Raw genomic sequence first — 57479 nt, 5'->3', positions numbered from 1 at the left:
TTTGTCGCCGGGTTGTACGACGCCCTTGACAAATCTTACATTTGATGATCCAACCACTCATCAAAACTCTTTTTGGAGATTCTGATACTGCCACCGATGCGGACGCTATGGAAAACTTTCTTTTTCACAAGGTTGTATGCGCTGGTTCTGCTGATGCCCAGAATATCCTGAATCTCATCAACCGTATAGGTTCTCTTATCAAACTGAACTGCGTTAGCAGCCATCGCTTCTTCGGTGCGCTGATTCATGGCAGCGATTCTTTCTTCAAACATTTATGTTCACTCCTTCGCTCTCTTTGCTTTATGTTTTGGGGAACGCTTTTTCAGCTGTTCCATTGCCAGGCTGACAGATAAGGCTTTCTCAATCGCTACCATTTCACGGGGCGTTACCTTACCTAAGTAATTATCAATCCTGCTTTTATCAATGGTACGAATCTGTTCCAGCTGAACAACGGACGCTTCTTTGAATGCAGGATTGTCGTAAATAACAAAGTGCGTCGGCATATTCGCTTTCTTATGGATTCTGGTGGTGACCGTTGCCACAATCAATGTGGGAGCGTGTTTATTACCGGTATCGTTCTGAATGACGATAACCGGACGGATGCCGCCTTGTTCCGACCCAACTACCGGGTCCAGCTTGGCGCAATAAATATCACCACGGCAATATACCCAATTTTCTTTCATCATGTGCCATGACCTCCTTTCGTTGGCTATGTAATAACTGACTGCCAGAAAGGAATCAGGCAGTCAGTCCAAAAGTCTATGTGTCCCATATTTGCCACGCACCCCTGGGAAAGAGGGCTTACGCCCTCAGGGAATCACCGAACGACTGATTGCGAATCAGTTCCATAGGAATCTAACCTCTGCCGGGTTCTCCGCCAGCTCCGTAGAGAAGTATCTTTAATCCTGTTGCTTTCATGGCCGTATTGGGAGCAACCCAATATTTACAAGCCAGTATTGATCGCTGGCATCGGGAGAGAGACAAGCGCTTAATTTATAGAAGAAAGTCGTTCTGTTTCTCTATCCGATACGTCTCGGCGTACCGCTGATGTGGCTGATGCTCTCGCACCGGCAACAGGAACGTATTCGATGACTGTGTATTCAGTTTTCAAGGATCAAGCAGCCGATTTTCTTTGGCTGTATCTAAATTGTACCTGTTCCTCATGCAAGTTTTTATTGCCTCGTAGGTATAGTTTTGAGGTTATTCACGACCTAAAAATATGTAATCAAGGGTTGTCTCAAAGCGCACAACCAGTTCGATTGCCAAATCAATAGAGATACCTCTGTTGCCGGTTTCAATTCGTGCAATGGTGTTTGCGGCAACACCTAACTGCTCCGCAAGCTGTTCCTGTGTAAGCCCATGTTCCTTTCTCAAGGCTTTAATTCTTTTTCCGCTTTCAACCAAGTCGTAATACATTTTCGTTCCTCCGTGTTTTTGAATTTGTGAAGTTGCAAAATCAAAAACAGCGGGAGGAGATCGTGCCCGATTCTCAATACCCTTTGCCATCTGCCTGTCCTCCTTGCAGGCATAAAAAAAGAGCCGGAGTAAATTACTCCAAGCTCTCGTTCATGCCTTTGTGTTAATTATGGGGGAAAATAGGCAGGTATAAAAAAAGCCCCGTACCCATTACAGGCACGAGGCGTAACTCTCTCTATTCAATTTTATGCCGCTATCTCCCAGCATAGCCATTTTAACACTGGACAAGTCGGACTTTCAGTAGGGGAACCGTCGTATTTTCATCGGATTTTAGTCGGACTAAAATCCTGTCTTAGCATTCACAATAACACAATGCTTCTTCCTCCCGGGCACTTTCCAGGAAATCTTTCAATTTAGGAATGGCTGTTCCCCAAAGTGACAGACCAAATAACAGTATCGCTTCTTTCTTTCGGTCATAGTAGGTGCTGCGTTCCATATTCAAAACCTCCAGCATTTCTGATTCCCTGTACTTGAAGCGGTTGAGATATGCCTTTGAGATAATCTCACAGTACAGAGCGCCTTTATCTGGATATTCTCTGATTTTCAACATAGCCATATCTACCAGTTCAATGATCCACTTTGTCTCAAATAAGCTGCGAATGCGTTCTTCAAATCGTTCTCTCGCTTCATCCGGAGCAAAGTTCTCCAGATAAATCAATGCACCATCTAAGCTGTCACCGTAAGTACAAATAAGGGTATCACATACATCATTCGCACGATCAATGGTAGACCAGCACACCTCTCGATATATGGATAAAATCAGCTTTGCTCTTTCATACAGAACCTTCTCGTCAATGTTCTGCATCCGGCAAAGCATTCGAATACTGCTTAATACCTGTGTATTATATCTGCTCATTCAGAATCTCCTTTCAGCCTAATCCATAAAATAAGAATTCCTTTCTAACTCCTGTCACTTGGCTAAAGGGAAACAAATACCATGGGACAAGAATGACTATAACTTCCGATATTTGATTAAAATAACAGAAGTGAAATCGGAAGTTCTTGACTTTATAAAAGTTCCGATATATAATTAAGTGGAATTAAAACTTCTGTTATGATTCTTATTATAGCATTTTCCAGAAGTTTGTCAACAAATAATCGGAAGTTACGAATAAATATTTTTTGAAAGGAAGGATACTACCATGACATTTGGAGAAAAAATTAAAGAAGCTCGTTTGGCTATGAACCTATCTCAAACGGAGCTTGCCCAGATGACCGGCATTTCCGAAAGATCCCTTTACACCTATGAGCAGCTCGGAACACTCCCCAGAAAAAGCAACATCAGAAAACTTGCTGAAGCACTGCATATCTCTGTGTCCTATCTTTTGGACGAATCTGAAACGGATAGCCAGAGCCATATAGATCAGGATATGTTTATTTTAGAGGCAAAGGAAAACTTCGGTTCAAAAGGAGCAAAAGAAGCTCAGGAAGTGTTGGGTCGTGTAAATTCTCTGTTTGCCGGTGGAGAATTGGACGAGGACGCAAAAGATGTATTCTTCCAGGCGATTATGTCAGTTTATATGGACTCTAAGAAAACAGCACGGGAAAAGTACACTCCGAAGAAATACAGAAAGCATAAAGATAAAGAGTAAAATCCTCAAGCACAGAATATGTTTTCTGTGTGCGATTCGGAGGTGAAGCAAATGAAAACGGCAGAGCATATCATTGAAACTGTCGATAAGCTTGTGCGAAAATATCACACCAGAGACCCTTACGAGCTATGTCAGCTGTTAGGTATCAAAATCCACTATTACGATTTACAGAAGAAATTGAAGGGCTTCTTCTATTACCAGTCCAGACAAAAGAATATCGTGATAGATCACAATGTGAACGGTATCCTGGAGCGTATATTAGTCGCACATGAATTAGGACACGCTGTCCTGCATACAAAAATCGCTATGATGCACGGCTTTCAAGAAATGGAAGTTTTTGATGATAGATCAATCGAAGAAAATGAAGCAAACTTCTTTGCGGCGGAGCTTCTGTTAGAAGATGGGAAAGTCCTGGAATGCCTTTCGGAACACACATTTTTTGAAACGGCTAAAATGCTCTATGTACCGGCAGCATTATTAGACTACAAATTCAGCCTGCTCCACGAAAAAGGAGAGCTGGTAAATTCGATGTATATTCGTAAAGCAGATTTCCTGAAAGAAGATCTTCATGCCTACGATAACGACATTGGTTATGGCGATATATGAATATCTATTTTTATATCTTTACAGAAAAAGTCCACCAGTACGATGCGTAGTGCATCATGACTGGTGGACTTTTTGCTTCTTAAAGAATCAGTATATTGTGCTGCAAAAAAGAACCCCATAGCAGTTCACTCTGTACCGTCAATGGGCTTCTTTTTCATTATATCAATCAAGCTCCGCTTTTTTTATCATCTCTTGCTGGTCAATCAAGACATCAATCAACTTTCCTACGGTTATCAATGTTGTTACATTACACTTTTTCAGTTTTGCAGCAATCTCATTATCAATGATGCTGTCGCATTTTGCATATGGGGTATCCAGTAAAAAATAGTCAAAGTTCTTTTCCAAGACGAATGCCAGTTTTAGAAGCATTGCCAAAGAAACTTTCGTCTGTCCAACTTCAACATGGCTCATATGATTGTTCGAGCAACCAACCAACGCACCCAAATCAGCCTGACTATAACCCTTTTCCAGTCGGGCAGCTCTAATGCGCTGACCAATCTTAACGTAATCAATTTCCGGTTGCGTTTCAATCACCTCCATGCTGTGTATGATTCTGCTATACATTATAAAATGTACCAAAAATCTCAACAACCAACATCGGGTGCAAGTTGCATTTATAAATGCAATATGATAAAATTTTATAGGCAGATTGCATTAAATGATAGAATGAAAAGAACCCCAAGACGACAATATGAGCTATCTTGAGGTTCTTTAAAATAAAAAATTCGTAGAGTACATTACTCCACGAATCGCATTCTTCTCTGTTTTTTTTAGTTTATATCTTTATTTTACAAATTGTCGCACTGTTTGTCAATATGTTAGGGACATAAAACACGAGGTTTTGCACAAAAATCCATCTTAGAAAGTTCCAAAGTCACAATTTGCCGTCAGAATTATAGTCATATTGAAGGAGGTGTACCTTATGGCACGAAAAGGAGAAAATATTTACAAAAGGAAAGACGGCAGATGGGAAGGAAGATACATTAAGTCCCGATCTTCTACAGGCAAAGCCAATTACGGTTATGTTTATGCAAAGTCATATCGAGAAGTCAAGGCAAAACTTATCAGTCAAAGTTCGTGCACGAGTAATTCTGTCACTGTCGATCCAGAAATTAGCTCAGATCAATTTGAACAGGTTGCTATGGAATGGTTTCAAGCTATATGTCCTAAAGTGAAGGAATCTACAAGCAACAAATATAGGAATCTTCTCAGCTCGTATATACTTCCTGTGTTCGGAAGCAAACAATTGCGTGATATAACACACGAGTTTATTGAAACGCAGTGTAATTTTTTCCTTGTTTCTGGTGGATTAAAGGAGAATGGACTTTCCTCTAAAACTGTTTCAGATATTTTATCTCTAATTCGAAATGTCTTATAATTTGCCACCCGAAACGGGAAAGCCATTTCTTGTGACGCACGATCTATACAGATAAAACGTCAAACGAAGGAAATGAGAGTTTTGAGTCGTGCTGAACAGGAAAAATTATGCCAATACTTGTATTCTAATCTTGATTCCTGCAATATTGGTATATTAGTATGTTTATTCACTGGTCTCAGAGTAGGTGAAATTTGTGCGTTACGATGGGAAGATGTTTCATTCTCAGATTACACAATCCACGTGCATCAAACGCTCCAGAGAATCCAAGATAGAACCAACAGTGAATACAAGACAAGGATTGTTGTTACCACACCAAAAAGTGCTTGCTCCATCCGTACTATTCCAGTACCCCATGGCTTAATGACTATTCTTACAGCACACAAAGCTTCTTCTACTGGCTACATCCTAACCAATAGCGATCAGAATCCATTAGAACCAAGAACCATGCAAAATCATTTTAAGAAGGTATTGAAAAACAGCGGAATCACCTCCGCAAATTATCACTCGTTACGTCATACATTTGCTACAAGGTGCATAGAGCTTGGATTCGATGTAAAAAGTCTCAGCGAAATATTGGGTCATGCCAGCGTGAATATTACAATGAATCGCTATGTACACCCATCCATGGATTTAAAAAGAGAAAATATGCAACGGCTTTCTGATTTATTAGCCGTCAAATAAATTGTCAACACCGTCAAATAATGCTGAGTTTTCAGTGTTTGGCGGTGTTTTTTCGTGGAGTAATGTACTCTACGAAAGAGTATACCCAGGAGGAGATTTATTGATTCAATTTGTAGGGCGAGATGCTTATAAGCAGTTTTGGAATTTTAGTAAAGATGAGAAAGAGAACTTGGCCACTCAATTGGCGATTGAGTTACCCGCACTCAGAGGAAAAGTTGGTGCATCACAAGAAGAAATTGCTTCGGCTGTTGGTATTTCACGACAAACTTATAGTGCCTACGAAAATCGGACACGCCCAATTCCATGGAGTTTATATCTAGCACTATTGTTTTATTTTGATTACATTCCAAGTACACATTATATGATTCGCCAGCTTGAATTATTCCCAAATGAAAGAAGTTATGGAAATAAGACTTAGAAGCAAACTTAAGAGTGTGTTGATAGTGCAGTATCTTAAAATTTTGTATAATAGGAATTGAAGTTAAATTAGATGCTAAAAATTTGTAATTAAGAAGGAGTGATTACATGAACAAAAATATAAAATATTCTCAAAACTTTTTAACGAGTGAAAAAGTACTCAACCAAATAATAAAACAATTGAATTTAAAAGAAACCGATACCGTTTACGAAATTGGAACAGGTAAAGGGCATTTAACGACGAAACTGGCTAAAATAAGTAAACAGGTAACGTCTATTGAATTAGACAGTCATCTATTCAACTTATCGTCAGAAAAATTAAAACTGAATACTCGTGTCACTTTAATTCACCAAGATATTCTACAGTTTCAATTCCCTAACAAACAGAGGTATAAAATTGTTGGGAGTATTCCTTACCATTTAAGCACACAAATTATTAAAAAAGTGGTTTTTGAAAGCCATGCGTCTGACATCTATCTGATTGTTGAAGAAGGATTCTACAAGCGTACCTTGGATATTCACCGAACACTAGGGTTGCTCTTGCACACTCAAGTCTCGATTCAGCAATTGCTTAAGCTGCCAGCGGAATGCTTTCATCCTAAACCAAAAGTAAACAGTGTCTTAATAAAACTTACCCGCCATACCACAGATGTTCCAGATAAATATTGGAAGCTATATACGTACTTTGTTTCAAAATGGGTCAATCGAGAATATCGTCAACTGTTTACTAAAAATCAGTTTCATCAAGCAATGAAACACGCCAAAGTAAACAATTTAAGTACCGTTACTTATGAGCAAGTATTGTCTATTTTTAATAGTTATCTATTATTTAACGGGAGGAAATAATTCTATGAGTCGCTTTTGTAAATTTGGAAAGTTACACGTTACTAAAGGGAATGTAGATAAATTATTAGGTATACTACTGACAGCTTCCAAGGAGCTAAAGAGGTCCCTAGCGCCTACGGGGAATTTGTATCGATAAGGGGTACAAATTCCCACTAAGCGCTCGGGACCCCTTGTAGGAAAATGTCCTAAGTGTGGCAACAATATTGTATTAAAAAAATCGTTTTATTTCTTTACATTTGAGTAATTAAACAATGCAAGCTCAAACCAACAACACGATAAAAGGGGGGTGCATTATGGATATTTGGCATCGTGTAGGCAGAATTGTTCGCTTCTCAAACTTAGGAACTCTTCTGTTCTTTACTCTTAATATTCTGCTGATTGTTGCTGTGTTCGGTTCGTCAGGAAGCATTGTTGAACTGATTTGTATTTACTTTTTCACAGTAGCTATCAGCTTATCCCCATTAGGCGAAATGTGCCTGGCTGCCTTCGCAGGAGCAAGCGATATAAAAAGAGTAGATATAAAACTTCGAGTTGTCCCGCTGGTTCAATATGTTTTAGATAAAGCAAAAGAGAACACATCATACTGTCCTAAAAAAGTGAAAGTGAAGATTATCCATGATCCTGCTCCAAATGCATTTGCTCTAGGTAGGCAAACACTATGCATAACTGACGGATTGCTTTTACTCTCCGATGATATGATACTTGGAATTCTCGCCCATGAGATCGGACATCTCTCATACGGACATACTGTTATCCAATTATTGATTGGCGGGGGCAATATATTTATATCCGGGTGCCTCCTGTTAATCAAAATATCCTACTGGATTTTTTCTGCAATCATGGGGCTGTTCGCAATATGCTCTCGTAGTGGTGTAATGGGTATAATTACCGCAGTTTTCGCAGGAATATCAACAGCACTTTCTTGGTTATGGGTAAAGTTCTGTATGCTTTTTCTGATGTGGTCTATGAGACAAAATGAGTATCTGGCTGATGAATTTGCTTATAAAATTGGTTTTGGTCTTGAATTAGCGACGGTATTAGACCAACATATCTCAGATGTTCCGCATGATGGTTTTCTCAGTGCAATATACTCAACTCATCCATGCAACGATGATAGGGTTGCAGCATTGCAAAATTTAGGTGTACCCTATTCTCGATACTAAATTCATAATCTCACAAATTGGCAAGCAGTGTAAACCTGTACAGGTTCACTCATTTTCTCGATTTTCCCTTCGGTGCAATCTTCGCAAATTTGCTTGTTGGGGAAGCATCCCCAATCCCCTTTGAACATCATCTGCCGATGATGGCTACACGATTTTCAATCGTTTCTCAAAGAACAGTAGAATAAAAATTTGCCCATGGTTGAAAGCACCGAAATCGAAAAGCAAAAAAGCAGCCACGATCCGCACCCTTTGGGGAGTGCAGACCGTGGCTTTTTGCTTTAACGGAAGTTCTTCTTTTCCTCTTTCTCTTTCTCTTTTTCCTGCTCTTTCTGCCTGTCGATATTCAAAATCGTTTCAACCGTCCGTTTGGCAATCAGCAGTTCTTCTTTCTCTTTTCTGATCTGACGGTACTCAGCGTAGTCCTGCTTTTTCTGGACTGCCAGCTGATGAAACTCCTCATACAATGATTGCATGGACGGGAGCTTTGTAATCTGCAATTCATCAAAGGCTTGCTTCGCCGCTTTATGAATTGTGATTTCCTGACGGTGTTCTTCAAAGAATTTTTTGCTATATCCAGACTTGCGGTACTCGATATAAATTTGCCTTGTGTTGCGATAATTTTTGATGTGCTGCTGCAACGCCTGAACCTCAACCATACGTTTCTCTGCGACCTTGATAGAATCAGAAAGCGCATCGAACCGGGCAGACAGATTTTCAATATGAGCAGTCAGATCGTCGTAGTTGCCCAAGCCTTTTTCTTTCAGTAGGATTACCGTTCGGGCAGCTTCTTTTCGGTTGAACTTCTTCGCCCACTTTTCATAACCGACCGTCTTGCCCTCGACCATCTTTGCCTGAATATCAATCAGCATCTGGAACTGCTTCGGGGCAGGAGCCTTGGCAGAGCCGCCTTTTGATTTGTGCAGGTTCTTGCCGGAGATAACCGCTTGAATTTCCTCTTTGCTATATCCTTCGCCCAGGGAACGCAGCCGAATGAAACGCTTCTGATTCTCGCCCTTGAACGCAGGCTGCTTTCCATCCTTGAACTCAAATCCCATGTCAGCCAGAGCCTGAACAAAGCCATCAAAGCTCTTTGGTTTCTGCTTCAGCACCGCATCAATCGCATCACATAATTCGTCACGCTGGGTACGCTTCTTGGGATAAACAGTTCTTTTCTGGCGCTCCCGATACGGCTTCGGTGTAATAATGGACAGCCCGTGTTCCAGGCAAACCATATCACTGAGTCTTTGCACCGCCAGACCGGAAAGAAAGAAGTTTTTGAATTTCCGTGTGGCATCCAGCGAGGTCGAATTATAAATGATATGATTGTGAATGTGGGATTTGTCGATGTGGGTCGCAACGATGAAAGCGTGTTTTCCCTTTGTCCATCGCATCGCTGTTTCATAGCCGACTTGGTTCGCTTCTTCCGGGGTGATTTCTCCCGGCTTAAAGGACTGGCGTATCTGGTATGCGATGATATTGTTCTTCTGCTGTCTGCCGGTAATATGCTGATACTGCCGTTTGGAAAGCAGAAATTCCTCATCTGCTGTCTTTGGATCACACTCATAGGAACTGATAAATTCGCCATCATTGGTTTTTGCGGCATTTTGTGAGTAGTCGGTTCTGTCTGCCAAACATTGAGCGACCGTCTTTCCCTTATTCACATGGAGTGCAATCAATCTTGTCGCTGCCATTCCCATCACTTCCTTCCCAAAAAGAAAAAGCCACCGGTCGGTGACTTTTCTCTGATATTATCTTATGACCTGATAAATGCTCCCAGACTTTCTCCAATATTCTCGACTTTCATAACAGCCCAGACGAGCAAGAACACCGCTGCTATTGTCGCAATTCCAAGAACCACAAGAATAAGCAGGGACTGCCACAAAGCCTTTACAATGCAGTAAATCGCAGATCCGCCAATGACCAAGAGCAATAAACCAATTACATAGGACACAACATTTGTAAGCAGATTTCCAAGAATGCAAATCACTTTTACAACGAACAGCACCGGCAGTGCCAATATCTTCAATACCAGCTTCATAGGCTCAACCCCTTTCTTTTAATTATATTGTACAAGGGTATCTGCCATAACGCAATGATGTCAACCCTTATGTAAAAGCCGCAGCCGAAACTGCGACTTCCCAACAAGTTGTCGGATTACTGGATTGAGGACAGGCGAACAAGAACTTCTCTCATGTCCGTCCAGATCTCCTCCAGCCGTTTTTGCAAATCCTCAATGTCAGCACGATAGATGCTGCCTGTTTCGTTCGCTCGCTTTGCGTACTGGTTCAGGTTGTTGGAGCAGATTCGCAGGAGCGAAACCAGGGCTTTCACATCCTGCAAATCCAGTCTGATACAGTAACCATCCAGAGCCATTTTCCGCAGATAGGCTCCCATGCTGCGGATGCCAAGCTCGTCCATCTTCTCATGGATTCGCTCGACCTCCTCCTTGGATGCAAGGAAATGAACATCCTGATCTCGCTTTGCCATTACAACACCTCCTCACGGGTTTCAGAGTATTTTGCAGGCGGGATATGCTCCGCTTTGGATTTCAGATCAGCCAACACAGAAGGACGCTCTGACTCGCTTCTTTCGTCACGATTTTCCACAGAGTCCTCCATATTCAGGGCTGCATCCAGTTCTGCCAGTCGCTGACTTTTGGCTGTCAGCTCTGCTTCCTGCGGGAACGGTTTTCCAACCTCCGCCTTGGCTGCTTCCTGCTGATTGTAGAGATTATTCAACTGCTCATTGGCTCGTTCTAAGCGCTCAAGGATGCCTGCAAGGGCATTGTCCAGTCGGGTGATATTTCCTCGTGCGTCCGTTCCAAGGGCTACTCTGTGGCTCACAGCGCCCTTCAGGGTCACATCGAACTCGTTCCGGAAACTGTCAAACGAAAGCTCCATCTGAAAGCCACGGTAACTGCCAAGAGGAACCGGATCGGCACTTTTCGTGTCCTTACAAGCCGCAAGGAGGATTTCACCGGCATCTGCCTTTTCGGTGTAGGCTTTGCCCATGATTTCCATGCCGCAAAAGCCATCGGCAATCTGCGGGTGTGCTTCCACGGTTTTAATATCAGCTTCAAAGCCATGAATATAGCCTGTCTGCTTTTCAATCTCAGCCGGGAAGTATTTCAGAAGCTTATCTTCCATACGGTACTGCTGGCTCTGGTGGTCAGCTTTCAGCACCTTCAGCCTTGCCACATCAATGTCCAAGTCCATCTTTTCCTTGATAAGCGGATTGCCGGCACACAGCGCCTTGATCTCCGCATAGGACAGCGCCTGCTCATCCACATCGTCACAGGAGCGAACCGGTGATTTGGAGGTCATAATCTGAGAAATAAACTTCTGCTTGTTTTCCAAGGTCTGATACAGGTAGGCATCGAAGGTTCCCTCGGTCACATACTGATACACCTGAACCTCTTTGTTCCGGTTGCCCTGACGGATGATACGACCGTTTCTCTGGGTCATATCAGACGGACGCCAACCCACATCCAAGTGGTGAACTGCCACCAATTTGTCCTGGACGTTGGTTCCTGCACCCATCTTTTGCGTACTGCCAAGAAGCACTCGCACCTGCCCGGTACGAACCTTGGCAAAGAGGTCTTTTTTCTTTGCCTCGGTATCTGCATCATGGATAAAGGCAACTTCTTCCGCAGGCACACCGTTTGCAATCAGCTTGGTTTTGACATCATCATAGACATTGAAGGTTCCATCATTTTTCGGTGTGCTAAGGTCGCAGAACACCAACTGGGTCAATTTGTCAGCCTGACCGTCCTGCCAGATACGCAGGATATTTCCCACGCAGGCATTGAGCTTGCTGTCAGGGTCATCGGGTAACAGGGTGTTCATTAGCCGCTGATCCAGTCCCAATTTTCGTCCGTCGCTGGTAATCTTGAGCATATTATCGACGGACGGGTCTACAATACCGGCATGAACATCTGCTGCTCTCTCTGAAAGGGAAGCCACCATATCCTTCTGGTACTCAGAGGGCTGAACCACAACCGTTTCAAACTTTGCTTCGGGAACAGGGAGATGCAACTGGTCAGAGGTCTTGATGTCGGCAACCTCCTTGAACATATTCATCAGTTCAGGCAGGTTGAAGAACTTCGCAAATCGGGTTCTGGCACGATAGCCGGTTCCCTCCGGTGCAAGCTCAATCGCAGTTGTTGTTTCTCCGAAGGTCGATGCCCAGGAATCAAAATGGGTCAGGTTCTTTTGCTGGAGCGTACTGTACTGGAGATAGCGCATGACCGTATAAAGCTCGGTCATCGAGTTACTTACTGGAGTACCGGTTGCAAAGATCACACCACGCCCGCCGGTCAGCTCATCCATATAGCGGCACTTCATAAACATATCCGAAGATTTCTGGGCTTCGGAGGTGGACAGACCTGCCACATTTCGCATTTTTGTGTAGAGGAACAAATTCTTGAACGCATGGCTTTCGTCCACAAACAGCCGGTCTACACCCAACTGCTCAAAGGTAATGACATCATCTTTCTTGTCAGCGGCAAGGAGCTTGTCCAGTCTGGCTTCCAATGATTTTCGTGTTTTCTCCATCTGCTTGATCGTGAAGTTTTCGCCACGCTGCCATTTCAGCTCCGCAATCGCACCCTCGATCTCATCAATCTGCTCCCGCAGCTGCCGTTCCTGTCGTTCGGCAGAAAGCGGGATTTTTTCAAACTGGCTGTGACCGATGATGACTGCATCATAGTCACCCGTTGCGATACGAGCGCAGAACTTCTTACGGTTTGCTGTTTCAAAATCCTTCTTGGTGGCAACAAGGAGCTTGGCACTCGGATAGAGGTGCAGGAACTCGTTTGCCCACTGTAAGGTCAAGTGATTCGGCACAACGAACAGGGATTTCTGGCTCAATCCAAGCCGTTTACTCTCCATAGCCGATGCAGCCATCTCGAAGGTCTTGCCCGCACCAACTTCGTGTGCAAGCAGCGTATTTCCACCATATAGCACATGAGCGATAGCATTTCTCTGGTGTTCACGGAGGGTAATATCCGGGTTCATGCCGCCGAAACGGATATGAGAGCCATCATACTCACGAGGTCTGGTGGAGTTAAAAAGTTCGTTGTACTTGGTGGAAAGGGTTTCTCGTCTGTGCGGATCTCTCCAAATCCAATCTCGGAACGCATCCTTGATTGCCTGCTGTTTCTGCTGTGCCAGGGTAGTTTCTTTTTTATTGAGGACACGCTTCTGCTTACCATCTGCATCTTCAATCGTATCATAGATACGAATATCCTTCAGATTCAGCGTTTCCTCCAGAATCCGATATGCGTTGGCTCGCTCTGTACCGTAGGTGACATACGCCGCCACATCGTTGTAGTTGGGAGAACTCTTACCGTTGATGCGCCACTCTGCGGTCAGCTCGGAGAACTTGACCTCAATGGAACGGCGCAAGTAATACGGCGTTTCAAAGGTTTCCTCCATGAACTGCTGAATATAATCGGCATCAATCCATGTTGCACCCAAACGCACATCAATCTCGGACGCATCCAAGTCCTTCGGCTGTGCTTTCTGCAAGGCTTCCACATTGATGTGGAAGGAAGAATCCCTGTCTGCCGCCATCTGTGCGACACGCAGCTTGCTTCTTACATCACCGGAAAGGTAATCATCGGCAGTCTGCCATCCAACTTCCACAGCATCGGGAGCCATCGGGTCTTTGAAGATCACCCCTCGAAGCTCTGCCTGAATCGCATCGTATTCTCCAGGTGTTCCAAGCAGCTGTGCCATAAACGGCAAATCCACCTTGCCACGCTCACCGATAGAGATTGCCAGAGCTTCGGACGGCGTATCCACGCTCGTCACTCTGCGTTCCGGCTTGATGGTTCGCTTGGTGAACATATCCGCCTTGCTTTTCAGATTGCCGTCCTCATCCACATTTTCCAGAGAACACAGGAGATAGTAGGAGGAATCGTCAGCAAATGCCTGACCATTGGCTCGATTATTGATAAGCCCGTTCTTTGCGGCAAACGCATCGTAGGCATCATTCAGTTCTGCCTGTTTCTGAGTAATCATTTCATCCGGGTAATCCTCAAGCTGATATTCGATCAGCTCGTTGACGATACCACGAAGTTCCACCATGCCCATCACACGGTCTTTTGCTTTCTCATTCAGGTCTACACGGCGCATCAGGGAGTTTTCACGGAAGTACACATTGCCATCCACCACGGTATAAGAGAAATTCTTTACATCCGGGGTTGCAGGAATGGTTTCGATTTCCTTACCCTTGTCAGCTTCGGGAAGCTCCACAGCCTGATAGGTTCCTTGGATGTGGGAAACTGCTTCTTTCAGAAGTTCGGACAGTTCCATGCCCTCAATGGGACGCACTGTAATGTCCATGCCGTAGGCGGTACTTTCTTCCACCGTATCGCCCAGAACCATTTCAGGATGAGCGACAAAGTAGCTGTTCATGGTGTGTCCTTCTTCGGTGCGGTCAAGGTTTACCCATTCCGGTACAATGTCAATCGGATGGTCACGCTTTTGCAGGAACAGGATGTCGGACACGACTTCCGTGCCTGCGTTTTTCTTAAAGGCATCGTTTGGCAGACGGATTGCACCAAGCAGTTCCGCCCTCTGCGCCATATATCGCCTTGCGTCAGAGTTCTTGGAATCCATGGTGTAACGGCTTGTCACAAAAGCGACCACACCACCGGGACGAACCTGATCCAAAGCCTTGGCAAAGAAATAGTTGTGAATGGAGAATCCCAGCTTGTCATACGGCTTGTCGGACACTTTGTAGTTGCCGAAAGGGACATTACCCACAGCCAGATCGTAAAAGTCTCGGCGGTCTGTCGTTTCAAAACCGGCTACTTTGATTTCTGCGTTGGGATAGAGCTTCTGAGCAATTCTGCCGGTGATGGAATCCAGTTCCACACCATACAAACGGCTGCTCTGCATTTCAGGAGGGAGCATACCAAAGAAGTTGCCGATACCCATAGCAGGCTCCAGAATATTTCCTGTTTCAAAGCCCATCTGTCCGACCGCATCGTAGATGGAGCGAATGACCGTAGGGCTGGTGTAATGTGCGTTCAGGGTGGAAGCTCTTGCCGCAGCATATTCATCTTCGGAAAGCAGGTTTTTCAGTGTCTGATACTCCTTCGCCCAATTTCCCTTGTCCGGGTCAAAGGCATCTGCCAGACCGCCCCAACCGACATAATTCGACAAAATCTCCTGTTCTTCGGTAGTGGCGTTCCTGTTCTCGCTTTCCAGTTTGAACAGAGTTTCAATGGCTGCGATGTTTCTTGCGAATTTCTGCTTCGGTCCACCTTCACCGATGTTGTCATCCGTGATGTGGAAGTTCACCGCAGGAACAGGTGGGATTTCTCTGGTGGTGATGGACTGCTCAAGCTGAGCGATAATGTCCATGACTTCGGCATTCTGCCATCCGTCCACCTGGGCATAATCCTGAATGATGGTGTCCTTTCCATCTACGCACTGTACGAAGTCCAGACTACCCGGCAGATCTCTGGTATTCATTGCACCCAGGGCTTTTCTCTGCGTGTCAGGAAGTGCATAGTAGGCTCGCAGGGCATCATCAAAGGAACTGTATTCCTTGATGTCCAGCGCACCCCGCTTCTGAATGTCCTCGGCAACATAAAAATGATCGATGAAGTGTTCCGGTTCCTGCTGTTCGGGTTCCGCACTGGCTCTGACCTGTGCGTGTGCCTTTTCGTCAGGGTAGTCCCCATAGATACGGATGCACTTATGCTCCTGCTGATCGTAAACGGCAGCACCATCGTACTTGAATCCGTCATCCTCCATGGTTCCGTCCACATAGCCCTGGGCAGCTTTTTCCGCTTCTTCCAGAGTGTAGTAGTCCAGTTTATCATCGAAGCCGTTTTCAAAGTGATGGTAGGCGGCAACCAGATAGCGGGGAGCCATGCGCTCCTCGTAGCTGTTAATCATCTCAGGTGTCAGCCATTCTGGTTTGTCGGGAATCATTTCATACAGCTCACGCATCTTGGCAATCTGTGCATGGCGGTTGCCTGCCCACAGATGCTTTTCGCTGTGCTGTCCTGCACCAAGGAAGTATTCGCAGTCCATACGCAGACGGTCTAACAGCTGATACTCAGGGGTGTAGTCCCTCGGTTCGGTTTTGCCCAGAAAATCCTCTGTAACGGGCTTTTCTTCGGTTTGGGCATCAACCCTTACCGCATGGTTTCTTTCGTCCTGAGAGAGCATACGCTCGAAATTCTCACGATTCTCGGCACGGAAGATGGGATAAGCAAGCGTAGGGTCACGCAGCTGAACTTCTCTGTCCGTGATCTGCTCCACACGGAAAGCTGTATCGTCCAGATATACCGTGTCACCGACCTGATAATTCCATTTCGGTTCCTCGGAAGCAGATGCTTCCACAACTTCGGCAGGCTCTGCCACAGGCGCTTCTGGCTGAACCGACTCCATCGCAGCTACGGACTGACGAACTTCCTCCAAATAGTCATTGGCAAGCCATTCGTCCGTGAAGTATTCCGTAACGCCTTCCGGGTCTACATAGTAGTCATCGGTCTGATTATCCCAGATCGCATACTCGCCATCCTCGGTATCAATCACTGCGAAACGGTCATAAACATCTTCCAACGGATCAGTTTTAGCTTCTTCGATAGCCTGTCGTTCCGCTTCTTCCTCCGGGCTGAGGTAGCGTCCCTTTCGTATCAGACCGTCGATTCTCTGCACCACCTGCGCCCAGGACATCTGCAATTTATCGCAACCGCTCTTGGTGTAAGCAACACCCTTGGCATCGTGATCCTGACCGCTGTGCGTTGCACCAGAGCAGGCATGGGAATGACCACCGGTTCCGTATTCATGCTTCAGGAAGTCCATCTTTTCCTTGGCAGAATGATTCTCCTGCCAGTAGTTATAAATACGGGCTTTACCACCGGAAAAGCCGCTTCCACGGGTCAAGTCTGCATTGACTTCATCATCCGTAATGAACTGGCGGACAAGGGGCATCTGCATCATATCGGTCTGATACTCACGCAAAGGCATATTCAACTCATACAGCTGTTTCTGAATGAGATTCAGCTTGTGATAGTGAAAACGAAGCAGATCGGGATTTTCCGCAAGGGTTTTTCTAAATTCCGAATACTGCTGTACCAAGGTTGCGTGGAAACGAGGGTCATCCAACTTTTCAGCCAAGTCTGCGGTTTCGTCAGGGAAACCACGAAACGGTTCCTGATGAAGAATTGCCAGATAGTTGCAGGAACGGGCTTCTTCACTCAAATCGTGATAAAGATGCCACAGGGATTCTGCCAACTTCTGACGCTCATATCCGGATGCTTCTACCAGTTCCACATTAGTTGCGAACCGACCATTTTCAAGCAGTTCTCCAATGCGCTCGGCAACCGTTTCCCAAGAAACGATCTGCGCTCTGGGGCTGTCAATGGCAGAGGAACCTTTGGCAAGGTGGATACCGTCCTCGGCATACCACGCACAGATATTCCCGCTATCTTCTTTCAGACCATAGCCGCCGTGATAGACCTGCTTTAAGGTCTGAACGATTTCTTCCAACGGCTTCTGCTTCATATATTCCAGCGCTACGACTTTTCGGGCTTCATCGGTATTGCTACCAAGCAGAAGGAAGTGGTCGATTTCTTCCTGGGCAAAAGAAAAAGCAGAGGGCGTAAAGCTCTCTGCTCGGTCGATAAAACTGATTTGTTCATTTTCGGAGAGGAAAAGGTTCAGACTCAGCTGTTGATAAGCTCCGTCATCACGACTTCCTCCGCCTGTGCTTTCAGGCTGTTCATGTGCTGCACCCACGCCATCTGCTGCGTTTCCTTGTCCGGTGCGGGGCTGTCCTTCAGGTACTGCTCCATCAGAAACTCCACTCTGGCTTTCGCTGTTTCCTCGATCTCCCACAGGTGCGGGAACAGGCTCTCCGTCAGAATCATGTCGTTCAGGAGCATCGGATTGTTCTGTTCCAAAAATGCTCGACGCATCCTGCCGTACTTGCCCAGAGGTTTCTCTCCCTCGTTCTCCAACTGAAGGTTCGGAATCTGATAATCTCCGGCCTGTCTGTAAGTCATCTCGCTCATAATCTGTACTCCTTTCGGTAGCTTTAATCTGCTCATGTTCTCCAATCGCTTTTTCGATTTCCTGAAACATCCTTGTGCTGATGGCATTCACCGCAGTACCAAGGGCATTTACCGTCTGTCTGGTGTTAAAATCAAACACCTTCTGGAAATCCTCATGCTCGAAGTAGTTGTCGGGACTTTCCACGAACCGGCAATACATCGTATAGGATACGCTGTTTGCCACCGCATTTTTGAAAGCTACTTCGATGTTGAGTTCATCATACTCCTCAAGGAAGCTGTTGGCAACGATGTCGAGGAACTGCTTTTTGTAATCGTCCCAATACTCAGCCGCCAGTGCGAATGCAATATCTTCAAGCTGTGCTTCCAGTACCCCGTCAGCGGCAACACCGAAGGTACGCTCCATCGCTTCCATGACATAGGAGCGGTTTTCAGGCGTCACCTCCCACGGTTTCAGTTCCGGGGAAGAACGGCGAACGCCGGTATCCGCCACATCAAACACATAGCGCAGATACGGTTTATCCCTGTTCATCACAAACAGAGCAATGCCGGTAGAGCCACGCTTTACATATCTGCGGTAATTTTCAGCGTTCCAGTCCTCATAGGGCTTGCAAAAGGTCGCATTGGGGCGCTGAGCATAAATCATCACCTGTTCCGGATAGGTGAACTCATAGTTGCGGGACATCGTTCTCAAAAACGAAGTCCAGTTATCTGTGTTCGAGGTGATTTTCCCAATCGTTTCTTTTGCTAATCCGGAATAAAATCGCTCTTTTGCGTTCATTGTATCCCTCCAATCCTATCAATCCGGATAAAGGTTCAGCTTCTCAAAGGCGGCATCGTCCATGGCTGAAACTTTACGGAGAACCGAGTCTGCCAAAGCAAAAAGCTCTGACTCGTCCTCCGAAAGCTGTTCCTTCATCAGTGTCAGTGCTTCACACAGCCCTGACCTTGTGCCAGGGCTGTAAAGCATCATCATGTTCCGCTCATCCTGTGTGAAATCCATCATTCAATCTCCCTTTCCGGGTGGCTCTTGGGCGGCTTATGGGAAACATCCGGCACGGGCTTTTCCTTTAACTGCTCCAACACCGAAGGACGTTCCTCTAATCCGGACGCTTTTCCGTTATTGATGATACCGTCAATCATCCCATAATCATCTTCCATTGCCATCTCTGCGTTTTTCAGGTAGTTTTCGGACTTCATAAAGTTTTCCAGCTTCTGAAACCCAACAGAATCTACATAGTGAAAGGATACCTCACCGACTACCTTTAAGGCTACGATGTCGCTGACCGACATACTGTGACCACGGAAATCATCCGGGTGGTCAATATTGAACTTTACATACAAATCTTCCAGCTGCCGATTCACATCCTCGGACATAGAAATGGAGCCATGATAGACCACCTCGTAACGGTCAATCTCAGGCTCCATTTCTTTCTTCTGAAGGTAGCTGTAATTTGCAAACATGAGCGGGATATTATCGTCTACATCTTCCCGCAGCTGAAGAATCGCATAGGAATCCGTGGGGCTTTCCAGAAAAGCAACCATTCTGTCATCCGGGGTGGTATTTCCGTGAACATCATCCCATTTTTCGTTTTTCATATCCGTGTCCTCCTTATCGTTCAGGCTCTTTGCGTTTGGGAGAGGGACTGGCAGGCGCAGCTTTTTCTGCGGCCTGTGCCAGTTTTTCCATGACCGACTCACGCTTCGGAGAGTCGAGCTTATCCAGCTGACTTTTCAGCACTTTGGCAACCTCAACCGCAGTTTCCTCACGGGCTTCTTCAATGGCTGTATTCAGGAACTCACGATACGGAGCCGTATTACCAGCGGCAAGATCTGCCTTGATTTCTTGGATATGCGCCTGCACATCATCGACCTGATCCATATATTCATAGGGGTCGAAGTTCTCTGCAAAACGGTCGAGCTTAAAAGCAAGCTCAGCGATAGGGTCATTGACCACCACCGCCTGTCTGCCGACTTCAAAAGCCTGCTCCATGACATCCTCATAGAACATTGCCCGCAGTTCCCGGCGCTCCAGCCCGAAGGATTCCAGAATATCCCGGCGGACTTCGAGCATGGACAGTTCAGGGTTATCAACCTGACCGCCATCAATCTCGTTGTAGTTTTCATCCAACAGGGTGTAGTCGTAACCATCTTCGCAGGTCTGCACCGCAAGGATTCTATCCTTTCCGACCTTCCATGCGGCTTCATCGCCCATAATCTCAGGCTCCGGCATATAGCTTGCGCCGTTGCGCTCCATAATTTCTGCAAACTGGCAGATATGAAACACATTGTATCCGATCTGCGTATGATACTCGTCAATGAAGGTGCAGGGCTTCACAACCATTTCATCCGGGTAGTGAATCTGCACACAGCTGCCATCGGGGATATGAAACAAATCCTTATAATGGCTGTCGATAAATCGGATTTCCTTACCATCCGGGTTGTACTCATTTGTCATTTGCGCTTTCCTCCATTTTCAAATTCCATACTGAACTTCGTTTTGCCATCATCTGATACCTCCATAAAGACGGTGGCATCAAAGGTGTTGCCCGTTCTTTCGGACTTGCAATTCTTGAGCTTTACCTTGCCGGAACCAAGCAATTTCTGCGCCGTGGCAGAAGTCATGCTCTTGCCGATGCTCGCAAAGTAGCGATTGTTTTTCCAGAGGGCAAATTTGCAAGCTCTGTTGGAACAGAAAAATGCCTTGGCTTTGTCCTCTACAGCACTGCCGCAGAGCGGGCATTTGCCGATAGAATTGGCTTCTTTCGACATCGTAACCTCGGAATCACGGATTACTTCATAGTTCTGAATCAGACCGGCAATCACATCTTTGATCTCGTCCATAAAGTCCTCGCTGGCATATTCGCCTTTCTCAATGAGCAACAATTTTTCTTCCCAATCCGCCGTCATGGATGGGGACTGAATCTGTTCCGGCATGACTGTTACCAGAGCCGTACCCTTGTGGGTCGGAATCAGGTGTTTGGTTTTCTTATCACCCTTACGCTCCAGAAAACCGATGCGAACCAGCTTCTCAATGATACCGGCACGGGTCGCAGGCGTTCCCAAACCTTTGCGCTCCACCTCATCAGGCATTTCGTCCGCACCGGCAGTTTCCATAGCAGAAAGCAGAGTATCCTCGGTAAAGTGTTTAGGGGGAGATGTTTTCCCTTCCTTGATTTCCGTGCCGCTGACGGTCATTTCGTCACCAACGGAAACAGAAGGGAGTGTCTGCACGTTTTCGTCGGATTTTGTCGAATCATTTTTCTGAACCAGAGCTTTCCATCCATCCTGCACAACAGTTTTGCCTTTGGTGGAAAACACGGTACCGCCACAGTCCAGCTCAATAACTGTCTCTGCGTATCGGTGCGGATCGCCAACAGCTACGCACAACCGATTCGAGATCAGTTGCAAAATTGCAAGTTCACCCTTGGGAAGTTCGCTCAGATTGCATTTCTGCAATTCTCTGGTCGGAATGATGGCATGGTGATCTGTGACCTTTTTGTTATTCACAACCTGCTCTGCATGAACTGGTATGTTATCCACATCCTCCACGGGGAATGTGTGGAAAGCCAGCTTTACGAGGTCGGTCAGGCTATGTGCCATATCTTCCGTCAGAAACCTGCTGTCGGTACGGGGATAAGTGACCAGTTTCTTTTCATAGAGGTTCTGCGTGTAGTCCAAGGTCTGCTGTGCCGTGTAGCCAAGCACACGGTTGGCTTCTCTCTGTAAACTGGTCAGGTCATAGAGCGCAGGCGGCTTTTCTGTTTTCTCCTTACATTCAGCTTTCTGAACGATTGCCACCGAACAGCTTTGTTTGACAGCTTCGGCTGCTGCCTTGGTTTTGAAGCGTTCGCTTGCAGCCGTAAAACCATCCAATCCAATCTGAACTGTGTAGAACAGTTCAGGCTTGAATGCGGAAATGGCAGCTTCTCGCATAACAGCCATAGCAAGGGTAGGGGTCATAACACGACCAACATTCAGGGTCTGCCCGTAAAGGGTCGAAAAAAGTCGAGTAGCGTTAATACCAACAATCCAGTCGGCTCGTTCTCGACACAGTGCTGCTTCATACAAAGCATCATATTCCGTTCCAGACCTGAGATTTTCAAAGCCCTCCTTGATTGCTACATCTTCCATCGAGGAAATCCAAAGCCGCTCAAACGGCTTTCTGCACCCGGCTTTGTGGTACACCAACCGAAAGATCAGCTCGCCCTCACGACCGGCATCTGTTGCACACACAAGACTCGCAACATCTTCTCTGGCCATGAGCTTTTTCAGAATCCCAAACTGTTTTTTCGTACCGGCAGAAACCTCATACTGCCAGTCCATCGGGAAGATAGGAAGGTCTGCATAAGCCCATTTGCTGTACTTCGCATCATAGACTTCCGGCTGTGCCAGCTCCACCAAATGCCCTACACACCAGCTGACCACATATCCGTTTCCCTCTAAGTAGCCATCCTCACGCTTGGCAGCACCTAACACTTTGGCAATACTCTGTGCAACCGAAGGCTTTTCAGCCAAAACTAATTTCATTTGCATCTGCTCCTTTCACAAAAAAATAAGCAGCCACACACCGTAGTGCATGACTGCTATGTAAAAAGTTCGGAAAGGATTTTTGCAACCTGATACAATTTTCTGTTCTACAATCTCCGTCATAATAAAAATATCTCCATCATTTCAAAAGAGAATGACGGAGATATTTCACCTTGCTTATTCTTGTAGCAACCAATCGGCTATATCGTGAATTTCGATTCCTTCATAGCTATATTGGGGATGTTTGGTTCTGGCAATAATCATTTTCGGATAAGCGTCTCGAATCTGAAGCAGAGGAGAGCATTCTCTCTCAAATGTTTCCTGCCCGGAAATGTTGTCGCTGACCTGAATATAAATCTTTTCGCTACCTCTCTGAGCAACAAAGTCGATTTCCTTTTGATAGAGCTTGCCGACATAGACATCATATCCACGGCGAAGAAGCTCGATACAAACAACGTTTTCATATACTCTGCCATAGTCTATATTTCTGCTTCCCAGTATTGCATATCGAATACCGCTGTCACACAAATAGAACTTTTCAGAGCTTTCAAGGTATTTCTTACCTCGGATGTCATATCTCTTAATATCATAAAATACAAAAGCATTGCACAAATACTTAATGTACTTGCCGACGGTTACATGATTGGTTGGAGTCTCATTTGCTGTCAGTAGCTGACTGACCTTATTCGGAGAAGTCAGGTTGCTGATATTATCCATAAGGAACTCGCTCAGACGTTGTAAAACCAAAGTGTCCGGGAGAGTATATTTCTGTACCAAATCCCTTGTAACAATCGTTTCGTAGACCTCTTTGATATAGTTTGTTCTGTCTTTTTCGGTTCTATAAGCATAGGAACCTGCTAAACCGCCCTTGATAGCGTACTCATCAAAGAGCTTATCTTTGTCACTAATATCATCATAATACTGGCAATATTCCTGGAAGCTGAAAGGAAACACATGAATTTCAATATAGCGTCCGGTAAACAGAGTTGCCAGATCTGCACTCAACAGGAAAGCATTAGAGCCTGTTACATAGATGTCGTATTTTCCCTTAGAGTACAGGCTATTGATTGCCAACTCAAACTTGGGACACATCTGAACCTCGTCTACAAACAGGTAGTTCGTTTTTCCTTCCTGATAATGTTCTTCCACATAGGCGTGTAAGGCATGGTATTCCTTGATTTCTTCATACGCCAAATCCATGAAGTCGATGAAGATAATATTGATGTTTTCAAAATTGCTTTTCAGATACGCAATATACGCCTGCATCAATTTGGACTTACCAGATCGACGAATGCCCGTGATGATCTTGATGTCAGGAGTACCATTCAGTTCAATGATTCTATCGAGATATTTTGCTCTCGTGATTGTTTTCATATAGTCACCCGCTTTCAAAAATTGAAGTTTTTTCATTTCTCGAAACCGCTTCGCTGTACTTATTATACTGTCTGCTAATAGTATATGCAAGATGTCACTTTCAAAAACGCAAATTTTTTTATTTTTTGAAAGCGGAAACTATGTAAAGGCAACCCGAAGGCTGCCCCAGGCATCAAGCCTATCCTGTTTACACAGGTTCATTATCATCTTCATCGACGGAGCTATCTTCATCGTCGTCCTCAAACTCCGGATCGTACCCATAGTCCTCGTCATCGTCCACATAATCAGCATCTGGGTCAGGCTTTGCCGCTTCCTGTGCCTTCTTCTTTTCCTGGACTTTCTTAAATACGAAGAATCCACCACCACAGGCAAGCACAATCAGAGTAAGAATCGCCGGGAGCATATTTGTGGATTTCGGCTTTTCCTCCGGTGTCGGTTCTGTAATTTCAGGAACTGTTTCAACTACTTCCGGCTTTGTTTCCTCAACCGGCTTGGTGAACTCTGCAACTTCTTCCTCGTCCATCAGCTTGAGCAGGTCGGCTTCATCCACCTGATTCAGAAAATGCACGGTTTCCTCGCCCTTATCATCACGGTCAATGATGATATAGAAGTAGTTTCCGTTTTTGGTTACAGCGGTAATGAACTGCTTTCCGCTTTTCGTAGGCGAGCCAGCGTCATCAACCAAAGTCAGATTGCCGTCGGGAGTAAGCGGTAGCATCGGCTCCTCCGGCTCTGTTTCGGGAACTTTTTCTTCGACCGCAGGTTCTTCAGTCGCTACGCTTTCATCTACATAGGCAAATGCCGTTGTAGAAAACACGCCAAAACACATTGCACACGCCAGCAATGCGGCTCCAATTTTCTTAAATCTCATTCTGCGTTTCCTCCTCATTCATAGTATTGATCGTATCAGGCTTCGGAGCCATATCCGCAGCAAACATACGGAGCAGCTCGGAAAGCTGTTCGGGATTCAGGTTCGCAGCATGAACCATCTCATGGATTTCGGAATTTTCCTCCTCACGGTATCTGCGTTCCAGGTCTTTCACCTTAGCATCCCATTCTGCCCGTTTCTTACGGGCTTTTTCAAGGTCTGCACCTATTCTGTCTAACTTGGCACTCAATCGCCATCCCTCCTTTAGTTTCTGATTCTGCCGAAGCAGTAAAAATGCTGTTGCCAGTAATTCGATTCGATAGAAGCGTAGGAAATGGGGTTTCCGCAGTGGATCATCATACCATTGCCAACATAGATACCAACGTGTGATGCACCGGAGGTATCATAAGTGCCTTGGAAGAAAATCAAATCTCCCGGTTTGGCAGAGCTTTTCGGGATAATGTCGCATACGCCCATCAAACCGTTTGCGGTCAAACGACCAACACTCCAACCGTTTCCGCAGTGATTGATTACATAGGAAACAAATCCGGAGCAGTCAAAGGAGGTAGACGGGCTGCTGCCGCCCCACACATACGGGTATCCCAGATATTTTTCAGCTTCCCGAATCATATTGGCAAATCTTGTGTCTGTCAGCGCTTCGCCCGGAATATCATAATCGGTGTACTCGCCGCCAGGGGTGGCGTAAATGTCATTTCCGAAAATATCCGGTCTGTTGCCCCTTGTCTGAAGCAAAATTCTATATCGCTCCATATCATCTTCCGACAAGCCGGAATTTGAAATCACACTGTTCAAGCCCTTATTTCTGAGCTTCACATTCAGAATATAATATTCGTAATCTTCTTCCTCTGTTGTTGTCTCTCCCGTTTCGGGATCAGTAGAAGATGTTGTTCGTGTACGAATCTCTACTACTTCCGTCAGGGTCAGCTCATATTGTTGCTCAAATAGCCATTGCAGGGTAGCCTGCACCTCATCTCTGGTGTAATCCTCAAACTTCACCGTCAAATACGCCGCCAGCTCATAAGGATTGTGGTTGATTTCATCAAGGTCATACCGGTACTCGTCATATCCGCTATGAGTACGCTCGATATTATTGATTTTATTGCGGAGCGCAGCTTCCAAAGCCTTGTAATCATTGTCCGCACCAATAATATCTTCCTCTTTTGCAGTAAAAGAAGTTCCCAGAATGATCTGTGTGCCGCCTTGGAACATAGCCGAACAAGACGAGAACATCCCTGAGAGTATCATAAAAAGCAGTCCGGCAATCAAAACAAACAGAATCGTTTTAGAGTGTGTGGTGCAGAACTCCGTTACTCTTTCTGTGATGTTCTTGGCTCCCTGAGCTGCTTTGCCCGTTGCCTTGCCTGCACCCTTAGATGCAGAAGCCGTTGTCGAAGCGGTATTCTTACCGGCTTTGGCGGCAGCATATTCTTTCTTGATTGCCCTTTTCTGTTGCCAACGGGAAAAGGGATTGGAACCGGCATCGGGGTTGTCCTTTTTGAACTTCTCATACAGGGCATTTACATTTGCTTTATCTGACTTCTCAACCAGCTTTTCCGCCTTGTCGTAGGCTTTCAGCTTGTGACTGTAAACGGCATGATCGACGGTATAGACAGTGGATTCAACAGCCTTGGTCGTTTCCTGCACAGCCTGAACGCCGATATTATCATCCTCATATTCTGACACCGCCCGATGTGCTTTGGATGTGAGCGTGACTGCGGCACCACGGCTTGCCATGTGCTTTGCCACAGATGGGCGCTCGATTTCCGTAAACTCCGCTTTTTCAAAACGGAGCTTTGCTTTACGGGAACCGGCTGCATCTGTTTCCAGCTTTAGCTTCGGCTTTGCCTTTTTAGAAGCCAATTTGTCTGCCGCTTTTTCAGCCCTATCAACCGCCTTATCTGCACGGTCGGCAGCTTTCTTCACATGAGAATCTGCAAGGTCATCTTCGGTAAAACGGAGTCGTGTAGGTCTTTTCGCCATACATTACGCCTCCTTTTCCTGTGCCACCTCGTTTAACTTCGTGGTCATAATGCGATACAGTTCCAGATCTGTCGGGAATCGGTCAATGAACGGCAGAATCACATTGCCATAGAACAGAAGTCCTTCGCCCTCACCGGAGTTGGTTACATAGGACAGCTGATGCGGCGAAATGGTCAACCGCTGTGCCAGAATACTTCGGTCATCGCTTGCCTGATTCAGCATATAGATGAAATCAGAGTTTTCGAGGATGTTGGCAATCTCCGGGGAACGAAGCAGGTCTTTGACATTCTGAGTAATACCGGTCGGCAAGCCGCCCCATTTACGGAATCGCTTCCAGATTTCTACGGAATAGGTTGCCGTCTGTTCTTCCTTCAGAAGCAGATGGAACTCGTCAATATAATATCTGGTCGATTTACCGGCAGAACGGTTGGCAGTTACACGCCCCCAGACCTGATCCTGAACGATCAGCATACCGATTTTTTTCAGCTGATTGCCCAGCTCCTTAATGTCGAAGCACACCAGACGATTCTGAATATCCACATTGGTTCTGTTGTTAAACAGTTTCAGAGAACCCTTAACATAGATTTCCAAGGCGGTCGCTACATGGTGGGCTTCCTTTTCGTCCTGTTTCAGAAGGGCATCATACAAATCCTCAAGGATCGGCATATTCTCAGGGGCAGGATTGTCGAAATATCTCTGGTAAATCTGATGCACACAACGGTCGATAACCGTCTTTTCGATAGGCTGCAAGCCATCCTTACTGCCCATAATCAACTCACAGAGGGACAGGATAAAATCAGCTTTCAGTGCTACCGGGTTGTCATCCTCAGAGTAGTTCAGGTTGATGTCCATAGGGTTGATATAGTTGGTACTGGAGGAGCTGATTTTTACCACCTGACCATTGAACTTGTGAACCAGAGCCGCATATTCCGCTTCGGGGTCGCAGATGATAATATCGTCATCCGTAACCAGGAACGCATTGGTGATTTCACGCTTTGCGGAAAAGGATTTACCGGAACCGGGAGTACCCAGAATCAGTCCGTTGGGGTTCTTGAGCTTCTTTCTGTCCACCATGATAAGGTTGTTCGACAGAGCATTCAGCCCGTAATAGAGCGTTTCTCCACCATTCTGGAACAGCTCCTGCGTGGTGAAAGGCACAAAAATAGCCGTGGAACTGGTAGTCAGGCCACGACGAATCTCAATCAGGTTTTGTGCCAAAGGCAGGCTGCTCATCAGTCCGGATTCCTGCTGAAAATCCAAACGACGCAGATTGCAGTTATGCTTCTGGGCGATGCTCTGTGCCTGGAACACATTGTTCTCCAGTTCCTGCTCGGTGCGCCCGGTGTTCAGCACCAGAAATGTCACCATGAACATTCGCTCATTCTGGCTCTGCAATTCTTTCAGAAGTGACTTCGCATCTTTACCATAGGTAGCAAGGTCAGATGGGATAATGTCCATGTCATAGCCAGAACGCACAGCCTTTTTCTGTTCCTCGATTTTGGAACGGTCAAGCTCGGTGATGATTCTCTTGATGGTCTTAATCGCCGCAGTCTGGTCAACCGACTGGATGTGCATGGTCACGATCTGCGTGGATTCCATATCCAGAAAATCCGCCAGCATACGATCAGACAGGTCTGATGCCGTAATTGCCAGATAAGACATCGAACCGAAGATACTGCCCATCTGGAAGGTGCGGTTGGTCTTAAAGGCAAACGCCGTCGGAGCAATGAAGTCCTTTACGGACAGCCCGGATTCCACAAGATACTTCCAATCGAAGAAGAACTTATCATTATCACCCATGTGGAACATAGAGTGCATCAGATGCAGCCGCTCTTTGCCGTTCATGGTAGTGGCAATGACACCCAAACGCCGAAAGTTATTGAGCAGATCGTTTTCGATATGGTTGAGTCTCGGCTTTGCCTGCCGCATGGATTCGGCTTCAATGCCGAATGTCAGGTACTTGGTTTTGGTCAAGCCGTTGTTGCCCTGCGCCAACTGCTTTTTCAGCATCTGGCTATACTCGGCACGGACGGGATTGAAGCTGTCCTTCTTGAACGGGATACGGATACTCTTTTCAAAGCTTTCAGCATCGGTACTCAGGTTCATAAAGGAAAGCTCAAAGTGAATGGAGCTGTCAAAGAAATTCAGGAAACTGCACCACTCATCGAAGATGGCAGTCTTATCTTCCTGCTGTGCCAGCTGATAGTTGATGTCCTGAAACTGAATGGTCTTGGTGTAATAACTGTCAGTGACACGGCAGATGCCATCCGGGAACATTCTCTGAAAGGGAATGGACTGCTGTGCAGTCTGCGGAATACCGTTGTCCTTCTTTGCCCGTTCCACAACAGCTTTAATTTCTCGCTGCTGCTTCCGATTCAGATTTGCAGGCATTTTGATGTTTCTTGCCTGTGGCTTCTTTTTGAAAAACAATTCGTTCAACCTCCTTTTCCAGTTTGTACTGACGCATCAAAGCGTCATAATAGTTGTCCGTCTGATAAGGGCGAACCTTGGGACGAACGAATTTGGTCTGAATGAAGTGTTCTACAACCACTTCCAACGGCTGACTATCCTTTTCATACATTGCCAGAAAGAACAACGGTAACATGACGATCATCATGGACAGTGCTGCAAGGCTCACATTTCCGGTTGCTTTGACCAGAAAGAAAATCGGCACTCCGATGAGCGCCGCCGCACCAAAGCAAAGTAACTGCCGTTTCGTCAGATTGAAGAACACTTTTGTTTTTACCCTCGTCAGGTCACGAGGTACGGGAATATACGCTGCCAAACAATTTCCTCCTTCCCTTAGTGAGCGCTGAATACACCCTTCGCAAGCGAACCAGTCTTAAACAGGGTGAAGCACAAAAGGACGGTGTAGCCCATAACACCCCAGATAGAACCGATGATGTCATCACTGAATGCGATAGACTGAATCAGCACCGCATAAATGCCCACGCAGATCATAATCAGGAATCCCTGGAATCCGATTGCAAACAGCGAACGCAGATAATTCTGTCCGATATTGCTCTGTTCTCTGTTTCCAAAAGTGGAAAGCGGAATCGGGGCAAGGCTGACCATCAGATAAATTTCAATCATTCGACCGTAGACGATCACAAAGATGATGATTGCCAAAGCGGACATCGTGACCTGCACGATAAAGGATTGCAGGAACAAGCCGAGCAAAGGACCCAAATCCATTGCCATCAGCGTTTCTTCCATTGTTTCCAATGCCGAAGCATCTATGGCAGTATTTCCGGATATGATACCGGCGCTTGCGTTTATAACGTGCTGTGTCACATCAAACACAGCCATCGTGATATTGAATGTGTTTGTGATTAACATGACCGCAACAAAAGTCTTGAACACCCATTTGAAGAAGATCCAGGTTTCAAAATTTGCCAGATTGTTGTGGTCAATAATCATCTGAATTAGCTCATAACAGGCAATGAAGGTCAGAATCAAGCCTGCGATTGGGATAATCACTGACTCGGAGATGTTTCGTACCATGGCAAAGACACCCGGCGAAAAATTCGCCGGGGTCATGCCAACGGAGGTTGCTATCTCGCCAACCTGGTTGTTGACGGACTCAAACATCCCCGACAGATTTCCCATAATAGCTGAAACGAGCATTTCTTTCAGCCAGTCTGTGATCTGTTGGAGTATGCTGTCCAAAGGCGATTACCTCCTTGTTTTGTGATTAACCGAACAGTCCGGAGAGCAGAGGTACAAGGGTGGTGCCGATGAGGGCAACACCGCCGCCAGCCATGAGCTGCTTCATGCCCTGGGACTTTACTGATGTGTGATAAAGAAGTAATAGAAGTGTAAAAAATTTTGCCGTTCCTATCCGGCACATGAGGTATGTCGGATAGGTCGGGCGGTTATTCGGGCAAGTCCACCTTGCCAACAAAAGAATAATAAATCTCAATGTCCTGTCTGCGGGTCTTGTTCTCGTCATAGCTGCACTCATGCACAACGATTTTCTCTACAAACTCCCGCAACAGAGTAGGGGTAAGTTCTTCAAAACTGGTATGCCGCCGGACAACATTCATAAACTTTTCTGCGTTCACGGTGGCTTCCTGTGCTTTGGAAAGCTCCGCTTGGATAGCGGCGGCTCTTTCTTTCAGTTCCCGTTGTTCTGCTTCATAGTCTGCCGACAGTTCTGTGAAACGCTCGTCTGATATGCGCCCGGTCACGCTGTCCTCATACAGCCGCTTGAAGATAGCGGATAACTCGGCTATGCGTTTCTCGGCGGCTTCCAGTTCCTTTTTCTTGGCGGCGTTCCTGCGTTTGCCCCCGTCCTCGTTCTGCTCAATCAAGAGCTTCATAAACCGGGCTTCATGCTTTGCCGCATAGCTGGTCACTTTCCGCAGATTGGAGAGTACACCAGCGGTCAAGAGGTCGGTGCGGATAAAGTGCGCCGTACAGTCATGGGTGCGCTTCTTGTAGCTGCCGCAGATATAACAGTCCTGCTTGCGCTTGTCCGTCTGGTATCGCTGCTGATACATGACGCTGCCGCAGTCTGCACAGAACAGTATGCCGGAGAACAAGCCCACTTCATCATAGCGGTTGGGGCGTTTGCGCTGCTTGCGAAGCTCCTGCACCCGTTCCCATGTTTGGGTGTCTATGATAGGCTCGTGGTGGTTCTCGAAAATCACTTGCTTTTCCGGGGGATTTTCTACACTGTGCTTGACTTTGTAAGAAAGTTTTTCTGTCTTGAAATTTACCAGACAGCCTGTGTATTCCCGGTTTTCAAGGATATGCACTACGGTATTGGTCGCCCACTTGCACTCATAGCCGGGGTGGTAGCGGCGGGTGCTGCCCGTCCTGCGGTATTCCAGCGTCCCCGGCGTGGGGATTTGCTGCTCTGTGAGCATACGGGCTATCTTGGTCGGACCATTCCCGGCAAGGCAGAGGTTGTATATCTGCTTGACTACGGGTGCAGCTTCCTCGTCAATAATGAAATTTTCGTCCTCGTCCATGAGGTAGCCATACACAGGCTTGCTTGTGATGGGCTTGCCACTCATGCCTTTTGAGCGTTTTACTGCTTTGATTTTCTTGCTCGTATCTCTCACCAGCCATTCGTTAAAGATATTCCGCAGCGGGGCAAAGTCATTGTCGCCCTGTGCGCTGTCCACTCCGTCATTGATAGCGATGAAGCGGACACCTTTCTGTGGGAAAATCATTTCCGTGTACATTCCCACTTGCAGGTAGTTTCTCCCTAACCTCGACATATCCTTTACGATAACTGTCCCGACTTTTCCGGCTTCAATGTCCGCAAGCATGGCTTGAAAACCGGGTCTTTGAAAGTTCGCACCAGAATAACCGTCGTCCGTGTACCAGCGCAGATTGGAAAAGCCGTTCTGCTTTGCATAGGTTTCAAGGATACGCTTCTGATTGGAAATGGAATTGCTCTCGCCTTGCAGCTCGTCCTCATGGGAAAGTCTTGGGTAAAGGGCGGTAATTGGTTGTTGGTTGGTCTGTCTTAACATAAAATCCTCCGTTTCCGACAGCCAGCCCCACTATTCCGTACCTTGATTGTACCACATGGGGCGGCTGTCTGTATAGCAGCAAAAGCGTCAAATCTGCTTCTTTATGGTCGGTCAAATCGCCGTTTTTTGTGTAGCAGCTTCCGCTTCCAGCACTTTCATCATCTTGTCGGCTGCGGTGTCGGTTGCGCCCTGCTTGAAGAAGCCGGAAACGGTAAGGACGGAGTTGCCCATGCGGATTTCCGTCACACAGTCCGGGCGGCGGTCTGTTTTGGTGGTGCTTGTCTGTTTCGTTTCTGTCATAGGCTCTCCTTTCGCTGCTTCATCAGTTGCTTTAAGCGTTCCAGCTTTTCCTGTGCGGTTTCCTTTCGGAAGTTGCTGCCCGTGAAGCGGACGGGGGCGCACATGGAAGTCAGCCTGTCATAAATACGGGCGTGGGGCGTGTCCTGCGGGTGCTGCAATTCCTCCAGCGTGAGGTTGGTCGTGGCGATCAGCGGCTTGCCGCTTCGGTAACGGCTGTCAATCACGCTGTAAACCTGTTCCAGCCCGTATTCTGTCCCTCGCTCCATACCGAAATCATCAAGTATCAGCAGGGGGTAGCTGCAAAGGCGGGAAATATATTCGTTCCTGCCCTCAAAGCTGGCGGCAAGGTCATTGAGTATCGTTGCAAAGTTTGTCATGCGAACGGCAACCTCTTTTTCCATAAGGGCGTTGGCGATACAGGCAGCAAGGTAGCTTTTTCCTGTCCCCACGCCGCCCCAAAACAGGTAGCCGATATTTTCAGCCTGCATGGTTTCCCAGCTCTCCACATAAAAGCGGGCGGTTTCGGTCTGCGGGTTTCTGCCGTTGTCATGCTCAAATGTCCAATTCCGCATAGCAGGGTCGGTAAATCCCCGGCGTTTCAAGTCCTCCACTGTTTCAAGGTGCTTCTGTCGGCTTTCGGCGGCTTGCTGCTTTTCACGGGCTGCCCGCTGGCAGTCGCAGTCTGTTGGGTGTCGGTCATGCCCTAACCATTGGGCGGTTTCTTTTGAAAAGTAGGCTTCTTTGGGCGTATGGCACTTGCCGCAGTATAAAAGCCCGTCCTCGCCTGTGTAGTCCTCCGCTTCGGCGGTAGTGGTTGTAATATCCGTAATCATAGCTTCAATCTCGTTTTTCATAAGCTCTCGCCCTCCTTACATGAATAATCGGGTATGCCCTGTTTCGGGGCAGCCTTGCCTTTGGCAGCGTCCTCCTGCGCCCACTTGTAAATGGTGGCTGCATGGCTCTGGTACTGCTTCCCGGTGGAAGCGATATGGCAGGAAAGCCGGTCAATATAATACTCCCACTTGTCGGGCAGCTCTGTTTTCAGCCCGGAAAGCTCTGTATCGGTCAGTATCACATTGTTGTATCTGCCATAAGCGGCGGGGGCGGGGTGTCCCGTTTCTCTCTCTCTCTTTTTCTATCTCTTTCTCTAACTCTATCTCTATCTCTATCTCTGGTGGACGAATGTCGGACAAATGTCCGCCTTTTGTCCGGGGCGGTAAAAGTGCCTTGTTTTCCAGCCTTGCAGCCCGTTTTCTCTCGGCTTCGGTAGAGGACTGTCCTATCATCAGCTCAATATCGGTCATATAAAAAGCCCCGCTGTCAAGCTGCTCCACAAGCCCCAACTGCCGGAAAATCTCTAAAGCCCTTTCAACCGTCCCTATCTGGTGGCGGGTCAGTGTCGCTATCATCTGCGCTGTGTAGGGGATATGCTCGTCAAGCTGCAACTTCCCGCCGTTTTTCAGAGATTTTAAGTACAGCTTCAAGAGGATATTGGAATATAAAATCCCGTCTTTCATATCTTCCAGCAGCACAATGGAGTCGCTGTCAAAAAAATTCTCTTTCAGCTTGAGGTAGTAATACTTGCGGTTATCTGCCATTGTCCCTGTCCTCCTTTTTCCGGCGTTTGGAGTAGTAGCGGGGGCAAAGTATGATAACCGCCCGGAAGCTCTGCTTACAGCTATAGGTACAGCCCCGGCAGAGGTCGTTGTATGTGATACGGTCGCAGGTGGTATTCCCGACTTTTACTTGCCGCAGGAAAAAAGACCATTCCAGCCGCCGTTTCTTGCTCATTCTTGGCATGGGTGCGCTCCTTTCTGCCGTTTCCGCTGGTGTGGCGGTATCGACGGTAATTCTGTATCATCTCGGTATCATTTTCGGGGTTTTTCTGCCCTGTAAGCCCGTTAAAAAATCCTTTGGTATTGCGGGTAGAGTACGGGGCAGCCCCCTTGTTCTGTATGGGTTCGGGTACATTTTGGGGTGGTTTTTATCGTTCCTGTTCCTGCCTTTTCACAGGCTTGCGCTCCCGGCGTAAAATCTGGTCGATATTGCCCTTGACAGTCTGTAAGCGGCGGTATTCCTCCCGTTTTGCCCGGTAATCGTTGTAGCCGCTGTTTTTCTCTTTGATAAGGGCTTCAATCTCTGCTTGCAGGGCTTTATAGCTCGGCAGCTTGGAAATGCCGTTCTCCTTGAAATAACGGGCGGCTGCGTCTGCTATGATAAAGTCGCTTTCGTGCTTCTGTCGGTAGGCTGCTTTTGCTTTGGCGTTTTTCTGCTGTTTCAGCCCGTCCCGGACAGGGCGGGTCTTGGAATAGGCAAGCACCTGCCGTTGCAGCTCCTTTTTCCCGTTCAGCGTCTTTTCCACCTGCTTCAGCTCTGTAAGGCTTTCCTGCATGGCGGCATAAGCGGCAGAACAGGCTTCGTCCAGTTCCTCCGGGGAAGAAAAGCCGTACTGTTGATAGGCGGTAACAGTAGCTGCCATTTGCTTTAGGTTGTGCTTTGCCGCCCAGCGGTCATAGCCCACGCCCTTGCCCTCGGCTCGCTTGGCTTCCCGGTCAACCATGCGCTGCAAGGTGTTGTCTGCCGGGGTGGTTTTTGCGGCTTTTTCCTCCCGCAAGCGTCCCTTTTGGGTGTGGGGGTATTCGGGTATGGCTTTGGTCTGTTCGGCGGCTCTGTGGGCGTTCTGCGTGAGCAGGGCAAGGACAGCAGCCTTGTCAAAATCGTCCCCCAGCTTCCGGGCTGTGATAGGCTTTGTCCTGTCCGGCGTGAGGTAGGAAAGCCGCCCCCGGCTCTCCTTGACGGTCACACCCTCCCGCAGCAAAAGGGAAGAAAACTCGTCAAAGCTGGTAGCTTGGGAAAGTGCCTGCCGTATCGTCCGGCGCAGCTTCGCCTTGTCCGTTTCAAACTTGGTGGGCTTGGTCGGCTGTCCTGCGGCTTCTCTGGCGGCGTTCTCTTTATCAAGGGCAAGCTGCCCTTTCTTTGCCGCCCAGTATTCCCGTTCGGTTATCCGTTCCTTGCTGCCGTTCAAGAGGTCGATTTGGTAAAGTCCCTCCCGGTGGCACATCTCCATGACTTCACTCTTGAAATATTCCATAGCGGCGTTGGTGCAGCGGTGCTTGCAGCCCTCCCGTGTGTCGGCTGGTCTGTCCATGTAGGGCAGAAGCGGGACTTCATAAATCCGCAGGGAGTTGATGACGATATGCACATGGATATTGCCGCTGTGGTTATGCCCGTCCGGGTGGGTGCAGACTAAGGCTTGGTGTCCGGGGAAATGCTCTTTACAGAACTGCTCGCCCAGCTCCTGCGCCCGGTCTACGGTCAAGCCGTTGTCCGCTGCGTCCCGTGGGTCAAAGCTGATGATATAGTGGTGGCTTTTCACATCTTCCCGTTTTTGGTTTTTCTCATAGCGGAGATTGGCCCGCATACAGGCAACGGCGAAATCTTCGTCCCCGCAGTTGAGGGAAGAAATGCGGTAATCCTCCCTCGGTATCAGCCGCCCGTTTTCATCAAGGGTGGGCTTCATGGTAAACTCGTCATGCTCAAATGTGAGATAGGCTTCCGCTGCGCCATAGTCCGCATTTTTAGAGCTGATATGTTTGAATGTTGCCAACAGCGTCACCCACTTTCTGCAAAACTTCAAACTTTAGGGCAGCAAGGTCGGAAACCGCCGCCCGTACCTCCCCGGCAAGCTGCGGGTAGGGGCTGTGCCACTCGTTCAGCGTCCGGGCTATCTGGTTTAAGTTGCCGCCGATCCTGCCGTATTCGGCGGTCAGCTTCCCGACAGTGGCAAGCAACTCGTCATTGACGGGGGAAACAGTTATGATGGGGCGTATGGCTGCCCCGGTTATGGCTTGCCGGATAAACTCGGATTGGCTCATGTTGCAGGCAGAAAGCCTTTCCGCAAACTCGGCATATTCTTCCTCGGTCATGCGTGTCTTGACTACCCGGCTGCGGTGCGGTGTGTTGTATCGTTTTCGCATGGTAAAACCTCCTTTCGACTGCCGCATGGCTGCGGCGGGATAAGCGGCGTAAGCCGCATGGCAGGGTTTGGGGAAGGCACTCCCCAACAAGATTCCCGCAGGGGCAAAATGAGCGATAAGCGAATTTTGGTACTGCGGTAGAATCTTGCTCTAAGTAAGCCGCAGATTTCCCCTTGCACTTACTACTCGTATAGCCGCCGCCCGTTTTGGCTGGATTTCTGCAAAAATCTTACGGCGTGGAGCGAGTTTTACCCGCAGTTCTTTCTTTCCGCTAAAGATACATTTCAAAGGCCGCCAGCTACCCGCTTGCCGGGAATTTCTCAAATTTTCCTTTACCTTAGAAATACAGGAAATGCAGATTTGGCTACCGCCGCAGAAAATTTTTTATTTCCGGCTTCACCTACCTACTACGGACGGATTGCGATTTTGCCAAACGGACAAAGAAAAAAGCAGCAAATCTTTTTCAGACTTACTGCTTTTCGCTGCCGCCGGTGACGGTGGGGTATTCAGTTGTGGGCTGTGCCGTCATTCTCTAAAACGGAATTTGAAGATTGCGGCAAGCAGCGTTTGTGTGATGTAGTCCTCTGCGTCCGGGTTAAACTGCCCGTTTACGAAAGCGGAGAAATATATGTGCCGCCGGTAATGCTGCAAAATGGTATTGACCGCCTCCGGCTCGCCGCTGGCGGCCTGCACGATTGTTTCATAGGGGAGAAGTCTGCTATTCCTCATGCGTCATTCCCTCCATTTCCTCATAAAGCCGCCGTAGGGATTTGCGGATATGGTAGCCGGTGGCGCTGCGGCTGCGCCCGTACCGTTTCCCGATTTTCTCCTGTGAAAGACGGTGGTAAAAGGACAGGTAAAGCATTTCCTGTTCCTCAACCGGTAGACGGGAGAGGGCTTGTACCAGCAGCCCGTTGTTTAAGATAACTGTATCACCGCAAAGGTTCAGTATGTATTCCTCGTCCGGCTCCGGGGCTTGAAAACATTTATCATTTGTGCCTAATGGGTGGTGCTTTTCTTCTGTGAGGTATTCAAGGGATATTTCTCTTTTGTATTTCCGGCTCCAATCCCGCAAGGCGGTGTACTTGGCGTTGCGGATAACGACAACGCAAAAGGCATGGAACGTGTACTCGATATGCTCCTTGTATTCTTCTGTGCAGGTCATAGAAAATCCCCCTTTCCTCCACAATGGGCTGTGCATGGTTGACGGGCTGTATTATAATCATAGGGGGCGGCAGCACTCCTTGCTGTCGCCCCTTGATTACCCTCCTGCAAAGACGGGCGGGGCTGTCAACGGCGGGCATTTATGCCCGTTAAGTTTGCCGTTGACTGCTTCGCCTGGTTGCGCTACCCGTTACGGAGTTACATTTATCTACCGTTAATCTGATAGCGATTGTATGTCAGTTTTCCAATCAAAGCGAAAATGACAGCCAACACCAAATATACAATCGGCGCATACTGATAAGCTGCTAAAGGACTGCCGCCCACATGAAACATAGAATAACGAAATGCCCCGTTAAGCGAAACAAGATTACTCGGAAGCAGATACCAAATTTCAGAAAGCAGTTTGAGGTTTGCGGGCATTTCCATAATGAACATTGTAACAAGGAGAACACCCGTTATAATTCCAATGGTAGCAATGCTATTTTTCGTTACCTCTGATAACATCATGGTAAATATGCTAATCAATGCAGCTCCGGCAAAGGACAATCCAACTAAAATCAAAGCTGCCTGTCCCACGGTAAGATTAAACGGGCGCAACAGAACAAATTGCAGTATCGTATCATATCCGTCAAATCCATATAAAAAAGCAATTATTCCGAACATGAGCAGAGAAAGAAGCAGCGTAAAACCTACACCTACCGTCAATCCCGCAAGGGTTTTCGCTGCATATAATTTCTTCTTCCCAAGGCGGGTACAAAGGATTACCTGGTCTGTTTTTCGGGTATGCTCCACGGTAAATACCGTTGAAAGACAGATTGCAATAAACATGATTTCCATACAGGTAATCAATTTCATCATATCTGCAATTTGCCGCCAACCGTCAAAATATCCGTGATAAACAATCGGCTCGTCAAATGAAATACTTTCGGTCAGCCCTGCCGGGGTATTTGCTTCTAACTGTGCATTTAATTTTTCATAAAATGCTTCGCTATCACATACTAATATTTCCGCGCCTGCTTGTGTCCCCAATGTTCTGCCAATGAAATTATATACATCTAAGTACGGGAGTGCTTCTTTGTAATTTCCGTTAAAAATAAAATCCTCATACGCAGGGCGCATTTCGTCAATCAGTTTTTGGTCTATCGCTCTGCCGGAGATCTGCTCTGCGGCTTCCTGTTCTGCCCGATTTGCTGCATATCCATTTAGGGAACTGTCGGAATATTCCCTATTTTGCGGAAGTACAGCACTTGCTATACCCCAAATAACAAGTCCTACAAGCAGGACGCCGCCTGTAATCCAAACAATTTTTCTGCTGATAATCTTTCGCAGTTCAAACTTATATAGCGTAAGCATAATCACTCCTCCTCAAATTCATCAAGATAAAATTTCTCCAAGTCGTCGATTTCATCAGCAGAGCCATTAAATACAATCTGTCCTGCTTTCATCATAAGCACCGTATCTGCGATATGCTCAATATCTGATACGATATGGGTAGACAGTAAAACAATGCTTTCCGTACCCAATTCTTTAATCAGATTACGGAAGCGCACACGTTCTTTCGGGTCAAGCCCAGCGGTAGGCTCGTCTAAAATAATAATCTTTGGGTCATTCAAAAGTGCCTGTGCAATACCAAGCCTTTGCTTCATGCCGCCGGAATAGGTCGCAATTTTCTTTTTGGCTACGTCGGAAAGGCTCACCAATTCCAGAAGTTTTTTTGATTTTCGTTTTGCTTCTGTCTTTGTCAGTCCTTTTAATGAAGCCATATATAAGAGAAAATCCATGCCGTTAAAATCCGGGTAATAACCGAAGTCCTGCGGAAGATATCCCAATTCCGCCCGGTATTCCTCGGAAGATACGTCCATTCCGTCAAAAGTAACCGTACCGCTTGTGGGTTTCAAAATACCGCAAAGCATACGCATAAAAGTAGTTTTCCCTGCGCCGTTTGCCCCAAGCAGACCATAGACACCGTTTGTCAGTTGTAGGCTTACCCGGTCAACGGCTATTTTGTTTTCATACTGTTTTGTCAGTCTGTCAATGCAAAGTTCCATATAAATCCCTCCGTTTTTTTGAATGTATGGTAAAATTCTTTTGCAGTAATTCCAAACAGGAATAAAGCTGCTACTATCCACCATACCAAGTAATTTGTCTGGAATAAAAAGTCTGCCATATAGCGAAGCGTCATATTTACCCCGCTTACAAAAACAGCTACCGCCATGCACCCATAAATGACTTCTTTATTACGGAAACGTCGCACAAGATATAGGCTGATACTTGTTGTCAATAGATACGGAACAAACAAATATACACCTGTCTGCATAAAGGAAATACTGTTTGCAACATGGCAGACCGGAATTATGATACAAAAAATCCCAAAGTTGAAAACACCTAAAATAATCAACCTTGCCAAAACAACACTCTTTAAGGAAAACCGGGCAGACATTTCTAACTCATTCATTCCGTATATGGCAGATTTTGTGCTTTCTGCAATAAGCAGCAATGCAAGAAAAGGGGTAAATGCAGATACAATCCATACCGTATTTTCACTTGCAAAAGAAGCCGCCCATGCTACGGGCAAAAGTATCAATATAGACATTAGCCATACGCTTTTCTTGATAAAGGGAATTTGGCTGCATATAAATGTTTTGGTACTGATATGCGGGCGGGGCAGCGAATGGATAAACTGAACCTTGCGACCCGGCGTAGGTGCGTCAAACGCTTTAGCAATCTGTTTTTTTAGTTCTCTATTCATCTGAAAAGCCTCCTTTCTGTAACTCCGTTTTGAGATATTTTAATATCCTTGCGGTTTTTCGGTATATGGCAAAACGGGAAAGTCCTGTAATCTTGCATATCGAAGCTATGGGAACATCATTTGCATATCGAAGCAGCAACAATTCCTGTTCGTCCTGCGGAAGTTTGTAAATGAGGTTTTTTATTGCAATGCTGTCTATCCACTCCTGTGTTGGGTCATAGCTCAATTCCTCGTTTATCTCACATGATTTTTCTTTGCTTCCTTTTCGGTATTCTTCAATACATAAATTACGGGCAATCGTGTAGAGATAAGGAAGTTCTTTGTCGCTGTTAAGGCTTAACTGCTTATTGAAAAATCGCAGAAATGTTTCCTGCGTTATATCCTCTGCCGTTTGACAATGGCGGACTTTGAAATAACAGTAGCGGTATATTTTGTCATATTGTTCTTCCAAATCCATAGCGTTCAAGACCTCCTTTCATTATGTATAACGGTTTAGCCACATCAAATGTGCGGCTGTTTTGAAAATTATAGCATATTTTTGCAAGTTCTTTTAGGCTGCGGAATAGTGGTAGGCTACTGTCTATGCTTGTATTTTGGTTTTGCTTCTTTACTAAACATAAGCATTTGCGCCGGGGTTATCGTTGCCGTAGCCCTCAAGCAGATTGATTGCACCCCAGATGCCAAGACCTGCGCCCAGAGCGATAACGAGAGTCTGAAGAACGGTTACTGCGCTATTGAAAAATGCCATAATATTTTCCTCCTAAAATTTGAAATTGTTTTGAGAATAGAAAAAGCCCTCCGTACTACCGGCATCAAAACCGGACGGAAGGCTTAGTTTACGAGAATCTTTTCAAGGAACTCCTCGACGGTTATCACGCCAAGTTTCTGTTCCATTCTGCTTCTTGCATATTCAGTTTCACAATCATATATATCACCACCACCTTTCATAAGAAACAGCCAATACATTGACTGCAACAAATCTTCACGAGAAGCACAGATTGTCGGTGAAAAAACGACAGGTGAAACCTTCAGAACCTCTGCGAGTTTCGCTGTGGTTTCTGCATTAGGGGTTCGAGCGTTTTTCTCATACTGAGCAATACGGACATCCGCTGTTTTCTCGGAATACCCCATCAGGAGTCCAAGCTCTTTCTGGGTAAGGCGGCGAAATCGTCTAACGAACTTCAATCGCTGCCCAATAGAGGTATCCGTGATCCACCAAGTCATTTTTTTTACACCTCGCTTTCTGCAAATTCTCGATATACAACCTCATTTTTTGCTCTGCGCTTGCCTACGGCTTCACTGGGAGCAAGGTCAGGGTAGGTTGCCTGCACTTTCTGTCTGCTTCTGCGGACAGTTTCAAACCCCGGAAAGCTGCGTCTATCCAGTTCCTTCAAAAACACAGGAACCGTCATGGCATGAATGTCGATGCCACGCAGACCGGAATAGTGTTCCAGTACCATCAGGTACAAATGATTGTCGGTATTTCTTGCCTTGTGGTCGTGTTCCAAGATGTTCTTAACCAGGGCAGATACCGTTTTCAGATTTTCCAAACAGAAACCTCCTTAATCCGCATCGACTACCACAAACTCATCACCTGCCTTGAGCTTCAACCTTCGACTCAGAAACTGCTCAATGTTGAACTCATTTCTCTTATCAAAGTCTGATGTGTACTTATAATTGGGGTGCTGCGTCAGATCGTACTTGTCAGAAAGAAACGGTCTGACACCACGCAACTGCAAAATACACTTGCTGCCATCCAGAACCGCAAGCTCATCTACGCTCGCAAGGTCTTTGCCTAACTTCTGATAATTCAAGCCGTAAGACGGGCTGTTACCTCTGGTGTTGGAGGTGTTGTAGGTGTCGATAGTTTCTTTTCCCAATGCCTGATTCAGTTCTTTGAGCGTGGTTGGCTCAGAACCACCCAGGAAAATTCGGGAATCCATGTTGCCGATGATGGTATCGGCATTGTCTTTATAAATGGCTTTCAGCTGTGATTGTGCCTGGAGAACAAGGCAAGCCGATATTTCACGGCTTCGGATTGTCGCTACCAGTTTTTCCAGATTGGGAATCTGACCGATGTTTGCCATCTCATCAATCAAGCAGCGCACATGAACCGGCAGTCTGCCGCCGTACACATCATCTGCTTTCTCGCACAACAAGTTGAACAGCTGTGTGTAAATCATGGAGATCAAAAAATTAAACGTCGCATCCGTATCTGACATAATCAGAAAGAGCGCCGTTTTCTTATCTCCGAGAGTATCCAACTGCAACTCGTCATAGGCAGTCACATCTCTGACCTCCTGAATATCAAAAGGAGCCAGACGAGCGCCGCAGGAAATCAAAATCGACTTAGCGGTCTTGCCGGCAGCCAGCTTGTATTTTTTATACTGACGGACTGCAAAGTGATTCGGCTTTTTCTTTTCCAGGGCTTCAAACATCAGATCCACCGGGTTCTGGAACTCCTCATCATCTTCCCGCACCTCCATTGCGTTCAGGAACTCAATCAGGGTGGAGAAATTCTGTTCCTCAACCGGAGCTTCATAGTGGATATATCCGATCAAGGCACAGTAGAGCAGCGTTTCCGCCTTCGTCCAGAACTCATCACCGGCTTTTCCATCACCCTTTGTGTTGGCAATCAGCGTTGTCACCAGTTTCAGAATGTCTTTTTCTGAATGGATATAGGCAAATGATAGTGATAGGTAACCCTTTGAAATTATCTCCGGGTTTTCCCCCACTTCACACCGGACATGCGACTTTCACCGCATCCGGCGTTCCATCAAGCATAGTTTCAGCAGTGATACACAATCACTCTTTCACATTGGCTAAGTTTGCTACTTTGCCGCCAGTAGCGGCAGTCCTGCGGTAGCACGCAGTTTGTTCACTTTGGTAATAACTTTGGCATTCAGAGAGTATTCCTTCACCAACGCCGCTACAGACATCATGTCTTCCGAGCTGACTATTGCCAATCCCTGCAAAGAAAGAAGCAACAGGTTCTGGTAGCTGTCATTGCCCTTCTTACAATTGTTTGTTTTCCTGTAACAGATACAGGTTTGAACATCCAGTTTCTTCCCGGTGATTGCACATTTACCGTCTTGCCCTGCATAGAGGGAGACCCGGTTGTCGTTGTATCTCACTGATTCGGTCGGTATCGGATGCCTCATCAGCCAGAGCATTGAATTTACGTCAATCCTGAGATTATCGTGTATCTCTGCTCTACCTTCGGGCGTATACGGATTGATTTTTCGGCTTTTCCGCATTGGAATCTTGAATTGCACGTAAGCTAATGGAACCAGTGGCGTTTCTCCAATCCATCGCATTTGCTTCGATTTTCCGTATCGTTTCCTCAGATATCTGTTTTTGATCTCGCCCTGCTTCTTGATTCCGTCAATACGATGAAGAAGCTGTCCATTGATTGGACGGGCGATATCGCTGAAATTCAAGTTGACCCTTGTCGCAATGCAGTAATAGTCCTGCACTCCGATAACCTTGGCATTATAGTCCCCCACATTCAGGCTTATTTCTTCAGCCGTCTTACTGCTTTGTATTGCCTTGACACTGTCAGCCATTTCCTTGCCGATTCTGTGTATGGCTTTATCGCAGACATTTGAAGTTATCACCCATGAGTTACTTTTGCGCCGCAGTTTTATGCGAAAACCCAGAAACTCACTGTCACGTTTCCTGAGATTAGTCACTTTTGACTTTTCATCAGACACTTCCAGTTTTAGCCGTTTCCATAGCCAGTCTTTGACTGCATAATAGGTTTTCTCTGCATCCTCTTTGGTTCTGCAAAATATCTTGAAATCATCCGCATAACGGACAATCCGCATCTCCTTGAGGTTGCTTTTCTTCAAGGCTGTATAGCTGTTGCACTTTTTCTCTGCGCCGTTGGGATAGTAGGTCACTTTACATGGATGTTTCATGTGCCTCACCATTTCATCCCACTGAGAGGCAATCCACCAGTCCAGTTCATTGAGGACAATGTTTGCCAGCAATGGTGAAAGGATACCACCTTGCGGCGTTCCCTTGGATGGGAGGACGGTTTCCCCATCAGGCATTTCGATTGGCGCTTTCAGCATGGCCTTGATGATCTGAATCAACTTGGTGTCCCGTATACCTAAAGTCCAGATCTGTTTCAGCAGCTTTCTGTGGTCGACGTTATCGAAGAATCCTTTAACATCCACATCGACTACATAGTGAAGCTTGTTCCTTTGGGCGAGTCCATACGCATAGGAAATCGCATTTTCTGCGCTCCGACACGGTCTGAACCCATAAGAGTGCTCATAGAACTTTGCTTCACAGATTGGCTCCATGACCTGCAAAATACATTGCTGTACTATTCGGTCAATAATACACGGTATTCCCAGAGGCCTCATCTTTCCGTTTGGCTTTGGTATATCTACTCTTTTTACTGCTTTTGGTTCATACCTCCTGAACTGTTTCTGGATGAGCTTTACAAACTTATCCTCTGACATGACTGCCAATGATTCTATTGTCCGCCCATCCGTGCCTGCGGTATGACTGCCATCATTGCCTTTGATATTTCTAAATGCCAGCTTGATGTTGTTGGGGGCGCTGATGATATCCATCAGATGCCCAAAGACTTCACCGCTTTTGCTGTCTGCATACAGACTGTCAAAGGTTTTCTGCATGTCATAGTATTCCGCATGGCGTAGCTTGCTTTTCTTCTTAGCTTTTTGTGCCATGTACATCACCCCATTTCTATGAAACCGAGCGACAATTTCTTTTTCTTACTCGACTGCATGAATAGTGGTTGTGTACTGCTGACGTTTTGCCTGACTTGTGGCCATTCCTAACCGTCCTCTTTTTCGCAGACGATATCATCGGTTCGACCACTGCTTTTCAGCAGGAATTCATCCGCTTATTATCCTTCGCCGGATTATCCAGTAGACTTCCTGCCTTTCCTTGTTCCGATAATCCTATCTGTACATACATACCTTTAGGCGTTCCCTCTGGGCCTGACAGCTTGGACACGCCTGTAACGTGCCACGGCGTTTCGTAACAACCATTTCTACTAAACCGTACTGCCTGGGCTTTAACCCACACGCCCATTTCTGAGCGTGGCACTTTTAGACCTTTACATTCGGGAGTTTCGTCAGACATCTCTGTCATTCTCACCATGGGTATCTTATAGACCCCCGGCATATAGGATGCACCGTCCACCTCTGGACAGCTTTCGTCAGCTTAACCTGTTACGGCATCTCTCTGCCGGCTTTACCGGGCTTCACACAGAGTTTGGCCTCTGCATGCCGGAGTATCAGGGGAGGCGTTTCAGGGCGTTACTCCTTCATTCCACCTCTCGAATTATCAGTTCACAGAACTGATTGAAACAGCGCTGTGCGCCACCTTTTCAGCGGCGAACAAGTCGCACGGTTATAGTGCATCGACTTCTGAAAGTTGATGGTGTTGAAAATCTTGATGGTGTAGCCATGCTTCAAAAGGGCGTTGCCGCACTCAATCACGATGCTGCCTTTCGGGTCAGTGACCACATAGGAACTGTGCATCTGGAGAAGGTTTGGCTTCAACCAAAAGCGAGTTTTACCGGAACCCGAACCGCCGATAATCAGAACATTCTTATTTCGGGCATTGGCAGGATTCTTCGGGCGATTGCTCATCATCAGCCGCTCCGTTTTCGTCAGGATCACATTGTCCTCGAACTTTGGTGCAATAAACGGCTCAATATCTTTTGCCGTTCCCCAACGAGCAGAACCGTACTCAACATTGTGTCGGTACTTCTTTGCGTTTTTGCCTTTTAGATAGACAGCCAGCCGAAGTCCTGCGCCGCAGAGAATACCAATCAGCAAATCCAACGGGTGAAAGCTGGGAAACGGATTGTTCAGGGCTATCGGAAGGGCATGAAAAAAGCTGAGGATTTTCGCAGATGAATCTGCCCCCTCAGCCAATCTCCATGCTTCTCCTAAATTCGTAGCGAACAACCCTACCAGAAAATACGGTAAATTCAGAATCAGGAGCTTTTTCATTTTTCTCTTATCCATCACAGATCACGCTCCTGTTTCTTCTCTCGAACCTTCTTCGGAATCGCTGCGACAATTTCCTTGAACTTCTTCAGCTGCGCCAGAACGCTCGGCTTTTCATTCTTGGTTAATGCCCTTGCCTGATGTTCCTTGCAGATTGCATCCAAAGCATCTGCATCTTTAGAACGGACAAAAACAAGAAACCGGGGAGGATCAACGGACTTATCTTTTCTTACGGCAAAGTCCACGCCATACTTCTTGGCGAGCTTTTCAAAATCACGGATACTCTCTTTGTCGATCTCAACATTCGTAGCACCCTGATTCTGTCCCAAAAGCTGTTTCACGGATTGCTTTCCATGAACGGCAGGGTCTCGTGCCTTTTTCATCTTCACTTTTTCCCGGTGCTGCAAATACTTGCGGATACCGGCAATGATAGTGCGCCCCGTCAGCTTGGTTGTGCTGATCGCCAGGTTTACTGTTCTGTTTTCAACTTCTTCCTGCATGATTCATCACCTCCTGCAAGCAGTAGAGTGAACAGATTATCGTGCCATATCTCTGTGGTCGTAATACAGATTGCCCTTGGCAACTGCGGCATGGCTGATAATCTTGATATTGCCAGCTTTCTGGTTATCCAGAGCCTTCTGATAACCCACATCGCTCAAATACAGGCGATTTCTTTCGCCTTTCCAACCGACAGGCGATTCATCGGTCAGCACATCGAAAATAATCATGTGCTTGGTGGCGTCATCAAATCGTGCCAAGTCCATATAGGTATGTCCCTGGTACTCCTTGGCACCATCCTGAATCCGCTTTCGCTCCATCAGCTCTCCAATCGTCGAATTTCTTTGCATAAGAACCTCCTTACAGAACATCTCGGTCAGGGTTACTTTTGTGGGGAACCGAATCAGCTTTGACAGGTGCATCTTCTTTCTTCACCATGTCATCCGGCAGGGGAAGCGCCATAATGCTGCGCCCCATGCGTACAAAAGTCTCAGGCTGATGAAAGTGTTCCTCAAACTGCTTCATCAGTTCCGGGGACAGAGAACAAAAATCATCCTCGCCCAATCCCACAACCAGAAAATCACCGGCGATAATGTCATAAATATCGCCGTCATCATCACGCAGCGCACGGTTCAGTTCTTTGCCTACGAGTTTACCTTCGTCGTGCATCACCAGTGCAACCGGCTCATTGAACGGATAAGTTGCCTCAATATCGCCACCTACGGCTTTCTGCAAATCCTCCAGCTCACAGCCGATCTGCACAGCCTGCGGATACATGAACGGCTTTACCAGCAACACATTCATGGTATCTGCCTGTTCTTTCTGAACCTCCCGTTCCTCGGTCGTGCCGAACGCAACACCGGTAAAGTTTTCGGAGTCCAGAATGTACTCCGAATTGTAATAAGCGGCTCTAACCTGTTCCTCTGCCGCATCGTGAGATTCTGCTTGCACCGTAACCGTTTTCTCCAAGGTTTCGGTGATCTTCACATCGTATTCTTTCAAGTTTCGATACCTCCGTTTCTTTGGAAATAAGAAAAGCGACCATCCATGAACCTGTTACAGTTCATAAATAGTCGCATCCACATCGGCTAAAAGCTCGAACAAGCAAATATCGTCCAGTTCGCAAATCAGGGAACCCATGTCGAAGAAAATATCGTCCTCGCATTCCACCGTAGTAACCACGCTGCGGTGTTCGTTAAGACAAATGGCTTCTTCCTTGTCCATCGTGATCGTAGACATACAGGACACCACATAGAATGTCATATCTTCTGCTAACCACAGCTCCTTGCTCTGAATCGTGCGAACTTTTTCATCGCCGCTCATATCTTCTACATAGGACAGAAGCCGCACGGCTCTGCTGTTCAGAAGTACCTTTCCCTGATAGTCGATACCCTCACCAGCAGAGGACAATACTCGATACTCGCTAATCATCTCGGCATTTTTCTGAAACGACTTTGCCAGAAGCGCAGGAGAAATATCATCGAACTCCTCACTGTAGTTTACGAGCATATCTACCATATAATCAGGATCGCAAAGGTCGTAGAGTTCTTCCAAAGCGCCCTGAATGTTTTTGGGTGTAAACATTTTTTACCTTACCTTTCCATTGATTTTTCTCTTTTTTTCTGCCATTGCTCCAAAAGCTGAATGATTTTATCCTCCATCTGCTTGTTGGTATAGGACTTCGGGAAGTATTTTCGCAACGAATCCGTTTTGAAGGTTACTCTGTCCAGCTCTCCCTTCTTGATTTCATTCATAATCTCGCACATCGCATCCAGCGTACACTCGCCCTCCTGTGCGAGCTTTTTAATTCGCTGTGCTTGCGAAAGGGAAGGAGCTGCTTGAGCATAATCCATTGCAGAAAGAAAATCCTTCTGTTCTTCACTTGCCAGATAGGAAAGCTCCACCGCAGGATTGAATTTGATCTGACCCGTATCTACCATATCCAGCAGTTCCGGAATCAGTTCGGTCAGACGGATATAACGGTGTACCTGATTTCTGCTTTCTCCTGCCTCCTGACCGACTATATCCATTGCCTGCAACTTCATCCCAACTTGGGATGAAGTTAAATCGGTGCGTTGACCTTGATGTTTAATCGCATCCAGCTTCATCTTATAAGCAAATGCTCTTTCACTCGGCAGGATACTCTCCCTCTGCAAATTCGCATCAACCATCAAAATAATGGCTGCATCATCGTCCAGGTCACGAACAATCGCAGGCATGGTTTCCTTACCCGCAAGCTCCGATGCCCGGTGCCGCCTGTGACCAGAAACGATTTCATAACCACCGTCGGGGTCAGGACGGACAATCGCAGGAGTGAGAACTCCGAAATCTCGGACGCTCTCTGCCGTTTTCATCATTTCTTCATCATCAACCACACGGAAGGGGTGTCCCTCAAAGGGGTGTAGCTCAGAAAGCGGAATTTCCTGCACACGCTCCTGCTGGGCTTCAGCTCTGGATTGATCGGTGGAGAAAATATCATCGTACCCCTTCAAGCTGATGTTTGCGCCTTTTTTCTGCATTGTTTAACACCTCCTTCGTCAGAATTTTATAGGCTTCGGCAACTTTGCCTTTGGGATCATGCTTGAAGATACTGGTTCCCTCTGCGCTGATTTCCTCTGCACGGACAGAGCGGGGAATGTCGGTCTTGTAAACCTTCAGCTTTCCGCCGTAGCTCTCCCGAATCAGATTGCTGATGTCTTTGGAGTAGTTGGTGCGGCTGTCCACCATCGTCAGAAGAATCCCTTCAATCCTCAGTTTCGGGTTGATTTGCCTCTTGACCTTGTTGATGGTTCCAAGCAGCTGTTCCAGACCCTTTGCAGGAAGGTATGCTGCCTGAACCGGTATCAGCACATTGTCGGCAGCTGCCAACGCATTGACGGTCAGCATACCCAAAGACGGCATACAGTCAAGAAGAATGTAATCATAATTCTGTTTGACTGTATCCAGGTATTGCCGGAGAATGGTTTCCCGGCTCATGGCATTGACCAGTGCTACCTCCATACCTGAGAGTTCGATGTTGGACGGCACCAAATCAACGCCCTCCGGATGATGAAGAATCCCTTCATCGGGAGTAATAGGGTTTTCCATCATAATCTTTCCCATCAGATCGGAAAGTGTCGGAGACAGATCATCCGGGCAGGGATTGCCCAAACTGACCGTCAGGGAAGCCTGGGGATCGGTGTCTACCAGAAGCACCTTTTTTCCTTCAAGAGCCAAGCCAACGCCCAGATTCTCGGTGGTGGTGGTCTTTCCAGTGCCTCCTTTCTGATTGACCACCGCAATGATGGTTGCTTTTTTCGACATTTATCGTCACTCTCCTTCCTCTCGCTTCATTTTCAATTTCTTAAATCCTCCTTCCAAATATCCGTGTGACATATCGTGCCGAACAAGAGCATCGTAGTAGGTGTCTATTGTCGTCGGCGCATTGTATATCGTAGTCAGCATATACTGACGGATATTTCTAATCTTTGTGGTGTTCTCCTTGAAGCAGTCCATAACATATCGAATGTGTTCGGCATTCAGTTTCATAAACCGACTGCGGACAATTTCTGCCGGACGCTCCTCTGCACCAATGCGAATCAACGGTCGCTTCGTGCAAACTGTTTCAACGATCAACTCCAGAATGTTATCCAGCATTTCGGAATCGTAAGGGTAATCCTTCTTCAACAAATCCATACTAAGCTGATCCGAGAAATAATCAAAGTATTCTTGATACCGGTCATTCTCGTCCATCATTCCACCATTTCCGGAAGGAAAGATAGAATCAGTATCACTAAATTCAGTATTTTTAATATCAGTATTATTACATTGTGATTTCGGAAGTTCTTGAGTTGTGATTTCCATTGTTCCAGAATTGTGATTTTCACAATTCAAGAGTTGTGAATCCACAGCAGAGATAAAGTTCTTCACATAGATCAGGTTGGGCTTTCCCAAACCCTGGCGCTTACGTTCAATCAATCCTGCTTTCTTCTCAAGTTCACTGAGCAGCTTGATAGCCTTTTGTTCAGCACAGTTCAGAGCCATCTTCGCTTCGTCGATTGTAAAAATGATATACACTCTACCGTTTTTATCTATCCAACCATTCTTGGCAGACAGGCTCATGCGGTCAAGCAAAATGCCATACAGCATCTTGGCATCGGCAGAAATATTCCAGAACCTCTCGTTCGTGAACAACACCTTCGGAACTCGATAGAATGTGAATAGATCGGATTGCTGACCGTAAAAATAATCAAAACTCACACGGCTTCACCACCTTCTTTCTGCGGAAAACTTTCTGTTGTCAGCGGAATGCTGCGGAAAGTCGTATCCGTCTTTTCGTAAGGACATCGGGCAAAATAGTAGAAGCGGTATTCCTGTTCATACACATCCATATCAACGAAGCCCCACTTCACGCATAACCTTCTTCGTACACCAACCAATGCACGGGTGATCTCGCCCATAGGGACAGCCATCACATTCCGACTTGGGTTTCGGCGGCAAAGAGATTAAGTAGTAGCAATTATTTCTACCCAGACGGCAGCCCTTTCTGCCATTCGTCCAGAAGTAGCAGTAATGACAGTCGCTCGGCTTGTCTGCGGTATAAACAGGCTTGCTCAAATAAAACACCTCCAATCTCTTGTATTTGCCCATGGGTTTGGGCATAAAAAAAGAGCGCCTATCCATCCCCAATGCGGGGCAAATAGACGCTCTATGTACATAACGATATTTAATTTTATCTGCTATAACTGCATGGTATTCAAAACATCCGCCTTTTTTGATTAGCTGGATTTTTGGCACGATTTTGGGGCTGATTAGCAGGAAGGGCATTTTCATTAGCAAGAACAGCCCGTTTTCTGCTAAAAATTAGCTGGCGATTTTGTCTTATAACAACCGTTCGATTCTGGAGGGGTTGTCAAAAATCAAATTTTGGAGTAGAATTTTATCTCATACAGTGAAAGAGCTTTTTCGTAGCTTTTTATATAAGAAAAGCCGAAAACCCTTGAAAACAAAGGCTTTCGGCGTTGTTCACTGGCGTCCATAAGAGGATTTGAACCTCCGACCCCACGCTTAGGAGGCGTGTGCTCTATCCAGCTGAGCTATATGGACGTGTCTGATATATGATTATAGCCCGATCAAAGTCGAACTGCAATCCCTTATTTAGTTTTTTTTGAGGTGGCCGTTGTAACGCAACCTTAGGAGGCGATTGCATTATCCAGCTATGCTACGAGGACAAAGCCTCTATTATCCTAACAAATATTTATTTAAAATACAATCTATGTATCTAATTCTTTCATTTTATTACGAAAGTCAATGATATCATTAAAAAGCATACGAATGACACAAATCATTGGTACTCCTAGGAACATTCCAATAAAGCCAAAGAAATGTCCAAAGACGGTAATAGAAAGTAAAACCCAAAATGGTGAAATACCAACAACATCTCCTAAAATCTTTGGTCCTAAGAATAAACCATCAAATTGTTGTAAAGCAAAGACAAAAACTAAGACTGCTAAAGCATGGAATAAATCTCCTGTCATCAAGGCTACAAGAACAGCAGGAAACCCACCGATAAATGGTCCAAAATAAGGAATCATATTCGTAATCAAAATAAAGACAGCAAGAATTGGGAAGAATTTTACTTTTAAAATAGCGAGTCCAATAAATGCGATAATTCCTATAATTAACGAATCTAAGAATTTACCATAAATAAATTGTCCAAAGATTTGATGTGATCTAACTGCATAATCATGAATAAGTTCTATTTTTTCTTTTGACATAAAAAGTGAACATAAACGATCAAAGATACTTACAAGCCTTTTTGCTTCAATTAAAACATAAGGTGTAAATATTAAACCTAAAACAGCAGTAATAATCGTACTACCTGCTTTAAAGATTGTTCCAAGTGTTGCAATAGGATCTATAGCTTCAATTGAATTAACATATTTAACAACCATTTCATCTATTTTAATAATAACTTCACTTGCAAGATTGCTTCCTAAATAAGTTTCCAATGTTTTTTCAAAGTTTTTAATATACAAGGTTAAATTATCCGCAATATTGACAACATAATTGACAAGTGCTGGAATAATAGCAATCATTAAAACAACAATAATTAAAACAAAGACAACAAAAACAAAAATAGAAGAAATTGTATGACTATATTTAATAAGCTTTTTATTTTGAAAAGAGTCTAAAAACATTTCAAATTTATAAACCAATGGTTGTAAAAAATAAGCAAGTATTGCTCCTACAATCAAAGGAATAAAAGCTGATAAAATATTGGAAAATAATGAAATATCAAATGTTTTATAAATAAAAATAATAACACACGCACACAAAATAATTCCTACATAATTCTTTACTGTCCTCATTTTAAACCACCTCAAACTTTTTTCCATTATATCACACTCTCTATATTTTTACGATGCTTATTCCAACTTCTTAATAATCTTCTTATATAATAAATACTCATTTTTTCATAAACTTCTTGAGTCTTTAAATCTACTAAACAATAATCTTGTTCATATTTTATAATGGTCAAACCATAATGATATAAACCACTAATGATATCAATATCCAATAAAAAACCTCCTTTACACATTCTATGTATAAAGTGAGGTATTATAATAAATAAATAATAAATAGCTTAAAGACAACAAAAAGCCACCTATAACATCAGAAAAATAATGTACACCTAAATAGATACGACTTAATCCTATTAAAAAAATCATCATCATTAAAAATATTTCTATTACTTTTTTATATTTTAGAGAGCTTTTTTGAACTTCAAGAACTAATAATCCATAACCAATCATTGCTGACATACTATGACCACTTGGGAAACTATAGTTTGTTTCTTTAACTAAATGATATATTTGAGGTGGTCTTGGTCTTTTAACCAAAGCTTTAATTATACGATTCATTCCTTGAATAATTAACAAGTGAATTCCTACCCAAATATCTTTTTTATTTTTTAGAATCACTAAAGTTAAAACAAGAATTACATAAAACCAAGTACTTCCAAGGGTTGAACAAAGTTTAAAAAAGGATGTCATAAAATCACATTTTAAATTTTGAACCAAATGATAAATGAACCAATCTATTGATTGAATGACTTGATATTTAATCAAAAAGTAATCAATGATAAATAAACAAAGAGGAATCATAAATAAAAATTTCTTTTTCATCTTATTCTTCTATTTCTAATTGATAAACTTTTTCAAAGACTTTAATAAGCATACCATAAAGCTTTTCATTACTACTACTAATTAAAAAACCATAAACACGCTTTGTGAGTGCTTTATATAATTTAGGATCATTAAATCCTAAATGTACATTTAAAAGTTCAATTTGTTCCTTTTGATTTGATTTTAATAACAAATAAACAGTAATAACATATACCTTAGATAAATATTCAATAACATAACTTCTTTGTCTTCGGCTCTTTAAAGAATAAACATCATATAAATCCCATAAGCTTTTCATTAAATCAACATAACTATTTGATTTAGAAATATGAATTTTTCGACGTGTTCCATAACAATGGAAAGGAACATTTAAATAATACATTGATTTAATATAAGGAATTGTTCCATAAACTGTTAATTCATTATAAAAAATATTTTCTTCATCTGTATTTATCTTTTTTAAAGTACTTGTTTTAATAATGACTGAACCTAAATCAATTTGAAAATGTTTATGAAACGCTTTAATATTATGCCATTCAAAAATTGTTTCCATTGGAAAAACATTTTTATAAGAGACACGTTTTTCTTTTTCTTGGGGAATAACATATTTATAATCAGTAACAAGCAAATCTAAATTAGCTTGAATTCGAATAAAGTCACGAATCGTTTCAATAACACTTACGAGTGAAGGTTGATCTAAATAATCAAAGCATTGAAGTATTTTGAAATAAAGGCCCTCACTATGTTCTAGAGCTATTTTTAAAAAAGGAACATCTTCCCTTGTTGTAATAACTTTTACAGTTTCGGGATAAGCTTCTTCATATTCTTTAGCTACTTGTAATGTTTCATCATGTGAATGACGATCGACAATTAATACTTCTACTTCATCTTTCATTAAAAGACATGAATTAATGGCTTTATGCATTTCCATGATTGAGTTATAACAAGGTATACATACTGTTAATAATTTCATAATTTAATCCTCCAAAAATATTTTATCATAATTCATCTATTAGTACACGTATTATTGCATTTACCTTGATTTTATGCTATTTTATTAAGGTATCTAAAGGAGGAAATTATATGCATTTTGTTATTAATGTATTTGTTACAGCTGTATGTTTTATCTCTATTATTTTATTTAAAGAGATTCTTAATAAAATTGTGAAAGTCTTATTAAGTGTTATTGGATGTGGTACATTATCTTATGCACTTGCTATTCTTGTTAAAAAATGTGGAGAATGGTTTGGATGTTGGTCTGGTGATGCTCAATATATCAAAAGCGATTTCTTATGGATTTTTGCTATTGTTCTAGTTGTTTATATTATTATTAATATTATTGCTAAAAAAAATAAAGCTTAATTTTCAAGCTTTATTTTTTTATACCCACTGCTTTTTTAGCCAACCCATCAGCAACTTCGTTATAATAATCCCCACTGTGTGCTAAAACCTTTTGAAAATAAATATCTATCTTCTTTTTCATATCATTGATTGTTTTAACATAATTTTGAGTTTGTTCCTTATTTGCTTTCCATAAACCTGTCGCCCATTTTTCAATACCTTCGTAATCATAATAAATGCAAATAGACTCATAATGATGATCAATTGCATAAGCAATAGCATTCATACACCCAAGAATTTCTCCTGAAACATTACGCATTGAAGAATACTCAGGAATATTCCCTTTACCTAATAATTGTTGAATAACTTGTTGCCCTTCAATTAAAACACAACCATAACCATATTCTTTGGTTTTAATATTATAGCTACCATCAACATAAGCAAGTAATCCTAAATCATCACTCACTTTTCTTTCTTCTTTTTTTATAAATGCTTTTGCCTCTTCTTCATTTGTAAAAGATTTATAAACTGCTCCTGAATAACCATTAACTTGTTCTTTACATTCATCCCAAGTATGATAAATTCCTGGCTTTTTTCCTTCTTTTACTGCATAAAATTTTGCCATAATAAACTCCTTTGCTTATTCTATTTTATTATAATCATTGAAACAATGATTGTATATCTTTTTTAATTGTTTTAAAATGTATATAGGATATTTAAGTGAGGTAGTAACATGAAACGTTGTCTTATTATTATTAATCCATCATCTGGAAAACATATTATTCAAAATAAACTAGATCGTATTATTGGTCAATTAACATTACAAAACATTGTAGAACATTTTGAAATATTTTATACAGAAAAAAAAGATGATGCCTATTATAAAACAAGAGATTGTGATGAGAATCAATATGATTTTATCATGTCTGTTGGTGGTGATGGTACTTTAAATGAGGTTATTTCAGGAATGGTAGATAGTCATAAAAAAATACCATTATGCATATTAGCGGCAGGAACCGTTAATGATTTTGCTAATTATTTAAATATTCCAAATTCAGTAAATGGTATTGTAGAAATGATTAAAAACTTTAATGTTATTTCGAGTGATGTAGGAAAAATTAATAATCAATATTTCATTAATGTTGCTGCTGCAGGAATGTTTTCAGATATTTCTTTTGTGGTATCAAAAGAAGAAAAGAAAAAGTTTGGTCCATTAGCTTATTATTTTAAAGGCATGACCCAACTTCCTCAACAGTTATCTACAAATCTACATCTTAATGTAACGGTTGATGATGAAAGTTTTGAAGAAGATGCTTACATATTTGCCATCACAAATACCAATCGTGTCGGTGGCTTTGATGGTATCATTCCTTTTGCGGATATTAATGATGGAAAACTCGATCTTGTTATTGTAAAAAGATGTTCTGTTACGGATTTAATTGCTTTGATTAAAGATTATCGTTTTGGTAAACATGATAAAAGTCCTTTTATTCACTATGTTCAAGGACAACATATTCACATTACTTGTGATCAAGATCTTACAATGGATATAGATGGTGAAGAAGGCACACATCTTCCAATTGACATACATACTTTACAAAAATCAATTCAATTATTAGTTCCTTTAAAATAATTAATTATATAAAAAAGGTTTCACTATTATATTTGATAACAGTTGAAATCTTTTTTAGTTCTAGTTAATAATTCTTAAAACGTCTTCTTCACTATTGATGTTAAAGATATTTAATGTAAGAACATTTAATTTTTCTAACGATGTATTTGTAAGTTGTTTTTCTAAAAAAATTGATAAAGTTCCTAATTTTACTTTAAGCAG

General features: G+C 44.8%; 59 protein-coding genes, 1 tRNA gene and 6 pseudogenes. 11 read left to right on the top strand and 55 right to left on the bottom strand.

The annotated features are described in order from the left end of the window. Positions 1-35: 35 nt before the first annotated feature. From LJD32_RS05310 to LJD32_RS05295, 4 genes are all read right to left on the bottom strand, one after another. Positions 36-272, bottom strand: coding sequence for a helix-turn-helix domain-containing protein (locus tag LJD32_RS05310; RefSeq protein WP_002304418.1), 237 nt, complete (start codon positions 270-272; stop codon positions 36-38). 6 nt (positions 273-278) lie between these two features. After that, complete coding sequence (locus LJD32_RS05305) at positions 279-686, bottom strand: type II toxin-antitoxin system PemK/MazF family toxin (protein ID WP_002578938.1); 408 nt, start codon at positions 684-686, stop codon at positions 279-281. A gap of 514 nt (positions 687-1200) precedes the next feature. Then, complete coding sequence (locus LJD32_RS05300) at positions 1201-1506, bottom strand: helix-turn-helix transcriptional regulator (protein WP_002304413.1); 306 nt, start codon at positions 1504-1506, stop codon at positions 1201-1203. 262 nt (positions 1507-1768) lie between these two features. Next, the gene (locus LJD32_RS05295) at positions 1769-2332 is read right to left on the bottom strand and encodes a hypothetical protein (RefSeq protein WP_002304412.1); all 564 of its coding nucleotides are present in this window, start codon (positions 2330-2332) and stop codon (positions 1769-1771) included. A 286-nt stretch (positions 2333-2618) separates the two neighbouring features. Here LJD32_RS05295 and LJD32_RS05290 point away from each other — a divergent pair, with 286 nt between their 5' ends. Together LJD32_RS05290 and LJD32_RS05285 are read left to right on the top strand one after the other, a co-directional pair. Then, entirely contained in the window at positions 2619-3068 is a 450-nt protein-coding gene (locus LJD32_RS05290; RefSeq protein ID WP_002304411.1) for a helix-turn-helix domain-containing protein, read from the top strand. A gap of 51 nt (positions 3069-3119) precedes the next feature. Beyond that, positions 3120-3674 (top strand): ImmA/IrrE family metallo-endopeptidase, encoded by a 555-nt coding sequence (locus LJD32_RS05285; RefSeq protein WP_002304410.1) that lies wholly within the window; start codon positions 3120-3122, stop codon positions 3672-3674. A gap of 162 nt (positions 3675-3836) precedes the next feature. Here LJD32_RS05285 and LJD32_RS05280 read toward each other — a convergent pair whose 3' ends face one another. Next, positions 3837-4214 carry a helix-turn-helix domain-containing protein gene (locus tag LJD32_RS05280; RefSeq protein WP_002578940.1) on the bottom strand — a complete coding sequence of 126 codons (378 nt, stop codon included), beginning with the start codon at positions 4212-4214 and terminating at the stop codon, positions 3837-3839. A 382-nt stretch (positions 4215-4596) separates the two neighbouring features. Between LJD32_RS05280 and LJD32_RS05275 the strand changes: the two genes are divergently transcribed. From LJD32_RS05275 to LJD32_RS05255, 6 genes and pseudogenes are all read left to right on the top strand, one after another. Beyond that, a complete protein-coding gene (locus tag LJD32_RS05275; RefSeq protein WP_227391891.1) occupies positions 4597-5052 on the top strand; it encodes a phage integrase central domain-containing protein in 456 nt (151 codons plus the stop codon). Between the two features lie 81 nt (positions 5053-5133). Then, the gene (locus LJD32_RS05270) at positions 5134-5733 is read left to right on the top strand and encodes a site-specific integrase (protein WP_227391890.1); all 600 of its coding nucleotides are present in this window, start codon (positions 5134-5136) and stop codon (positions 5731-5733) included. A gap of 34 nt (positions 5734-5767) precedes the next feature. Continuing rightward, entirely contained in the window at positions 5768-6151 is a 384-nt protein-coding gene (locus LJD32_RS05265) for a helix-turn-helix domain-containing protein (RefSeq protein WP_099323097.1), read from the top strand. Then, positions 6111-6212 (top strand): annotated as a pseudogene (locus LJD32_RS15475) (peptide-binding protein); the annotation flags it as partial. The gene LJD32_RS05265 and the pseudogene LJD32_RS15475, both read left to right, overlap by 41 nt. 46 nt (positions 6213-6258) lie before the next feature. Then, entirely contained in the window at positions 6259-6996 is a 738-nt protein-coding gene (gene erm(B) / locus LJD32_RS05260) for a 23S rRNA (adenine(2058)-N(6))-methyltransferase Erm(B) (protein WP_002292226.1), read from the top strand. A 293-nt stretch (positions 6997-7289) separates the two neighbouring features. Continuing rightward, positions 7290-8159: a zinc metalloprotease HtpX gene (locus tag LJD32_RS05255; RefSeq protein WP_002588966.1), complete on the top strand. Its 870-nt coding sequence runs from the start codon at positions 7290-7292 to the stop codon at positions 8157-8159. 278 nt (positions 8160-8437) lie between these two features. Here the strand turns inward: LJD32_RS05255 and LJD32_RS05250 are convergent, their stop codons facing one another. The 5 genes from LJD32_RS05250 to LJD32_RS05230 all read right to left on the bottom strand — a co-directional run bounded on the left by LJD32_RS05250 (position 8438) and on the right by LJD32_RS05230 (position 18189). Further along, complete coding sequence (locus LJD32_RS05250) at positions 8438-9850, bottom strand: relaxase/mobilization nuclease domain-containing protein (RefSeq protein ID WP_227391889.1); 1413 nt, start codon at positions 9848-9850, stop codon at positions 8438-8440. 62 nt (positions 9851-9912) lie between these two features. Next, entirely contained in the window at positions 9913-10197 is a 285-nt protein-coding gene (locus LJD32_RS05245) for a hypothetical protein (RefSeq protein ID WP_002578946.1), read from the bottom strand. 116 nt (positions 10198-10313) lie between these two features. Beyond that, the gene (locus LJD32_RS05240; protein WP_002578947.1) at positions 10314-10646 is read right to left on the bottom strand and encodes a plasmid mobilization protein; all 333 of its coding nucleotides are present in this window, start codon (positions 10644-10646) and stop codon (positions 10314-10316) included. Continuing rightward, positions 10646-16348: an LPD11 domain-containing protein gene (locus tag LJD32_RS05235; protein WP_223385287.1), complete on the bottom strand. Its 5703-nt coding sequence runs from the start codon at positions 16346-16348 to the stop codon at positions 10646-10648. Before LJD32_RS05235 ends, LJD32_RS05240 begins: the two co-directional genes overlap by 1 nt. Before the next feature lie 1502 nt (positions 16349-17850). Continuing rightward, a complete protein-coding gene (locus LJD32_RS05230) occupies positions 17851-18189 on the bottom strand; it encodes a TnpV protein (RefSeq protein ID WP_118199520.1) in 339 nt (112 codons plus the stop codon). Between the two features lie 163 nt (positions 18190-18352). On the opposite strand from LJD32_RS05230, the gene LJD32_RS05225 reads away from it, so the two are divergent. Further along, positions 18353-18946, top strand: coding sequence for a hypothetical protein (locus LJD32_RS05225; protein WP_227391888.1), 594 nt, complete (start codon positions 18353-18355; stop codon positions 18944-18946). A 48-nt stretch (positions 18947-18994) separates the two neighbouring features. Here LJD32_RS05225 and LJD32_RS05220 read toward each other — a convergent pair whose 3' ends face one another. From LJD32_RS05220 to LJD32_RS05005, 44 genes and pseudogenes are all read right to left on the bottom strand, one after another. Continuing rightward, positions 18995-19201: a transposon-transfer assisting family protein gene (locus tag LJD32_RS05220; RefSeq protein WP_002578948.1), complete on the bottom strand. Its 207-nt coding sequence runs from the start codon at positions 19199-19201 to the stop codon at positions 18995-18997. Continuing rightward, the gene (locus tag LJD32_RS05215) at positions 19198-19794 is read right to left on the bottom strand and encodes a YodL domain-containing protein (RefSeq protein ID WP_002304389.1); all 597 of its coding nucleotides are present in this window, start codon (positions 19792-19794) and stop codon (positions 19198-19200) included. The genes LJD32_RS05220 and LJD32_RS05215 overlap by 4 nt, the downstream gene beginning before the upstream one ends. Before the next feature lie 13 nt (positions 19795-19807). After that, positions 19808-20653 (bottom strand): LPD16 domain-containing protein, encoded by an 846-nt coding sequence (locus LJD32_RS05210; RefSeq protein ID WP_002304387.1) that lies wholly within the window; start codon positions 20651-20653, stop codon positions 19808-19810. Continuing rightward, positions 20650-22725 carry a DNA topoisomerase 3 gene (locus LJD32_RS05205; RefSeq protein WP_227391887.1) on the bottom strand — a complete coding sequence of 692 codons (2076 nt, stop codon included), beginning with the start codon at positions 22723-22725 and terminating at the stop codon, positions 20650-20652. Before LJD32_RS05205 ends, LJD32_RS05210 begins: the two co-directional genes overlap by 4 nt. A gap of 177 nt (positions 22726-22902) precedes the next feature. After that, positions 22903-24135, bottom strand: a complete 1233-nt coding sequence (locus tag LJD32_RS05200; protein WP_002304383.1) for an ATP-binding protein — start codon at positions 24133-24135, stop codon at positions 22903-22905. A 151-nt stretch (positions 24136-24286) separates the two neighbouring features. Beyond that, complete coding sequence (locus LJD32_RS05195) at positions 24287-24970, bottom strand: DUF4366 domain-containing protein (protein WP_002578950.1); 684 nt, start codon at positions 24968-24970, stop codon at positions 24287-24289. Continuing rightward, a complete protein-coding gene (locus LJD32_RS05190; protein WP_002304378.1) occupies positions 24960-25217 on the bottom strand; it encodes a DUF4315 family protein in 258 nt (85 codons plus the stop codon). The genes LJD32_RS05195 and LJD32_RS05190 overlap by 11 nt, the downstream gene beginning before the upstream one ends. 14 nt (positions 25218-25231) lie before the next feature. After that, positions 25232-26968 (bottom strand): C40 family peptidase, encoded by a 1737-nt coding sequence (locus LJD32_RS05185; protein ID WP_002304377.1) that lies wholly within the window; start codon positions 26966-26968, stop codon positions 25232-25234. Between the two features lie 3 nt (positions 26969-26971). Next, positions 26972-29359 (bottom strand): VirB4-like conjugal transfer ATPase, CD1110 family, encoded by a 2388-nt coding sequence (locus tag LJD32_RS05180; RefSeq protein WP_227391898.1) that lies wholly within the window; start codon positions 29357-29359, stop codon positions 26972-26974. Then, entirely contained in the window at positions 29319-29753 is a 435-nt protein-coding gene (locus LJD32_RS05175) for a PrgI family protein (protein WP_002304375.1), read from the bottom strand. The genes LJD32_RS05180 and LJD32_RS05175 overlap by 41 nt, the downstream gene beginning before the upstream one ends. 17 nt (positions 29754-29770) lie before the next feature. Continuing rightward, positions 29771-30637: a VirB6/TrbL-like conjugal transfer protein, CD1112 family gene (locus LJD32_RS05170; RefSeq protein ID WP_002304374.1), complete on the bottom strand. Its 867-nt coding sequence runs from the start codon at positions 30635-30637 to the stop codon at positions 29771-29773. Between the two features lie 25 nt (positions 30638-30662). Further along, positions 30663-30755: pseudogene (locus tag LJD32_RS05165) on the bottom strand (Maff2 family mobile element protein); the annotation flags it as partial. 88 nt (positions 30756-30843) lie between these two features. Beyond that, entirely contained in the window at positions 30844-32454 is a 1611-nt protein-coding gene (locus LJD32_RS05160) for a recombinase family protein (RefSeq protein WP_012744300.1), read from the bottom strand. 111 nt (positions 32455-32565) lie between these two features. Continuing rightward, positions 32566-32754 (bottom strand): transposon-encoded TnpW family protein, encoded by a 189-nt coding sequence (locus tag LJD32_RS05155; protein WP_002569233.1) that lies wholly within the window; start codon positions 32752-32754, stop codon positions 32566-32568. After that, the gene (locus tag LJD32_RS05150) at positions 32751-33608 is read right to left on the bottom strand and encodes an ATP-binding protein (RefSeq protein ID WP_118371691.1); all 858 of its coding nucleotides are present in this window, start codon (positions 33606-33608) and stop codon (positions 32751-32753) included. The genes LJD32_RS05155 and LJD32_RS05150 overlap by 4 nt, the downstream gene beginning before the upstream one ends. After that, positions 33605-34352, bottom strand: a pseudogene (locus tag LJD32_RS05145) (phage replisome organizer N-terminal domain-containing protein). Before LJD32_RS05145 ends, LJD32_RS05150 begins: the two are co-directional and overlap by 4 nt. Beyond that, positions 34342-34554 (bottom strand): hypothetical protein, encoded by a 213-nt coding sequence (locus LJD32_RS05140; protein ID WP_118371690.1) that lies wholly within the window; start codon positions 34552-34554, stop codon positions 34342-34344. The pseudogene LJD32_RS05145 and the gene LJD32_RS05140 overlap by 11 nt, the downstream one beginning before the upstream one ends. A 184-nt stretch (positions 34555-34738) precedes the next feature. Next, positions 34739-36361, bottom strand: a complete 1623-nt coding sequence (locus LJD32_RS05135; protein ID WP_173745248.1) for a relaxase/mobilization nuclease domain-containing protein — start codon at positions 36359-36361, stop codon at positions 34739-34741. Beyond that, positions 36333-36731: a plasmid mobilization protein gene (locus LJD32_RS05130; RefSeq protein WP_173745249.1), complete on the bottom strand. Its 399-nt coding sequence runs from the start codon at positions 36729-36731 to the stop codon at positions 36333-36335. The genes LJD32_RS05135 and LJD32_RS05130 overlap by 29 nt, the downstream gene beginning before the upstream one ends. A gap of 525 nt (positions 36732-37256) precedes the next feature. Next, positions 37257-37460: a helix-turn-helix domain-containing protein gene (locus LJD32_RS05125; protein WP_173681418.1), complete on the bottom strand. Its 204-nt coding sequence runs from the start codon at positions 37458-37460 to the stop codon at positions 37257-37259. Then, entirely contained in the window at positions 37450-37896 is a 447-nt protein-coding gene (locus LJD32_RS05120) for a sigma-70 family RNA polymerase sigma factor (protein WP_173681419.1), read from the bottom strand. The genes LJD32_RS05125 and LJD32_RS05120 overlap by 11 nt, the downstream gene beginning before the upstream one ends. Positions 37897-38099: 203 nt before the next feature. After that, positions 38100-39248 carry an ABC transporter permease subunit gene (locus LJD32_RS05115; protein WP_173681420.1) on the bottom strand — a complete coding sequence of 383 codons (1149 nt, stop codon included), beginning with the start codon at positions 39246-39248 and terminating at the stop codon, positions 38100-38102. 2 nt (positions 39249-39250) lie between these two features. Further along, complete coding sequence (locus LJD32_RS05110; RefSeq protein ID WP_173681421.1) at positions 39251-39943, bottom strand: ABC transporter ATP-binding protein; 693 nt, start codon at positions 39941-39943, stop codon at positions 39251-39253. Further along, positions 39919-40644, bottom strand: coding sequence for a hypothetical protein (locus LJD32_RS05105; protein ID WP_173681422.1), 726 nt, complete (start codon positions 40642-40644; stop codon positions 39919-39921). The genes LJD32_RS05110 and LJD32_RS05105 overlap by 25 nt, the downstream gene beginning before the upstream one ends. Continuing rightward, a complete protein-coding gene (locus LJD32_RS05100; RefSeq protein ID WP_173681423.1) occupies positions 40637-41101 on the bottom strand; it encodes an RNA polymerase sigma factor in 465 nt (154 codons plus the stop codon). Before LJD32_RS05100 ends, LJD32_RS05105 begins: the two co-directional genes overlap by 8 nt. 162 nt (positions 41102-41263) lie before the next feature. Further along, positions 41264-41392, bottom strand: a pseudogene (locus LJD32_RS05095) (Maff2 family mobile element protein); the annotation flags it as partial. Positions 41393-41475: 83 nt separating this feature from the next. Next, positions 41476-41868, bottom strand: coding sequence for a helix-turn-helix domain-containing protein (locus LJD32_RS05090; RefSeq protein ID WP_002304334.1), 393 nt, complete (start codon positions 41866-41868; stop codon positions 41476-41478). 5 nt (positions 41869-41873) lie between these two features. After that, positions 41874-42194 (bottom strand): hypothetical protein, encoded by a 321-nt coding sequence (locus LJD32_RS05085; protein ID WP_002304332.1) that lies wholly within the window; start codon positions 42192-42194, stop codon positions 41874-41876. Between the two features lie 12 nt (positions 42195-42206). Next, a pseudogene (locus tag LJD32_RS05080) lies at positions 42207-43331 on the bottom strand (VirD4-like conjugal transfer protein, CD1115 family); the annotation flags it as partial. A gap of 144 nt (positions 43332-43475) precedes the next feature. After that, complete coding sequence (ltrA, locus tag LJD32_RS05075; protein WP_227391886.1) at positions 43476-45347, bottom strand: group II intron reverse transcriptase/maturase; 1872 nt, start codon at positions 45345-45347, stop codon at positions 43476-43478. A gap of 687 nt (positions 45348-46034) precedes the next feature. After that, positions 46035-46658: pseudogene (locus tag LJD32_RS05070) on the bottom strand (type IV secretory system conjugative DNA transfer family protein); the annotation flags it as partial. Next, complete coding sequence (locus tag LJD32_RS05065; RefSeq protein WP_002304320.1) at positions 46658-47140, bottom strand: PcfB family protein; 483 nt, start codon at positions 47138-47140, stop codon at positions 46658-46660. The pseudogene LJD32_RS05070 and the gene LJD32_RS05065, both read right to left, overlap by 1 nt. Before the next feature lie 36 nt (positions 47141-47176). Next, positions 47177-47488 carry a DUF5720 family protein gene (locus LJD32_RS05060; protein ID WP_002304317.1) on the bottom strand — a complete coding sequence of 104 codons (312 nt, stop codon included), beginning with the start codon at positions 47486-47488 and terminating at the stop codon, positions 47177-47179. Positions 47489-47498: 10 nt separating this feature from the next. Beyond that, positions 47499-48140, bottom strand: coding sequence for a DUF3846 domain-containing protein (locus LJD32_RS05055; RefSeq protein ID WP_002588969.1), 642 nt, complete (start codon positions 48138-48140; stop codon positions 47499-47501). Positions 48141-48194: 54 nt separating this feature from the next. Beyond that, positions 48195-48722 (bottom strand): hypothetical protein, encoded by a 528-nt coding sequence (locus tag LJD32_RS05050; RefSeq protein WP_002304315.1) that lies wholly within the window; start codon positions 48720-48722, stop codon positions 48195-48197. A gap of 8 nt (positions 48723-48730) precedes the next feature. Then, positions 48731-49657, bottom strand: coding sequence for a ParB/RepB/Spo0J family partition protein (locus tag LJD32_RS05045; protein WP_002304314.1), 927 nt, complete (start codon positions 49655-49657; stop codon positions 48731-48733). Further along, complete coding sequence (locus tag LJD32_RS05040; RefSeq protein WP_002304313.1) at positions 49614-50441, bottom strand: ParA family protein; 828 nt, start codon at positions 50439-50441, stop codon at positions 49614-49616. Before LJD32_RS05040 ends, LJD32_RS05045 begins: the two co-directional genes overlap by 44 nt. 6 nt (positions 50442-50447) lie before the next feature. Further along, positions 50448-51377, bottom strand: coding sequence for a DUF6017 domain-containing protein (locus tag LJD32_RS15470; RefSeq protein WP_002304312.1), 930 nt, complete (start codon positions 51375-51377; stop codon positions 50448-50450). Beyond that, positions 51374-51577 (bottom strand): hypothetical protein, encoded by a 204-nt coding sequence (locus LJD32_RS05030; protein WP_223385014.1) that lies wholly within the window; start codon positions 51575-51577, stop codon positions 51374-51376. Before LJD32_RS05030 ends, LJD32_RS15470 begins: the two co-directional genes overlap by 4 nt. 569 nt (positions 51578-52146) lie before the next feature. Continuing rightward, positions 52147-52223, bottom strand: a tRNA-Arg gene (locus tag LJD32_RS05025). A 167-nt stretch (positions 52224-52390) separates the two neighbouring features. Next, a complete protein-coding gene (locus tag LJD32_RS05020; RefSeq protein ID WP_227391885.1) occupies positions 52391-53488 on the bottom strand; it encodes an AI-2E family transporter in 1098 nt (365 codons plus the stop codon). A gap of 26 nt (positions 53489-53514) precedes the next feature. Further along, positions 53515-53697, bottom strand: a complete 183-nt coding sequence (locus tag LJD32_RS05015) for a hypothetical protein (protein ID WP_117812544.1) — start codon at positions 53695-53697, stop codon at positions 53515-53517. Between the two features lie 22 nt (positions 53698-53719). Continuing rightward, on the bottom strand, positions 53720-54304 hold the full coding sequence (locus LJD32_RS05010) for a phosphatase PAP2 family protein (protein ID WP_032089815.1): 585 nt from the start codon (positions 54302-54304) through the stop codon (positions 53720-53722). Position 54305: 1 nt separating this feature from the next. Further along, entirely contained in the window at positions 54306-55277 is a 972-nt protein-coding gene (locus tag LJD32_RS05005; RefSeq protein ID WP_032089814.1) for a glycosyltransferase family 2 protein, read from the bottom strand. Between the two features lie 110 nt (positions 55278-55387). On the opposite strand from LJD32_RS05005, the gene LJD32_RS05000 reads away from it, so the two are divergent. Beyond that, a complete protein-coding gene (locus LJD32_RS05000) occupies positions 55388-55666 on the top strand; it encodes a hypothetical protein (protein ID WP_022000886.1) in 279 nt (92 codons plus the stop codon). A 10-nt stretch (positions 55667-55676) separates the two neighbouring features. Here the strand turns inward: LJD32_RS05000 and LJD32_RS04995 are convergent, their stop codons facing one another. Next, positions 55677-56270 carry a viroplasmin family protein gene (locus LJD32_RS04995; protein WP_227391884.1) on the bottom strand — a complete coding sequence of 198 codons (594 nt, stop codon included), beginning with the start codon at positions 56268-56270 and terminating at the stop codon, positions 55677-55679. Positions 56271-56378: 108 nt separating this feature from the next. Here LJD32_RS04995 and LJD32_RS04990 point away from each other — a divergent pair, with 108 nt between their 5' ends. Next, positions 56379-57278, top strand: a complete 900-nt coding sequence (locus tag LJD32_RS04990; protein ID WP_227391883.1) for a diacylglycerol/lipid kinase family protein — start codon at positions 56379-56381, stop codon at positions 57276-57278. The last annotated feature ends 201 nt before the right edge of the window (positions 57279-57479 follow it).

This window comes from Faecalibacillus sp. TM498 (assembly GCF_020589955.1).
Classification (GTDB): Bacteria; Bacillota_I; Bacilli_A; order Erysipelotrichales; family Coprobacillaceae; genus Faecalibacillus; species Faecalibacillus intestinalis.
This window is presented reverse-complemented; position numbering and strand designations above follow the sequence as displayed.

Bases quoted from the DNA above. Each gene is read 5' to 3' on its own strand.
- LJD32_RS05310 (WP_002304418.1), bottom strand. From the start codon at position 272: ATGTTTGAAGAAAGAATCGCTGCCATGAATCAGCGCACCGAAGAAGCG.
- LJD32_RS05305 (WP_002578938.1), bottom strand. From the start codon at position 686: ATGATGAAAGAAAATTGGGTATATTGCCGTGGTGATATTTATTGCGCC.
- LJD32_RS05300 (WP_002304413.1), bottom strand. From the start codon at position 1,506: ATGGCAAAGGGTATTGAGAATCGGGCACGATCTCCTCCCGCTGTTTTT.
- LJD32_RS05295 (WP_002304412.1), bottom strand. From the start codon at position 2,332: ATGAGCAGATATAATACACAGGTATTAAGCAGTATTCGAATGCTTTGC.
- LJD32_RS05290 (WP_002304411.1), top strand. From the start codon at position 2,619: ATGACATTTGGAGAAAAAATTAAAGAAGCTCGTTTGGCTATGAACCTA.
- LJD32_RS05285 (WP_002304410.1), top strand. From the start codon at position 3,120: ATGAAAACGGCAGAGCATATCATTGAAACTGTCGATAAGCTTGTGCGA.
- LJD32_RS05280 (WP_002578940.1), bottom strand. From the start codon at position 4,214: ATGGAGGTGATTGAAACGCAACCGGAAATTGATTACGTTAAGATTGGT.
- LJD32_RS05275 (WP_227391891.1), top strand. From the start codon at position 4,597: ATGGCACGAAAAGGAGAAAATATTTACAAAAGGAAAGACGGCAGATGG.
- LJD32_RS05255 (WP_002588966.1), top strand. From the start codon at position 7,290: ATGGATATTTGGCATCGTGTAGGCAGAATTGTTCGCTTCTCAAACTTA.
- LJD32_RS05250 (WP_227391889.1), bottom strand. From the start codon at position 9,850: ATGGCAGCGACAAGATTGATTGCACTCCATGTGAATAAGGGAAAGACG.
- LJD32_RS05245 (WP_002578946.1), bottom strand. From the start codon at position 10,197: ATGAAGCTGGTATTGAAGATATTGGCACTGCCGGTGCTGTTCGTTGTA.
- LJD32_RS05240 (WP_002578947.1), bottom strand. From the start codon at position 10,646: ATGGCAAAGCGAGATCAGGATGTTCATTTCCTTGCATCCAAGGAGGAG.
- LJD32_RS05235 (WP_223385287.1), bottom strand. From the start codon at position 16,348: ATGCTCTCTCAGGACGAAAGAAACCATGCGGTAAGGGTTGATGCCCAA.
- LJD32_RS05230 (WP_118199520.1), bottom strand. From the start codon at position 18,189: ATGACTTACAGACAGGCCGGAGATTATCAGATTCCGAACCTTCAGTTG.
- LJD32_RS05225 (WP_227391888.1), top strand. From the start codon at position 18,353: ATGCTCGAAGTAGTTGTCGGGACTTTCCACGAACCGGCAATACATCGT.
- LJD32_RS05220 (WP_002578948.1), bottom strand. From the start codon at position 19,201: ATGATGGATTTCACACAGGATGAGCGGAACATGATGATGCTTTACAGC.
- LJD32_RS05215 (WP_002304389.1), bottom strand. From the start codon at position 19,794: ATGAAAAACGAAAAATGGGATGATGTTCACGGAAATACCACCCCGGAT.
- LJD32_RS05210 (WP_002304387.1), bottom strand. From the start codon at position 20,653: ATGACAAATGAGTACAACCCGGATGGTAAGGAAATCCGATTTATCGAC.
- LJD32_RS05205 (WP_227391887.1), bottom strand. From the start codon at position 22,725: ATGAAATTAGTTTTGGCTGAAAAGCCTTCGGTTGCACAGAGTATTGCC.
- LJD32_RS05200 (WP_002304383.1), bottom strand. From the start codon at position 24,135: ATGAAAAAACTTCAATTTTTGAAAGCGGGTGACTATATGAAAACAATC.
- LJD32_RS05195 (WP_002578950.1), bottom strand. From the start codon at position 24,970: ATGAGATTTAAGAAAATTGGAGCCGCATTGCTGGCGTGTGCAATGTGT.
- LJD32_RS05185 (WP_002304377.1), bottom strand. From the start codon at position 26,968: ATGGCGAAAAGACCTACACGACTCCGTTTTACCGAAGATGACCTTGCA.
- LJD32_RS05180 (WP_227391898.1), bottom strand. From the start codon at position 29,359: ATGCCTGCAAATCTGAATCGGAAGCAGCAGCGAGAAATTAAAGCTGTT.
- LJD32_RS05160 (WP_012744300.1), bottom strand. From the start codon at position 32,454: ATGTTAAGACAGACCAACCAACAACCAATTACCGCCCTTTACCCAAGA.
- LJD32_RS05155 (WP_002569233.1), bottom strand. From the start codon at position 32,754: ATGACAGAAACGAAACAGACAAGCACCACCAAAACAGACCGCCGCCCG.
- LJD32_RS05150 (WP_118371691.1), bottom strand. From the start codon at position 33,608: ATGAAAAACGAGATTGAAGCTATGATTACGGATATTACAACCACTACC.
- LJD32_RS05140 (WP_118371690.1), bottom strand. From the start codon at position 34,554: ATGCCAAGAATGAGCAAGAAACGGCGGCTGGAATGGTCTTTTTTCCTG.
- LJD32_RS05130 (WP_173745249.1), bottom strand. From the start codon at position 36,731: ATGCGAAAACGATACAACACACCGCACCGCAGCCGGGTAGTCAAGACA.
- LJD32_RS05125 (WP_173681418.1), bottom strand. From the start codon at position 37,460: ATGAGGAATAGCAGACTTCTCCCCTATGAAACAATCGTGCAGGCCGCC.
- LJD32_RS05120 (WP_173681419.1), bottom strand. From the start codon at position 37,896: ATGACCTGCACAGAAGAATACAAGGAGCATATCGAGTACACGTTCCAT.
- LJD32_RS05115 (WP_173681420.1), bottom strand. From the start codon at position 39,248: ATGCTTACGCTATATAAGTTTGAACTGCGAAAGATTATCAGCAGAAAA.
- LJD32_RS05110 (WP_173681421.1), bottom strand. From the start codon at position 39,943: ATGGAACTTTGCATTGACAGACTGACAAAACAGTATGAAAACAAAATA.
- LJD32_RS05105 (WP_173681422.1), bottom strand. From the start codon at position 40,644: ATGAATAGAGAACTAAAAAAACAGATTGCTAAAGCGTTTGACGCACCT.
- LJD32_RS05100 (WP_173681423.1), bottom strand. From the start codon at position 41,101: ATGGATTTGGAAGAACAATATGACAAAATATACCGCTACTGTTATTTC.
- LJD32_RS05090 (WP_002304334.1), bottom strand. From the start codon at position 41,868: ATGACTTGGTGGATCACGGATACCTCTATTGGGCAGCGATTGAAGTTC.
- ltrA (WP_227391886.1), bottom strand. From the start codon at position 45,347: ATGGCACAAAAAGCTAAGAAGAAAAGCAAGCTACGCCATGCGGAATAC.
- LJD32_RS05065 (WP_002304320.1), bottom strand. From the start codon at position 47,140: ATGCAGGAAGAAGTTGAAAACAGAACAGTAAACCTGGCGATCAGCACA.
- LJD32_RS05060 (WP_002304317.1), bottom strand. From the start codon at position 47,488: ATGCAAAGAAATTCGACGATTGGAGAGCTGATGGAGCGAAAGCGGATT.
- LJD32_RS05050 (WP_002304315.1), bottom strand. From the start codon at position 48,722: ATGTTTACACCCAAAAACATTCAGGGCGCTTTGGAAGAACTCTACGAC.
- LJD32_RS05045 (WP_002304314.1), bottom strand. From the start codon at position 49,657: ATGCAGAAAAAAGGCGCAAACATCAGCTTGAAGGGGTACGATGATATT.
- LJD32_RS05040 (WP_002304313.1), bottom strand. From the start codon at position 50,441: ATGTCGAAAAAAGCAACCATCATTGCGGTGGTCAATCAGAAAGGAGGC.
- LJD32_RS05030 (WP_223385014.1), bottom strand. From the start codon at position 51,577: ATGGGCGAGATCACCCGTGCATTGGTTGGTGTACGAAGAAGGTTATGC.
- LJD32_RS05020 (WP_227391885.1), bottom strand. From the start codon at position 53,488: ATGAGGACAGTAAAGAATTATGTAGGAATTATTTTGTGTGCGTGTGTT.
- LJD32_RS05010 (WP_032089815.1), bottom strand. From the start codon at position 54,304: ATGAAAAAGAAATTTTTATTTATGATTCCTCTTTGTTTATTTATCATT.
- LJD32_RS05005 (WP_032089814.1), bottom strand. From the start codon at position 55,277: ATGAAATTATTAACAGTATGTATACCTTGTTATAACTCAATCATGGAA.
- LJD32_RS05000 (WP_022000886.1), top strand. From the start codon at position 55,388: ATGCATTTTGTTATTAATGTATTTGTTACAGCTGTATGTTTTATCTCT.
- LJD32_RS04995 (WP_227391884.1), bottom strand. From the start codon at position 56,270: ATGGCAAAATTTTATGCAGTAAAAGAAGGAAAAAAGCCAGGAATTTAT.
- LJD32_RS04990 (WP_227391883.1), top strand. From the start codon at position 56,379: ATGAAACGTTGTCTTATTATTATTAATCCATCATCTGGAAAACATATT.